This window comes from Streptomyces sp. NPDC059443, from assembly GCF_042750105.1.
In the GTDB taxonomy this organism is placed as follows: domain Bacteria; phylum Actinomycetota; class Actinomycetes; order Streptomycetales; family Streptomycetaceae; genus Streptomyces.
In genome coordinates this window covers 1-57,671 of sequence record NZ_JBHYVM010000019.1, presented here as the reverse complement: position 1 = coordinate 57,671, position 57,671 = coordinate 1, and the positions used below count along the sequence as shown (strand labels likewise).

At 71.8% G+C, this 57,671-nt stretch carries 47 protein-coding genes, 1 tRNA gene, 1 pseudogene and 1 riboswitch (1 of these 50 running past the window's edge); of the genes and pseudogenes, 27 read left to right on the top strand and 22 right to left on the bottom strand.

The window, feature by feature from the left end; genetic code table 11:
• From ACFXDJ_RS19670 to ACFXDJ_RS19575, 20 genes are all read left to right on the top strand, one after another.
• Positions 1-1,087, top strand: the final stretch of a protein-coding gene (locus ACFXDJ_RS19670) for a hypothetical protein (RefSeq protein WP_384658275.1). It extends 1,784 nt beyond the left edge of the window; the window shows 1,087 of its 2,871 coding nt (coding positions 1,785-2,871); its start codon lies beyond the left edge, outside the window; it ends in the stop codon at positions 1,085-1,087.
• A 532-nt stretch (positions 1,088-1,619) separates the two neighbouring features.
• Positions 1,620-2,006, top strand: a complete 387-nt coding sequence (locus ACFXDJ_RS19665; RefSeq protein ID WP_384658277.1) for a hypothetical protein — start codon at positions 1,620-1,622, stop codon at positions 2,004-2,006.
• Positions 2,003-3,025 (top strand): phosphate ABC transporter permease subunit PstC, encoded by a 1,023-nt coding sequence (pstC, locus tag ACFXDJ_RS19660; protein ID WP_384658279.1) that lies wholly within the window; start codon positions 2,003-2,005, stop codon positions 3,023-3,025. Before ACFXDJ_RS19665 ends, pstC begins: the two co-directional genes overlap by 4 nt.
• Complete coding sequence (pstA, locus tag ACFXDJ_RS19655; RefSeq protein ID WP_384658282.1) at positions 3,022-4,293, top strand: phosphate ABC transporter permease PstA; 1,272 nt, start codon at positions 3,022-3,024, stop codon at positions 4,291-4,293. The genes pstC and pstA overlap by 4 nt, the downstream gene beginning before the upstream one ends.
• 70 nt (positions 4,294-4,363) lie before the next feature.
• A complete protein-coding gene (gene pstS / locus ACFXDJ_RS19650) occupies positions 4,364-6,142 on the top strand; it encodes a phosphate ABC transporter substrate-binding protein PstS (RefSeq protein WP_384849797.1) in 1,779 nt (592 codons plus the stop codon).
• Positions 6,142-8,871: a hypothetical protein gene (locus ACFXDJ_RS19645; protein WP_384663337.1), complete on the top strand. Its 2,730-nt coding sequence runs from the start codon at positions 6,142-6,144 to the stop codon at positions 8,869-8,871. The genes pstS and ACFXDJ_RS19645 overlap by 1 nt, the downstream gene beginning before the upstream one ends.
• Before the next feature lie 102 nt (positions 8,872-8,973).
• Positions 8,974-9,969, top strand: a complete 996-nt coding sequence (locus ACFXDJ_RS19640) for a hypothetical protein (RefSeq protein ID WP_384663336.1) — start codon at positions 8,974-8,976, stop codon at positions 9,967-9,969.
• A 63-nt stretch (positions 9,970-10,032) separates the two neighbouring features.
• Positions 10,033-11,607: an Ig-like domain repeat protein gene (locus ACFXDJ_RS19635; RefSeq protein WP_384663334.1), complete on the top strand. Its 1,575-nt coding sequence runs from the start codon at positions 10,033-10,035 to the stop codon at positions 11,605-11,607.
• A gap of 130 nt (positions 11,608-11,737) precedes the next feature.
• Complete coding sequence (locus ACFXDJ_RS19630) at positions 11,738-13,786, top strand: hypothetical protein (RefSeq protein WP_384849794.1); 2,049 nt, start codon at positions 11,738-11,740, stop codon at positions 13,784-13,786.
• Positions 13,787-13,827: 41 nt separating this feature from the next.
• Positions 13,828-14,727, top strand: coding sequence for a sortase (locus ACFXDJ_RS19625; protein ID WP_384650724.1), 900 nt, complete (start codon positions 13,828-13,830; stop codon positions 14,725-14,727).
• A gap of 26 nt (positions 14,728-14,753) precedes the next feature.
• On the top strand, positions 14,754-15,557 hold the full coding sequence (locus ACFXDJ_RS19620; protein WP_384650801.1) for a phosphate ABC transporter ATP-binding protein: 804 nt from the start codon (positions 14,754-14,756) through the stop codon (positions 15,555-15,557).
• A gap of 80 nt (positions 15,558-15,637) precedes the next feature.
• Entirely contained in the window at positions 15,638-16,078 is a 441-nt protein-coding gene (locus tag ACFXDJ_RS19615) for a DUF6325 family protein (RefSeq protein ID WP_384650725.1), read from the top strand.
• A 20-nt stretch (positions 16,079-16,098) separates the two neighbouring features.
• Positions 16,099-16,428, top strand: coding sequence for an SHOCT domain-containing protein (locus tag ACFXDJ_RS19610; protein WP_384650727.1), 330 nt, complete (start codon positions 16,099-16,101; stop codon positions 16,426-16,428).
• Positions 16,429-16,605: 177 nt separating this feature from the next.
• Positions 16,606-17,394, top strand: a complete 789-nt coding sequence (locus ACFXDJ_RS19605; protein WP_384650729.1) for a serine/threonine protein kinase — start codon at positions 16,606-16,608, stop codon at positions 17,392-17,394.
• 59 nt (positions 17,395-17,453) lie between these two features.
• A complete protein-coding gene (locus tag ACFXDJ_RS19600; protein WP_384650731.1) occupies positions 17,454-18,908 on the top strand; it encodes a serine/threonine-protein kinase in 1,455 nt (484 codons plus the stop codon).
• A gap of 244 nt (positions 18,909-19,152) precedes the next feature.
• The gene (locus ACFXDJ_RS19595; RefSeq protein ID WP_384650733.1) at positions 19,153-20,346 is read left to right on the top strand and encodes a DUF4185 domain-containing protein; all 1,194 of its coding nucleotides are present in this window, start codon (positions 19,153-19,155) and stop codon (positions 20,344-20,346) included.
• A 63-nt stretch (positions 20,347-20,409) separates the two neighbouring features.
• The gene (locus ACFXDJ_RS19590) at positions 20,410-21,513 is read left to right on the top strand and encodes an alpha/beta hydrolase (RefSeq protein ID WP_384650735.1); all 1,104 of its coding nucleotides are present in this window, start codon (positions 20,410-20,412) and stop codon (positions 21,511-21,513) included.
• 62 nt (positions 21,514-21,575) lie between these two features.
• The gene (locus ACFXDJ_RS19585) at positions 21,576-22,739 is read left to right on the top strand and encodes a serine hydrolase domain-containing protein (RefSeq protein WP_384650737.1); all 1,164 of its coding nucleotides are present in this window, start codon (positions 21,576-21,578) and stop codon (positions 22,737-22,739) included.
• A 239-nt stretch (positions 22,740-22,978) separates the two neighbouring features.
• Positions 22,979-23,968, top strand: a complete 990-nt coding sequence (locus ACFXDJ_RS19580) for an alpha/beta fold hydrolase (RefSeq protein ID WP_384650739.1) — start codon at positions 22,979-22,981, stop codon at positions 23,966-23,968.
• A 6-nt stretch (positions 23,969-23,974) separates the two neighbouring features.
• Positions 23,975-25,168 (top strand): winged helix DNA-binding domain-containing protein, encoded by a 1,194-nt coding sequence (locus tag ACFXDJ_RS19575; protein ID WP_384849791.1) that lies wholly within the window; start codon positions 23,975-23,977, stop codon positions 25,166-25,168.
• A 129-nt stretch (positions 25,169-25,297) separates the two neighbouring features.
• Here ACFXDJ_RS19575 and ACFXDJ_RS19570 read toward each other — a convergent pair.
• The 8 genes and pseudogenes from ACFXDJ_RS19570 to rpmG all read right to left on the bottom strand — a co-directional run.
• A pseudogene (locus ACFXDJ_RS19570) lies at positions 25,298-26,065 on the bottom strand (alpha/beta hydrolase); the annotation flags it as partial.
• Between the two features lie 96 nt (positions 26,066-26,161).
• The gene (locus tag ACFXDJ_RS19565; RefSeq protein ID WP_384650745.1) at positions 26,162-26,356 is read right to left on the bottom strand and encodes a hypothetical protein; all 195 of its coding nucleotides are present in this window, start codon (positions 26,354-26,356) and stop codon (positions 26,162-26,164) included.
• 88 nt (positions 26,357-26,444) lie between these two features.
• Entirely contained in the window at positions 26,445-27,875 is a 1,431-nt protein-coding gene (locus ACFXDJ_RS19560; protein ID WP_384650747.1) for a sensor histidine kinase, read from the bottom strand.
• A 57-nt stretch (positions 27,876-27,932) separates the two neighbouring features.
• Positions 27,933-28,607, bottom strand: a complete 675-nt coding sequence (locus ACFXDJ_RS19555) for a response regulator transcription factor (protein WP_384650749.1) — start codon at positions 28,605-28,607, stop codon at positions 27,933-27,935.
• Positions 28,608-28,722: 115 nt separating this feature from the next.
• A complete protein-coding gene (locus ACFXDJ_RS19550) occupies positions 28,723-29,475 on the bottom strand; it encodes a hypothetical protein (protein ID WP_384650751.1) in 753 nt (250 codons plus the stop codon).
• 237 nt (positions 29,476-29,712) lie between these two features.
• Positions 29,713-30,855 (bottom strand): CobW family GTP-binding protein, encoded by a 1,143-nt coding sequence (locus ACFXDJ_RS19545; protein ID WP_384650753.1) that lies wholly within the window; start codon positions 30,853-30,855, stop codon positions 29,713-29,715.
• A complete protein-coding gene (locus ACFXDJ_RS19540) occupies positions 30,852-31,100 on the bottom strand; it encodes a type B 50S ribosomal protein L31 (protein ID WP_384650755.1) in 249 nt (82 codons plus the stop codon). The genes ACFXDJ_RS19545 and ACFXDJ_RS19540 overlap by 4 nt, the downstream gene beginning before the upstream one ends.
• A gap of 31 nt (positions 31,101-31,131) precedes the next feature.
• Positions 31,132-31,296: a 50S ribosomal protein L33 gene (gene rpmG / locus ACFXDJ_RS19535; protein WP_384650757.1), complete on the bottom strand. Its 165-nt coding sequence runs from the start codon at positions 31,294-31,296 to the stop codon at positions 31,132-31,134.
• Between the two features lie 80 nt (positions 31,297-31,376).
• On the opposite strand from rpmG, the gene rpmB reads away from it, so the two are divergent.
• Positions 31,377-31,613, top strand: a complete 237-nt coding sequence (gene rpmB, locus ACFXDJ_RS19530) for a 50S ribosomal protein L28 (RefSeq protein ID WP_384650759.1) — start codon at positions 31,377-31,379, stop codon at positions 31,611-31,613.
• A complete protein-coding gene (gene rpsN, locus ACFXDJ_RS19525) occupies positions 31,613-31,918 on the top strand; it encodes a 30S ribosomal protein S14 (protein ID WP_384650761.1) in 306 nt (101 codons plus the stop codon). The genes rpmB and rpsN overlap by 1 nt, the downstream gene beginning before the upstream one ends.
• 81 nt (positions 31,919-31,999) lie before the next feature.
• Here the strand turns inward: rpsN and ACFXDJ_RS19520 are convergent, their stop codons facing one another.
• Both ACFXDJ_RS19520 and ACFXDJ_RS19515 read right to left on the bottom strand, forming a co-directional pair.
• On the bottom strand, positions 32,000-36,175 hold the full coding sequence (locus ACFXDJ_RS19520; RefSeq protein ID WP_384650763.1) for a trypsin-like peptidase domain-containing protein: 4,176 nt from the start codon (positions 36,173-36,175) through the stop codon (positions 32,000-32,002).
• A 4-nt stretch (positions 36,176-36,179) separates the two neighbouring features.
• Positions 36,180-36,521: a CU044_2847 family protein gene (locus ACFXDJ_RS19515; protein WP_384650765.1), complete on the bottom strand. Its 342-nt coding sequence runs from the start codon at positions 36,519-36,521 to the stop codon at positions 36,180-36,182.
• 155 nt (positions 36,522-36,676) lie between these two features.
• Between ACFXDJ_RS19515 and ACFXDJ_RS19510 the strand changes: the two genes are divergently transcribed.
• Positions 36,677-36,750 (top strand) — tRNA-Met (locus tag ACFXDJ_RS19510).
• A 104-nt stretch (positions 36,751-36,854) separates the two neighbouring features.
• Here ACFXDJ_RS19510 and ACFXDJ_RS19505 read toward each other — a convergent pair.
• Complete coding sequence (locus tag ACFXDJ_RS19505) at positions 36,855-37,985, bottom strand: site-2 protease family protein (RefSeq protein WP_384650767.1); 1,131 nt, start codon at positions 37,983-37,985, stop codon at positions 36,855-36,857.
• Positions 37,986-38,316: 331 nt separating this feature from the next.
• Here ACFXDJ_RS19505 and ACFXDJ_RS19500 point away from each other — a divergent pair, with 331 nt between their 5' ends.
• The gene (locus tag ACFXDJ_RS19500; RefSeq protein ID WP_384849788.1) at positions 38,317-40,389 is read left to right on the top strand and encodes a SpoIIE family protein phosphatase; all 2,073 of its coding nucleotides are present in this window, start codon (positions 38,317-38,319) and stop codon (positions 40,387-40,389) included.
• A gap of 21 nt (positions 40,390-40,410) precedes the next feature.
• Here ACFXDJ_RS19500 and ACFXDJ_RS19495 read toward each other — a convergent pair whose 3' ends face one another.
• From ACFXDJ_RS19495 to ACFXDJ_RS19470, 6 genes are all read right to left on the bottom strand, one after another.
• On the bottom strand, positions 40,411-40,947 hold the full coding sequence (locus ACFXDJ_RS19495; protein ID WP_384650773.1) for a SixA phosphatase family protein: 537 nt from the start codon (positions 40,945-40,947) through the stop codon (positions 40,411-40,413).
• 69 nt (positions 40,948-41,016) lie between these two features.
• Positions 41,017-42,165, bottom strand: coding sequence for a substrate-binding domain-containing protein (locus ACFXDJ_RS19490; protein WP_384650775.1), 1,149 nt, complete (start codon positions 42,163-42,165; stop codon positions 41,017-41,019).
• 27 nt (positions 42,166-42,192) lie between these two features.
• A complete protein-coding gene (locus tag ACFXDJ_RS19485) occupies positions 42,193-43,236 on the bottom strand; it encodes an ABC transporter permease (RefSeq protein ID WP_384650777.1) in 1,044 nt (347 codons plus the stop codon).
• The gene (locus ACFXDJ_RS19480; protein WP_384650779.1) at positions 43,233-44,798 is read right to left on the bottom strand and encodes a sugar ABC transporter ATP-binding protein; all 1,566 of its coding nucleotides are present in this window, start codon (positions 44,796-44,798) and stop codon (positions 43,233-43,235) included. Before ACFXDJ_RS19480 ends, ACFXDJ_RS19485 begins: the two co-directional genes overlap by 4 nt.
• A 97-nt stretch (positions 44,799-44,895) precedes the next feature.
• Positions 44,896-47,691: a SpoIIE family protein phosphatase gene (locus ACFXDJ_RS19475; protein ID WP_384650781.1), complete on the bottom strand. Its 2,796-nt coding sequence runs from the start codon at positions 47,689-47,691 to the stop codon at positions 44,896-44,898.
• Positions 47,692-47,797: 106 nt separating this feature from the next.
• Positions 47,798-48,733 carry a cyclase family protein gene (locus tag ACFXDJ_RS19470; protein ID WP_384650783.1) on the bottom strand — a complete coding sequence of 312 codons (936 nt, stop codon included), beginning with the start codon at positions 48,731-48,733 and terminating at the stop codon, positions 47,798-47,800.
• 147 nt (positions 48,734-48,880) lie between these two features.
• Here ACFXDJ_RS19470 and ACFXDJ_RS19465 point away from each other — a divergent pair, with 147 nt between their 5' ends.
• From ACFXDJ_RS19465 to ACFXDJ_RS19455, 3 genes are all read left to right on the top strand, one after another.
• The gene (locus ACFXDJ_RS19465; protein WP_384650785.1) at positions 48,881-50,032 is read left to right on the top strand and encodes a PP2C family protein-serine/threonine phosphatase; all 1,152 of its coding nucleotides are present in this window, start codon (positions 48,881-48,883) and stop codon (positions 50,030-50,032) included.
• Between the two features lie 42 nt (positions 50,033-50,074).
• Positions 50,075-50,251: riboswitch (TPP riboswitch) on the bottom strand.
• A 204-nt stretch (positions 50,252-50,455) separates the two neighbouring features.
• Positions 50,456-50,872, top strand: a complete 417-nt coding sequence (locus ACFXDJ_RS19460; protein ID WP_384650787.1) for a hypothetical protein — start codon at positions 50,456-50,458, stop codon at positions 50,870-50,872.
• Positions 50,869-51,201, top strand: a complete 333-nt coding sequence (locus ACFXDJ_RS19455) for a winged helix-turn-helix domain-containing protein (RefSeq protein WP_384650789.1) — start codon at positions 50,869-50,871, stop codon at positions 51,199-51,201. The genes ACFXDJ_RS19460 and ACFXDJ_RS19455 overlap by 4 nt, the downstream gene beginning before the upstream one ends.
• Before the next feature lie 13 nt (positions 51,202-51,214).
• On the opposite strand, the gene ACFXDJ_RS19450 is transcribed toward ACFXDJ_RS19455, so the two are convergent.
• From ACFXDJ_RS19450 to kdpB, 5 genes are all read right to left on the bottom strand, one after another.
• Positions 51,215-51,775, bottom strand: coding sequence for a hypothetical protein (locus tag ACFXDJ_RS19450; protein ID WP_384650791.1), 561 nt, complete (start codon positions 51,773-51,775; stop codon positions 51,215-51,217).
• Between the two features lie 167 nt (positions 51,776-51,942).
• Entirely contained in the window at positions 51,943-54,462 is a 2,520-nt protein-coding gene (locus ACFXDJ_RS19445; protein ID WP_384650793.1) for an ATP-binding protein, read from the bottom strand.
• Positions 54,463-54,548: 86 nt separating this feature from the next.
• Positions 54,549-55,238 (bottom strand): response regulator, encoded by a 690-nt coding sequence (locus ACFXDJ_RS19440; protein WP_384650795.1) that lies wholly within the window; start codon positions 55,236-55,238, stop codon positions 54,549-54,551.
• Positions 55,239-55,340: 102 nt separating this feature from the next.
• Entirely contained in the window at positions 55,341-56,075 is a 735-nt protein-coding gene (locus tag ACFXDJ_RS19435; protein WP_384650797.1) for a potassium-transporting ATPase subunit C, read from the bottom strand.
• A 5-nt stretch (positions 56,076-56,080) separates the two neighbouring features.
• Positions 56,081-57,671 (bottom strand): potassium-transporting ATPase subunit KdpB (gene kdpB / locus ACFXDJ_RS19430; RefSeq protein WP_384849784.1); only part of this gene is annotated, 1,591 nt, incomplete at its 5' end.

The window sequence follows — 57,671 nt, the reverse complement described above, 5'->3', positions numbered from 1 at the left end:
GCTGTTGGAAGGCCTGGTGAAGGTCGGGGCGGACGAGCAGATGGGCGTCCTGCTTGCCCGTGATCCCGCCGCCCACGTTGACCTGAGCAAACGCCTCGACGTGGCTTTCCTGCTGGACAGCCTGAGGATCGCAGGAGCGGACGAGCAGATAGCCGTCTTGCTTGCCCGTGATCCCGCCGCCCATGTCGACCTGCACAACCCCTACGAGCTGTACGTGCTGCTGAGCAGCCTGAGGGCGGCCGGCGCGGACGAGCAGGTCGCCGTCCTGCTTGCCCGTGATCCCGCCGCCCATGTCGACCTCCACCACCCCTACGAGGTGACCTTGCTGCTGGACAGCCTGAGGGCGGCTGGAGCAGACGGGCAGGCCGCAGCCCTGGCCGGTCGGGCCGGCGCACACGCCGCCCTCGACAACCCCTGGGAGGTGACCGTGCTGCTGGAGCACCTGAGGAAATACGGTGCGGAGGAGCAGATCGAGGGACTGGCCAATCGGGCCGCCGCACACGTTGTTCTCGACAACCCGCACGAGGCGAGCGAGTGGGTGCAACGTCTGGGGCGGGCCGGGGCGGACGAGCGGGCCGCACTGGCGAGTCGAGCCGCAGCCGACGTCGCCCTCGACGACCCCCACGAGGTGGGCAAGTTGGTGGAGTGCCTGCGAAGAGCCGGGGCGGACGAGCAGGCCGCGGCATTGGCGACTCGGGCCGCTGCCCACGTGGCTCTCGACAACCCCCATGAGGTGAGCGATCTGCTGAAATGTCTGCGACGGGCCGGGGTGGACGAGCAAGCCGCAGAACTGGAGGAACGGGCCGAGGCCCACGTCAACCTCGATGACCCGCGCTCGGTGGGCTGGTACCTGGCACTGAGGGCGGCTGGAGCAGTCGACCTCCACAACCCCGAAGTGGTGCGCTACTTGCTGGACAAGATGGGTGCCGCTGGATTGGACGAGGAGGCCGCAGCCCTGGCCCGATGGCTTCCGGCAGCAGATGGTTCTGGTCGGTCCATGACGATGAATGACGAGCCGAAACCGTTCTTCGGGCGGGAGCCCGATGGGAGCGCCGCCTCCTCATGGGGATGGGAGGACCTGGATTGAGTTGCGCGGGCTGAACGCGACTGCACGGCGGGTGTTCTTTCGGCCACCGGGGGCTGGCGGCGCGGGCCGTTCCGCGCGGATCCGAGGCAGGGAAGTGCCTCCTGCCCGGGTTCGGGAGGGGGCGTGTGTGAGGGTGTCGTGTGCGCCTGCGACCTGGGCGTGAAGGCGTTCGCGGTGCCCCGGGAGAGCTCCGTGACCAGACATCGCACGGCTCGCTCCCCGTCGATGCCGGTGTAACGCGCCCCTCGCGCGCCCCCGTCGCGCGTTCACATGTTCTCCGTTCCTGCTTCACCGATCCGTGTGCCCCAGAGTCCTAAGCCCCGTGGATTGTCATGCCCGCGGCCATGGGTGGTTGGTCGTTTTCCGGCCATGGCTTGTGGGGAAGGGGGGTCCGGTGTCTCAGCCACGTTTTCTCTTCGTGTCCTGGGTGGACGTCGAGAGACGTCGCGTGCCTGCGCCGACGGCGGGGGGACCGCGCCGAGCGCGGCAGGGCGGATCGGGCGGAGAGCCCGACGCCGTTACCTGGCGGCTGGTGGGTGCCAACAACCACGAGCTCGGGCGCAGCCCGTACGTGCACGGCACCTTCGCCGACTGCTGTGCGGCCGTCGAACGGCTCCAGGGGCGGATCGAAGAGGCCGCCCCGCTCGTGACGATGTCCACCGGCACGAGCAGCGGCGGCACCGGCGGCACCGGCGCTTGGACCTGGCAGCTCGTCCTCGACGGCGGCTGCGCCGCCGTGGCCACCCGCACCTTCCGCCGCCAGCGCGAATGCCGCCACAGCTGCCAGCTGTTCCTGACCGCCGCCGCCGAGGCGCAGGTGGCCTCCGGGGTCACCTACACCCGGAGGCTGCGCGGCCTGCGCCTGCCGGGCGCCGGTGACGTGCCGGGGCTGGCCCTGCGCGGGGGAGGCCCGAGATGAGCGCCACCACCGTGATCCCGCCCGCCGTACCGGAGGACGAGCGGATCACCCCGCGCCCGCTCGCCAAGAGCGGGGACCCGGCCGACCGGGTCTTCCGCGGCTCGGCCCGTACCGCGGGCGCCGCGGTGCTGCTCCTCATGACCCTGGTCGGCATCTTCCTCGGCGCCCGGGCCCTGACGGCCCTGTCCACCGCGGGACGGGGCTTCCTCACCACCTCCGCCTGGGAGCCCGACTCCCACAACTTCGGCGTCGCGGCCGTGCTGACCGGCACCCTGCTCATCGGCGCCGTCGCGATCGTCTTCGCGCTGCCGCTCGCGATGGGCACGGCGCTCTACATCACCGAGTACGCCCCGCGCCGCCTCAAGCAGACCCTGATCAGCCTCGTCGACCTGATGGCCGCGGTGCCCAGCGTGGTCTACGGCCTGTGGGGGCTGTTCTTCTTCCAGCCGCACGTGGTCGGCCTTTCCCGCTGGCTCACCACCTACCTGGGCTGGTTCCCGCTCTTCGCCGTCGACGGCGACGCCCCGCACGACCCGCTCAGCCCGAACACCTTCTACACCTCCTCCACCTTCATCGCCGGCATGGTCGTCGCCCTGATGGTCACGCCGATCGCCTGCTCGGTGATGCGCGAGGCCTTCGCCCAGGCGCCGCCCGGCGAACGCGAGGGGGCCTTCGCGCTCGGCGCCACCCAGTGGGGCGTCATCCGCTCCGTCGTCCTGCCCTTCGGCAGGGGCGGGATCATCGGCGGCACCATGCTCGGGCTCGGCCGCGCGCTGGGGGAGACCATCGCCGTCTTCCTGATCATCTCCCCGGTCTTCGACATCCAGCCGCACATCCTCCAGAACGGCGCCGTCTCCGTGTCCGCCCTGATCGCCCTGCGCTACGGCTCCGCCAGCCCCCTCGGGATGTCCGCCCTGATGGCGGCCGGACTCACGCTCTTCCTGATGACCCTGGTGGTCAACTTCATCGCCTCCTCGGTCGTCGCCCGCAGCCGCTCCGGAGCGGGGGCCGACGCATGACCGTCACCACGCACACCCCGGCCGCCGCCACCGTGCTTCCGCCCGTGGTCGACGAGGGTGCCGGCGCGCCCCCCGAGCGCCGGCGCAACACCGCGACCCTGCACGTCCGCGACGTCCTCGCCATGGCCGGCGCGGCCGCCGCGGCGCTCGCCGTGACCGCCCTTCTGTTCGGCCGGCTGCTGCCCTTCGACGCGCCCCTCGGCTTCACCGTCGTCCTCTACCTGGCCTTCATGGCCCTCTACGCCGTCCTCGTCTCCCTCGACGAATCCGGCGCCGCGGTACGGGCCCGCCTCGCGCAGGCCCTCGTGCACAGCATCGCCGCCCTGCTCCTGACCGCCCTGGCGCTCGTCGTCGGCTACGTCCTGATGCGCGGCTGGGAAGCACTGGCCCACGTCAACTTCTTCACCGACGACATGTCCTCCACCGGCCCGCTGGACCCGCTCACCCAGGGCGGGGCGATGCACGCCATCGTCGGCACCCTGGAGCAGATCGGCATCGCGCTGGCGGTGACCGTGCCGCTGGGCCTGGCCTGCGCGGTGTTCCTGAACGAAGTCCCGGGCCGCTACGCGCGGTTCGTCCGGACCATCGTCGAAGCCATGACCGCGCTGCCCTCCATCGTGGCCGGCCTGTTCGTCTACGCCGCCTGGATCCTGCTGCTCCACTTCGACAAGTCCGGCTTCGCCGCCGCCCTCGCCCTGTCCGTGATGATGCTGCCGATCGTCATCAGGGCCTCGGACGTGGTGATCCGGCTGGTGCCCGGCTCGCTGAAGGAGGCGTCCTACGCGCTCGGCGCCGGCCAGTGGCGCACGGTGTGGACGGTGGTCCTGCCCACCTCGCGGTCCGGGCTGACCACCGCCGTCATCCTCGGCACCGCCCGCGGCATCGGCGAGACCTCCCCGGTGCTGCTCACCTCCGGGATCTCCTCGGGGCTCAACCTCGACCCCTTCCAGGGGCCGCAGCTGTCGCTGCCGCTGGCGACCTTCAGCCTGGTCGTCTCCCCGGAGAAGGCCATGATCGCCCGCGGCTTCGGCTGCGCCGCCCTGCTGATGGCGCTGGTGCTCCTGCTGTTCGTGATCGCCCGCGTCATCGGCGGCAAGGCCCCGGGCCGCCTCAGCCGCGGGCAGCAGCACCGCCGGGTGCTCGCCTCGGCCCGGGACGTGGAGCGGATGTCGGCCCGCGCCGGGGAACAGGAGCCCGGCCCGGCCGGAGCGGGGGCCGGGGGGACGGAGCCACCGGAGTGGGAGGCGGTGCCTGCGCCCCGGGCGTAGCCCCGCTCCGCTCCGTGCGGTCCGATCCGCGTCCATTCGTACGATCTGTTACCGATCAGGAGAGTTTCCGATGCCCGGACGACCCCCGGCATACCCCGCTCGCCCTCCATCGGGCGGCCCCGCCCGCGTGCGGGTCCGCTTCATCGTCCGCGGACTGGCGCTGCTCCTGGCCGCCCTGACCGTCGTCCTGCCGGGCGCCGCGCCCGCGGCCGCCGAGAGCTACGTGCCGGTCTCCGGCGCGGGCTCCACCTGGAGCCAGAACGCCCTCGACCAGTGGCGGGCCAACGTCAAGCAGTACGGCATGACGGTCAACTACAGCGGTACGGGATCGTCCGACGGGCGCAACCAGTTCCGCAACGGCACCGTCGACTTCGCGGTCTCCGAAATCCCCTACGGGATCAAGGACTCCGGGGTCGTGGACCCCGCGCCCGCGCGGAAGTACAGCTACATGCCCATCGTCGCGGGCGGTACGGCCTTCATGTACAACCTCAAGATCGGCAACCGCCGGGTCACCAACCTGCGCCTCTCCGGCGAGGTCGTCGCCAAGATCTTCACCGGCACGATCACCACCTGGAACGACCCGGCGATCAAGGCCGACAACCCGGCCCTCGCCGCCTCGCTGCCCGCCCGCAGGATCGTCCCCGTCGTCCGCTCCGACGGCTCGGGCACCACCGCCCAGCTGACCAAGTGGCTCAGCACGCGCTACGGGTCCCTGTGGGACGCGTACTGCGCCAAGGCCGGCCGCACCACCACCCCCTGCGGGCAGACCTCCAACTTCCCGACCATCAACGGCCGCGGTTTCGTGGGCCAGTCCGGCTCCAACGGAGTCTCCGGCTACGTGGCCCAGGAAGGCAACATCGGCACCATCACGTACGTGGAGTACTCCTACGCGGTCTCCACCACGGGCTTCCCGGTCGCCAAGATCCTCAACGAGGCGGGCTACTACACCGAGCCCACCGCCCAGAACGTCGCGGTCTCGCTCACCAGGGCCAGGATCGACTCCGACCTCACCCAGAAGCTGGAAGACGTCTACGCGGGCACCGACCGCCGCACCTACCCGCTCTCCAGCTACAGCTACATGATCGTCCCGACCGCGCAGGAGTCGAACTTCAACGCGCAGAAGGGCAAGGCGCTCGGCGCCTTCGCCTACTACTTCCTCTGCGAGGGACAGCGCTCCGTCGACCGGCTCGGCTACTCGCCGCTCCCCGTCAACCTCGTCCAGGCCGGGCTGGAGCAGGTCCGGCGCATCCCCGGAGTGAGCGTGGCCGACATCGACATCAAGAACTGCAAGAACCCCACCTTCTCCTCCGACGGCACCAACACCCTCGCCGTGACCGCCCCGCAGCCCGCCGAATGCGACAAGCAGGGCGCCACCCAGTGCGAGACCGGCACCGGCGGCAACAAGACCCCCACCCAGACCGGCAGCGCCTCGGGCGGGTCCGCCGCCGGCGGCGCCACGGGCACGGGCGGCGCTGCCTCCGGCGGCGGCGCGACCGGCTCCGGCTCCGGCGGCGGTTCGGGCGGGGGCTCCGGACCGGGCTCCGGTCCGGCCGGGGCGAGCGGCTCGGCAGCCGCCACCGGCGGCACGGGCGCCGCCGCGGGAACCGGCGGCGCGGCCGGCGGGGGAGAGGGGGGAACCGGGGGAGTCGACCCGGTGACGGGCCGGCCCCTCGCGGCGGGCGCCGGAGACCTGTTCGGGATCCCCGTCACCACCGCGAACGGCATCGGCGGGGTCATGCAGACCGTCCTGATGCTGCTCGCCGCCCTGATCCTGCTGGCCGTCACGGTCACTCCGCCCCTGGTCACCCGGTACCTGAACCGGCGCGGGCGCGCGGGAGGCGGCTCCTGATGCGCACGCCGTCACGAAGCGGTCCGCCGCGCACCCTGCGGATGCTCTTCGGCTCGCTCTGCCTGCTGCTGGTCCCCGTGGTCGCCGCGTCCGGACCCGGCGGCCCTGGCGGCCTCGGCGGCCTCCTCGGTCTCGGCGCGCAGGCCGCGTACGCCGCGGGCGCGGGGGAGGGCTCCGAGGTCACCGTGTCCGGGGCCGGGGACTTCGCCGCCCTGAAGGTGACCGTCAGCCAGACCCGCAACCTCGTCGACCAGGTCGTCAAGGTCTCCTGGACCGGCGGCGCGCCCACCGTCTCCGACAGCGCGTACAACGCCGACTACCTCCAGGTCATGCAGTGCTGGGGCGACGCCCCCACCGGCCCCTCGACCGACCAGTGCCAGTTCGGCGGCTCCTCCGCCCTCGGCGCGGGCAACCAGGCCGCCGGGGCCTACACCAACAGCCGCCAGCTCAACTACGGCGCGCACCTGGAGGATTCGGAACACCAGCCGCTTCCGCCCGCCACCCCGAGCGGGATCTCCTACGCCCCCTTCCGCACGGTCAACGGGGACCCGGTCAGCACCGGCAACTGGAACGAGTTCTTCGACGTCAACAGCACCAACGAGGTCCCGTACGCCCGGACCAACGCCCACGGCTCCGGCGAGGTCTACTTCGAGACCCAGACCGCCGTCGAGGCCCCCGGCCTCGGCTGCGGCACCGCCGTCCGCGACGCGCGGGGCGCAGTGACCGGCCGCGGCTGCTGGCTGGTGATCGTGCCGCGCGGCACCAAGGAGGTCGACGGGAGCCCCTACACCGGCCAGTCCAGCGGCCAGCTCCAGTCCTCCCCGCTCAGCCCGGCCAACTGGAAGCAGCGCATCGTCGTGCCGCTCGGCTTCGAACCCATCGGCAGCTACTGCCCGATCGGCGCCGAGGAACGCGGCACCCTCGGCAGCGAGATGGCCGCCGAGGCCGTCACCCGCTGGCAGCCCGCCCTGTGCCAGACCGGCGGCAAGGCCGTCTACGGCTACGCCCAGGTCCCCGACGCGACCGCCCGGGTCAAGCTGCTCTCCGGTGTGCCCGGCCTGGTCTTCGTGGGGCGGCCAGCCCCGCCCGACCCCGTCCGCACACCGGTCTACGCGCCCGTGGCCCTCTCCGGCATCACCATCGGCTTCTTCATCGAGAGCCAGGCCGGATTCCAGGCCCCCGACGAGGTCAAGTCCCGCAACGGCACCCGGCTCGGCTCGCTGCGGCTGACCCCGAGACTGGTGGCGAAACTGCTCACCGAGTCCTACAAGGACGGCAACTCCCGCTTCGCCGACAGCACCGCGAAAAACCCGGAGAACCTGGGCCGGGACCCGGAGTTCCTGCGCCACAACCCCGCCTACGCGGGCCTCGACTTCGGGGGCAAGCTCGGCGACGCCCTCGTCCCGCAGCCGCTCGCCGACACCACCCGCCAGCTGTGGGATTGGGTCGCGCGGGACCCGGCCGCGCGGGAGTTCCTCAGCGGGGTGCCCGACAACACCGGTGCGCACGGGGACGCTTCGTACGCAGGCATGGCCGTGAACCCGAACTACAAGGGGATGGGGCTGCCCTCCGAAACCTTCCCCAAGAGCGACCCCTACTGCCAGCCCTTCGACGACCGGCCGAACCTCCCGCTCTGCATCCAGGACAAGCACCCGTACGCCACCGACATGCACGCCGCCGCGCGCGCCGCGAGCCGGGGAGACGCCCTGGCCCGTACCTCCTGGGATCCCAACGCCACCCCGCCCGCGTACAAGAAGGACCCGCCGCAGCCGGCCGGCCTGCGCGCCGTCCTCGCCGTCACCGATACCGCCACCGCCGAGCGGTACGGGCTGGTGAGCGCCGAACTCCTCAACGCGGGCGGGCAGTTCACGGCTCCCGAACCTGCCGCTCTGATCGCCGCCGCGAACGCGCGCAAGCCCGGCGCCGACGGGGTCTCCGCCCCCGATCCGGCGGCCGAGGACCCGGCGGCCTACCCGCTCACGGTCCTCACGTACGCGGCGACCGTGCCCGCCGACCTCACCGTGGCGGAGGGCAAGGACTACGGCGCCCTCCTGTCCTACGCGGCCGCCCAGGGCCAGACCCCGGGGGTGGCCGCCGGGACCCTGCCGCACGGGTACGCCCCGCTGCCCGAGGCCCTGCGCGCCCAGACCCGGGCGGCGGCGCAGCGCGTGAGCGCGGAGGCGGGCAAGAAGCCGGCGGAGCAGGGATCGGCGGCCGGCGGCGCGGGCGGATCCGGTTCCGCGACGGGTTCGGGTTCGGGTTCCGCGTCCAACTCCGGCTCGGGCTCCGGCTCTTCGAGCGCTACGTCGGCCGGAGCGGCCGGTACGGGGACCTCCGCCGCCGTGGGCGCGACGGCGGGCGGCGCCGCTTCGCCCACCCCGACCGCCTCGGCCTCACCGGCGGCCACGGCAGGCGGCCCCGGTGGCTCGGGTGCCCCCGGCGCCTCGGCCGCCGAGGCGGCGGGGACCACCCCGCGCTGGGTGGTCGGAGCGATCCGCGACGTCCTGCTGATCTGCCTGATCGTCGGCGCGCTCGCCGCCTTCGCCGGACCGCTGCTGCCCCGCCTGTGGCCCAGGGCGGCGCCCTGGCTCCAGGGGATGCGTGGCCGCGCGGGCGGACCGGACGCGGCGTCCCTGCCGCTCCCACCGCACTGGGTCGACGAGAAGCCGGGCCCGAGGGACTGGGTCCAGCCGGATTCGGTGTGGGCCCCGCCCGACGAAAGGAGGTGATGCCCGGCGACGACCGTCTGAAATCCATCCGCGCCAACGGAACTTCGTCCCAAGCGCGCCGGGCACCACCCCGGGCGCAGCCTAGCTGAGGGGTCATCCCAAATGAACAAGAAGAAGATCGTCCTCGGTGTTGCCGCAGCAGCTCTGGCGGCCTCCGTCGCGGGCGCCGGCCTCGCCTCCGCCGATCCGTCCGGTCCGCCCCAGTACCGCCAGCTCGCCGGTGTCGGCTCCGACACCACCCAGGACGTCATGAACGGCCTGGCGGCGGCCATCACGGTCAACGGCCAGAAGGTCATCGGCTCCTACGACGCCACCGGCTCCGCCAACATCACCACCAAGGACCCGGCGGTCAACCCGAACTGCACCCTCCCCCGGCCGAACGGTTCGGGCGCCGGCCGCTCCGCACTGCTCACCTCCCTCCAAGCCGCCAACGGCTGCCTGGACTTCGCCCGTTCCTCCTCGCTGAACCTGGCGGCCGCGGCCCCGGGCCTGACGTACGTGCCCTTCGCGGTCGACGGCGTCAGCTACGCCATCACCCCCGGTTCGGCGGTCCCGCGCAAGCTGGCGCTGGCCGACCTGAAGGCGATCTACCACTGCGACCCGAACTACGTGGGCGCCGGGCCGAACTACGACATGACCGTCTACCTGCCGCAGGCCGGTTCGGGCACCCGCAGCTTCTGGGAGTCCCAGATGGGCATCACCGACGCCGATGTCGTCGCGGGCGTCTACCCCTGCGTCAAGGACAAGAAGGGCACCACCCCGGTGCAGGAGCACGACGGCCGCGTCCTCGACGACAAGGCGATCGTGCCGTTCTCCATCGCCCAGTACCAGGCGCAGTCCTCCCAGACCATCGCCGACCTGCGCGGCCGCGCCATCCTCGGCACGGTCGACGGCACGGCGCCCACCGTCCTCAACAACGGCTTCGGCGTGAAGCGCGACGTCTACAACGTCATCCCGACCAGCAAGGTCGCCGTCGCGCCGTGGAGCACCGTCTTCGTCGGCTCCACCTCAGAGGTCTGCAAGCAGACCTCGGTGATCAACACCTACGGCTTCGCCGCCAGCCCGAACTGCGGCGACACCACCAAGCAGACCCCCTGACCCGTGCCTGCCACTGATTCACGCTTCCGCTGCTCCACGCTTCCGCTGATTCTGGAGACTGTCGTGCTGAAGAACAGAGTGTCGAGGACCCTCGCCCTCGGTGTCGCCGCCCTGACCACCGCCTTCGCGGCCGGCCTCGCGGGCGCGAGCGCCGCCTACGCCGCCCCCATCGGCACCATCGAGATCAACCCGGCGACCGGCGCCGACACGTCCGGCATCGCGTTCACCACCTCGGGCGCCTGCCCGGCCAACGCCACCAACGTGCTGGTCAAGGTGGAGGGTTCCGGCTTCCCGGCCGGCGGCCTGAACGTGGTCGGCAACTCGCCCATCGGGACCTACCCGACCGCCTCCAACGGCGGCATGGTCATCCCGCTGACCTCCACCATGCGGGACTACGCCAGCCAGGCCGGCTTCACCACCCTGCAGGGCAAGTACGACTTCACGGTCATCTGCCGGACCGCCTTCAACGGCACCAGCCTCGGCGACTACACCGGCGCGGTCTGGTTCACCTCGAACACCACGTACCAGAACACCGACCCGGCGGTGAAGACGGACACCACCACCGCCCTCGCGGTCACCCCGGCCGGTCCCGCCCAGGCGGGCACCCCGGTCACCCTCACCGCCAACGTCACCCCGGGCGGCGCCGGCGGCACCGTCCAGTTCAAGGACGGCGCCAACAACCTCGGTACCGCGGTCACCGTCAACGCGGGCAGCGCGGCGCTCACCACCAGCAACCTGACCGCCGGTACGCACAACCTCACCGCCGTCTTCACGCCGGCGAGCGCCTCTTACAACGGCTCGGCCTCCTCGGCCGTCTCCTACGTGGTCACGGCCGTCCCGGCGAAGCCGACCACCACCGCCCTGGCCGTCTCCCCGGCCGCCACCGCGCCGCAGTTCAGCCCGGTGACCCTGACCGGTACGGTCACCCCCGCGGGCGCGGCGGGCGCGGTGAAGTTCACCGACACCGTCGGCGGAACCACCGTCACCCTGGGTACCGTCCCGGCCGCCGGCGGCGGCGCCACCCTCACCACCAGCAGCCTGCCGGTGGGCAACCACTCCTTCACCGCCGTGTTCGTGCCCACCGACGCGGGCGCCTTCACCGGCTCCGACTCGGGCGCCGTCCCGTACGTGGTGGGCGCCTTCACCGGAGTCTCGGCCTCCGAGACGATCACCACCACCGTCAACTCGGGCGCGCTGGTGATCAGCGTCGCCAACCCGCAGGTCACGCTGCCCTCGCCGGTGCTCAACGGTGACGGGGACCTGCTGACCACCGCCGGGGCCGTCAACCCGGTCACCCTCACCGACACCCGCGCCGGCAACCCCGGCTGGACCGTCAGCGGCCAGGTCACCGACTTCTCCGACGGCGCCACGCACGCCATCAACGGCCAGAACCTCGGCTGGGCCCCCAAGCTCGTCGACAAGGCGCCCGCGCAGACCGTGACGGCCGGTTCCGTCGTCACCGCCGCGCACGGTGCGGCCACCGGCGACGCGGGCACGGCGGGCCTCAAGTCCGCCCGCACGCTGGCCAACGGCACCGGCCTCGGCACCGCCCACTTCGGCGCCGACCTCGCCCTGAACGTCCCGACCTCCACGGTCGCCGGCACCTACTCCGCGACCCTCACCCTCACCGCCATCTGATCCAGGCGTGAGCCCCGGGCCGGAACGGACCGCGCTCGCCCGGCGGTCCGTTCCGACCCGCCCCTGACGCCCGGACCGCAGCCCCGCTGCCCCGCCTCCCAGCCCCTCCTCCGGATCGGACGCCCGAGCCATGACCTCCACCGCCCCTGCCGCCCGGCCCGGGCCCAGGCCGTCTCTTTCGGACCTGACCGGCAAGATCCGAAAGAGACGACCCAGCCGCGGCCGCCGCCCCGCCGTGGCGCCCGTGGCCTCCCTGCTCCTCGCCCTCGTCCTCGCGCTGCTCCTCGTACCGCCCGCGCAGGCCGCACCGTCGGCTCCCTCCGAGGACCGGAAGTCCACCTTCGGGGTGCAGCCGTCCGGGCCGAAGGAGCCCGACGCGCGACCCCACTTCTCCTACGGGGTGACCGGCGGTGCGGGGCTCCGCGACCAGATCGCGGTCTGGAACTACGGCGACGCGCCGCTCACCCTCGCCGTCTACGCGAGCGACGCGGTCAACACCGTCGACGGCGGGTTCGACCTCCTCCCGGCCGGACGGGCCCCGAAGGACGCGGGCAGCTGGATCAAGCTGGAGAAGGACAAGGTCATCGTGCCCCCCAAGGGCAAGGTCATCGTCCCGTTCACCGTCAGCGTCCCCCGCGAGGTCACCCCCGGCGACCACACCGCCGGCATCGTCGCCTCCCTGGCCGGCGGCGGCCAGGACGCCCAGGGCAACAAGGTCAGGCTCGACCAGCGGGTCGGCTCCCGCGTCTACATCCGGGCCGCCGGAACCCTGACCCCGCGCCTCGACGTCACGGGCGTCAGCGCCTCCTACGAGGGCACCGCCAACCCCTTCGGCACGGGATCGGCGACCGTCACGTACACCCTGCGCAACACCGGCAACGTCCGGCTCGGCGCCCGGCAGGCCGTACGGGTCAACAGCCTGCTCGGCACCTCCGTCACCGCGGGCGGCCTCAAGGACCTCGGCGAGCTGCTGCCCGGCACCTCGCTGACGATCACCGCCAAGGCCGACGGGGTCCCCCCGGTGCTGCGCTCCTCCGCCGTCGTCTCCGTCCAGCCGGTCGCTGTCCGCGACGGCGTGGACCCCCGACTTCCGTCCCTGACCCGATCGGTGTCGCTGTGGACGGTTCCGTGGACGCTGCTCGCGATGGTCCTCGTGATCACCGGGGGCGGGCTGTGGGCCCGGCGCCGCAGGCGCCCGGCCCGGGCCGCGGCCACCGCGCAGGCCCGCCGGCGCGACACCTCAGATGCGAACGACCGCCAGAACGACAGTCAGAACGACAGTCAGAACGCCAAGAAGGAGCCCATCGTGCAGTTCACACGCCTCAGCCGGCGATCCGCGGCCGGCGCCGCGACCGCGGCGGCCGCCGCCCTCGCGGGCCTGGCCCTGATCCTGCCCACGGCCGCCCAGGCGGCCCCGGCCGGCTCGGCGGCGATCAACCCGGCCACCGGCGCGGACACCAGCAGCATCGACCTGACCACATCGGCGGCCTGCCCGGCGCCCGCCACGAACATCCTGGTCAAGGTGGTTGGCAAGGGCTTCCCGGCCGAGGGGAAGAACGTGGTGGGCAACTCGCCCATCACCACCTACGGGCAGGCGCCGTCGGGCGGCATCACCGTCCCGCTGACGATGACGATGCGGGACTACGCGAACGAGGCCGGCTTCAGCACGCTGGAGGGCCGCTACGACCTGACCGTGGTGTGCCGCAAGGCGTTCGGCTCCGACACCTACGGGGACTTCAAGGGCTCGCTGTGGTTCACCTCCAACACGGCGTACCGGACCACGGACCCGGCGGGGCCCCAGCCGAGCCCGACCCCCACGCCGACCCCGACCCCGACCCCCACGCCGACCCCCACGCCCACCCCGAGCGCGACCCCCACGTCCGGCCCGACGCCGACCCCCTCGCAGTCGCCTTCCCCCAGCCCCTCCGCCTCGGCCTCCCCGTCCCCCTCCACCTCGGTCTCCCCTTCGGCTTCGGCCTCGGGCAGCACCGGCGGTGACGGCGTGGGCGTCTCCACCAAGGTCTCGGGCGGTGCCGCCGGAGGCTCCGGAGGCGGCCTGGCCAGCACCGGAACCGATGCCGCCACGGTCGGGCTGCTCGCCGCCGGCCTCGTCGTGACCGGCGCCGGAGCCGTCTGGTGGGCCCGCCGCCGCGGCCTGCTGACCTTCTCGGGCAACTGACCCGCGACCGGCCCACACCGCGGCATCCGAAAGAAGACACGATGACAGCCACCTCCACCCCGCCGGTGGACGTGCGCCCCGACCCCGCCGGAGCCGCAAAGGCCCCGGCGGGGCGTCCGGGCCCACCCGGCCTGTGGGCCACCGGCGCGGCCCTGGCCATCCTGGGCGCCCTCCTCCTCGGCTTCGTCGCCGAGGTCGGTCCGCTCGGCCACCTCCGCCACGAGCGGGACCGCCGGGTGGGGTACGCGCAGCTGCGCGACCAACTCGCCAACGCCACCGCGCCGCTGGGCCCGACGACCCCCGGCAGACCCGTCGCGCTGCTGGAGATCCCGCAGATCGGCCTGCGCGAGGTCGTCCGCGAGGCGACCACCTCCGAGGTGCTGGCCTCCGGGCCCGGGCACCGCCGGGACACGGTGCTGCCCGGTCAGGCCGGGACCAGCATCCTGATGGGCCGACAGGCGGGCTACGGCGGCCCGTTCGCCCACATCGCGGACCTGGAGCGCGGGGAGACCTTCCTCGTGGTCACGGGCCAGGGCGAGCACACGTACAAGGTGCTCGGCGTCCGCCGCGCGGGTGACCCGCAGCCCTCGCGACCCGCCGCCGACGCGGGCCGGCTCACGCTCATGACCGCGTCCGGGACCCCGTACATGCCCGACGGCGTGGTCCAGGTCGACGCCGAACTCACCACCCCCGTCCAGCAGTCCGGCGGCCGCGCCCCGGGGCGGCTGGCCGCGGACGAAGCGCCGCTCGGGAGCCAGACCTCGGCCTGGTTCCCGCTGGTCCTGTGGGCGCAGGCGCTGCTGTTCGCCGCGGCGGCGCTGGCCTGGGCCCGGGTCCGCTGGGGCCGCGGGCACACCTGGCTGGTCGGCTTCCCGGTGCTGGCCGCGCTTGGCCTGGCGGTCGCCGACCGGGCCGCCCTCCTCCTGCCCAACCTCCTGTGAACGAGGCCGTGATGTCGCAGCAGACGATGCCCCTCCCCACGATCCCCGCCACCGGGGCGTCCACCCTCGACGCCCGGGACGTATCGGCGTGGTTCGGCGGCCGCAAGGTGCTCGACCGGGTCTCCCTGACGATGCCCGGCGGCCGGGTCACCGCCCTGATCGGCCCTTCGGGCTGCGGAAAGTCCACCTTCCTGCGGATCCTGAACCGCATGCACGAGCTGATCCCCGGCGCCGAACTGGCGGGCGAGGTCCTGCTCGACGGCGAGGACGTGTACGCCCGCGGCCGCCGGCTCACCGACGCGCGCCGCCGGATCGGCATGGTCTTCCAGAAGCCGAACCCCTTCCCGGCGATGTCCGTCTACGACAACGTCACCGCGGGCCTCAGGCTGACGGGCACGCGCGCCTCGGGGCCCGAGAAGGACGCGCTGGTGGAGGAGTGCCTCACCAAGGCCGGCCTGTGGAAGGAGGTCCGCGACCGCCTCCGCCAGCCGGGCGGCGCCCTCTCCGGCGGCCAGCAGCAGCGCCTGTGCATCGCCCGCTCCCTGGCGGTCCGCCCGCGGATCCTCCTGATGGACGAACCCTGCTCGGCCCTGGACCCCACCTCCACGCGCCGCATCGAGGAGACCGTTCGGGAACTGGCCGACGAGGTCACCATCGTGATCGTGACGCACAACATGCAGCAGGCGGCGCGCGTCTCCGACCAGTGCGCCTTCTTCCTCGCGGAGCAGGGGACACCGGGCCGGATCGTGGAGTACGGGCCCACGCGGGCCATGTTCTCTACCCCCGCCGACCCCCGCACCTCGGACTACGTCCAGGGCCGCTTCGGCTGACGGGCGAGATGCGGTTTCCCTTCGAGTGCATATCCTTCGTTAAGGTGATTTGTCAGTTTTCAGCGAAGGGTGGCTCACTCATGCCCACTGGCCTTCTGACCGAGACGGTCGGCCCCGTGGACGTCGCCGTGGTGGCGTTCGAAGGGAACCGCTTCAACGGCGAGGTGGCCCCCGCGCTCCGGCAGCTGCAGGACAGTGGAACGGTGCGGATCCTGGACCTGACCTTCGTCCGCAAGGAACGGGACGGTTCCGTCTCCGTCGTCGAGCTCGCCGACTCCGACGTCGCCGAGGTGTTCCACCGGGTCACGGGCGACGAGTTCGACCTGCTGAGCGACAGGGACCTGGAGGCCGTCGCCCAGGACCTCCCGCCGGAATCCTCGGCCCTGGTCGTGGTCTGGGAGAACACCTGGGCGGCCCGGCTGACCGCCGCCCTCAGGGATTCGAACGGGCGGCTGCTTTTCATGGAGCGGGTACCCCGGGCCGATGTCGTGCGCGCCATCGCCGCACTGGACGAGAAGTAGGGGGCGTCATGCGTCGACGTATGGGACGACCGGGACTGCTCGGCGCGATGGCCCGCACGGCCGTCGTGGCGGGTACCGCCACCGCGGTCTCCGGCAGGATGCAGCGCAATGCCGCCGACCGCGGCGCCCAGCAGCAGCTGGCCGCCGAGGCCCAGCAGCAGGCCGCCGTGGACCAGGCCGCGGCCCAGGCGGCCGCGCAGCTGGCGGCGAGCCGGCCCCAGCCGGCCCCCGCCCGGGCACCCGTGGTCGACCGGGTCGGCCAGCTCACCGCGCTGGCCGAGCTGAAGGCGCAGGGGCTGCTGACCGAGGAGGAGTTCACCGCGGAGAAGGCCCGCGTACTGGCCTCCTGACCGCGATCCGAGGATCTCTTACGGGACAACCTCCCACCGTCATATGACGAAAAACGTCATGGACCTTGACGGCATCCCCCTCCATTCTTCGAATGCACGACGATCACCAGGGAACGCGTCCGCGTGCGGCAGGCGCATCCGGGTCGTGCGCGGTCTGGCCGAGCGGGCGGTGGGGCGATGAGCGGGATAGTGATTCACGTGCCGCGGGGCAGCGGCGACACCGGCGCGCCGGGGTGCGCCGATGCCGTGACCCTGCGGCTCGGCCCCGGCGAGGCGGCGCGGTTCGGGCGGGGCTCCGCGAGGACTCCGGTCGAGCTCCGCCTCGACGATCCGGCGATCTCCCGGCTGGCCGGGGAGATCCGGGTGGCCGACGACCACTGGCAGCTCAGCAACCACAGCACGACCCAGAGCTACCTGGTGGAGAACCCCGAGGGAGCCGGGGAGTACCTGAGGGTTCCGCCGCGGCGGGCCGGAGCGCCCATTCCCTTCGAGTTCTCCCGCGTCGTGCTGCCCACGCGAAGCGGCACCACCGTCGCCTTCCAGGTCTTCGCCCCGGACCACGTCTACCTGGATCCGGACAGCATGGGCGCCGGCTGGGGGAGCCGTACCGTCACGGCGTACTCGCTGGACGAGACGGCCATGTACTTCCTCGTCCTGGTCGCGCTCTGCGAGCCACGGCTGCGCGACGAATCCCCGCTGGCGGTGCCGACCACCCCGCAGGTCGTCGAACGGCTGAAGGGCCTGGCCGCGGGCGCCGGGCTCACCAGCCGGGCGGTCAGCTCGCACATCGACTACCTGGCCGAGGAGAAGATGCGGCTCCGCGGACCGGACGAGAGCGAGCCCGGCCGGGGTGCCCGCCGCAACGGCAAGAGGGAGACGGTCGTCGGCATCGCGCTGCGGTTCGGCCTCGTGCGCGAGGAGCACCTCGGTCTGCTGCCACCCCGGGCGGCGGCGGGCATCCGCTAGCGGCGGGGCGGCTGGGTGGCGGGGCCGCGGGGCAAAACGTAACGCGCGAGGGGGAGAGCATGCACGGCTCGGCCGGGGTTTCGGGAAGCGACCGTACGGAACCGCCCCCGCGCGGCTACCGCGTGGGCCGGTGGGAGGTCGGCGAACTGATCGGGGCCGGGGGTTGGTCGACCGTCCATTCCGCGCGCGCCGTGGACGACGGCGAGGAGGTCGCGCTGAAGTTCCTGCAGACCGCCGGACTCGCCCCGCGCCAGGCCCGCAAGGTCGCGGAATCCGCCCGGCGCGAGGTCGAACTCGGCCGCCGGGCCCGGCATCCGAGGCTGATCCGGCTCCTGGACTCCCTGGTGCTCAGCGACCCGGACCGGCCGAGCCTGGACGGCGCGATCGTGCTGGTCATGGAGCGGGCCCGGTGCAGTCTGAGGGACCTGCTGGACACCGGGGTGACCGAGGGAGAAGCCGCCCGGCTGATCGTCGGCATCTGCGAGGGGCTGGCCCATCTCCACGGCAGCGGCTGGGTGCACGGCGACCTCAAACCGGAGAACGTCCTGATCATGGCGGACGGGTCGGTCAGGCTCTCGGACTTCGGGCTCGCCACGGAACTGACCGGCACCCAGGGCACCCATGGCTACGCCCCGCCCATGGGGACCGTGGACTACCTGCCGCCGGAGCGCTGGAAGGCCCCGCTCGGCGAGCGGGGGGTCCAGATCCGGCCGAGCGTGGACATCTGGGCGCTGGGCGTCATGATCCACGAGGCGTTCGCGTCCGGGGCCCCGCCGTTCCCCGGTGCCACCCCGGTCTCGCGCGGCGCCGCGGCGCAGGAATACGCCGAGGGTCGCGCCCGGTTGCGGCTGCGCCACGAGCTGCCGCCCTTCTGGCGTGCGCTGGTCACCGACTGTCTGGCCCCGACCCACGCCGCCCGCGCCCGGCACACCGCCGAGAGCCTGCTGGCGCGCATCACCGCCTTGCGGAGCACGGATCCGGGGGCCGCGCGTCCGGAGGACCACCGCCGAGGTGGAGCCCGTAACGCCCGTAGCACCCGTAGCGCCCGTAACGCACATAGGACTCGGCGGGACCGCACGGCCGTCGCGCTCCTCAAGGTGTGCGTGACGACGGCGGCGCTCTGGTCGTTCGCCGTGGGCGACGGCGCGGCCGCCTCCGCGGGCGGACCGGCCGCTCCCGCCGGCCGGATCCAGGTGTTCAACGCCGACGCGACGTGCAGGCAGCACCCGGACCGCGCCGCGCAGTGCAGCCTGGGCCTGGCGATCGACCCCATGCGCGCCTACACCGTCGAGAACGTCGTACCCACACGGGTGTGGAACGGCGATGTCCTGGACGCCGACTGCCTGTTGAGCGACGGGACACCCATCATCGACGAGACGGACACCGTGTCCGCCGACTGGTTCCGCGTCCACCTCCCGGCCGGTTCCCCGCGGACCACCGCCTGGCTGCCCGCCGTACGCACCAAGGACCGGCCCGCGCTCCCCGCGTGCCCGCGCCCCTCCTCCCGACCGTAGGCGGGGCGGGCCGCCGCCGTCACCCCGGATCGTTCCGGGTGTCCGGCCCGCCGCCGCCCGCCTAGGTTGACCGGCGGTGGAGCGCCGACCGCGCCCGCACCGCCATGTCCCCCTGAGGGGGAGGGGCCGTTACCCACGGCCGGCCGGCCCGGTTGGCCTGATGGCAGGCCCCGGCAGCGCACTCTTCGCGGCTCCGCCCCGCCCCGTCGCCCCACACCCACGGTTCCTGGAGGAACAGACCACCATGCCCCTCTCATCGCAGCCGGAGCCCCCCGAGATGTCCCGCCGGTCGGTCCTCAGGACCGGCGCGGGACTGGCCGTCGGGGCCACCGCACTCGGAGCCACCGTGCTCGGGGCCACCCCGGCCGCCGCCGCCCAGCGCGGTACCCCCTTGTGCGAACAGCCCGGAGACTCGGCGAGCCGCCAGGGGCTGGGCTCCAGCGACCTGTGCATCCCCTACTACCGGGAGCACGACGGGAGCTGGGGCTACGTCTTCGGCGACACCTGGGCCGGCCCCGGGCAGTCCGGCACCATGATCGGCTCCCCGGTGATGCTGAACCAGGCGCGGTTCGACGCCTCCGGCGGGACCCCGATCTCCTTCACCTGGGCCATGCCCAGCGGCGGCCAGGCCCGCCAGCTGTTCAACTACACGCGCGACGCGGACAACGGGTACGGGGACACCGAGGTCACCCGCATCCCCAACGACTGCATCGAATTCGGGGGCCGCACCTACATCCAGTACACCTCCGTGTTCACCTGGAACCCGCCCGCGGGCTGGGACGGCTCGCTGATGTCGGGGGTGGCCTACTCCGACGACCACGGCGTGACCTGGCAGGACTACCCGTACCACTGGCCCGGTGACCGCACGGGCGGCAACCAGAGCCTGTACGGCATGTGGTCGTTCGCGGGCATCGACCCCGACGGCTGGCTGTACATCTTCTCCAAGCGCTGGAACGGCACGCACAAGAACACGGCGGACGGCGGGGCGATCCAGCTGTTCCGCATCCGGCCCGACGACTTCCGCGCCGGAAACTTCGGCGCCCAGCAGAACTGGGCCTATCTGAGGGACGCCTGGCAGTGGACCAACGAGGTCGGACCGACGGTCATCCTGTCCGGGAACAGGATCGGTGAGTTCTCCGTCAAGCGCATCGGCAACCGCTACTGCATGAGCTACTTCGACGTGGACGAGTACGCGATCTGCACGCGCACCGCGTCCCGGCCCGATGCCGTGTGGTCGGCGCCCAAGATCCAGGTCGCCGGCAACAACACCTGGCCGGCGAGCCATTGGGGCAAGCCGCAGGTTCCCTTCCTCTACGGCGGATACATCCACCCCGGCAGCGCGAGCGCCACCTCCCTGACCCTCATGGTGTCGCAGTGGAACGGGCAGCTCGGACAGGCGCCCTACCGGGTGCTCCAGTACGACGGAATCAACCCGTAGGACCGAAAGCCCGTAGCCCCGTAGCCCCGTAGGCCACATCAACCCCGACAGAGAGAGACCGCCTTGACATCCCCCCTGTCCGGCATACGCGTCCGCGCCGCCGCCCGCGCCCGCGCGCTCGGCGTCGCCGCCACGACGGCGGTGACCCTCGCGCTCACCGCCCTCGCCGGCCCGGCCGCCCACGCCGACGCCCCGGCGATCCCGGTCTTCACCGACGGCTACGGCCTGACCCGGGTGGCCGACGCCACCGAAGTGAGGTCCGCCACCGACTTCACGATCACCGTGACCACCCCGCAGCTCTCCGGGCGGCACAAGATCCGCGTCTTCCTGCCCAGCGGCTACGCGGCCGACCCCGGCAAGCGGTGGCCGGTGGCCTACTTCCTGCACGGGGGCGGCGGCACGGTGGACGACGCCGCTGCCGCCCCCGCCCTGCACTCCGACTCGATGATCACCGTGGTGCCGGACGCCGGCCTCAAGGGCTGGTTCGCCAACTGGCGCATGCAGAACACCGCGTTCGGCGCGGCGAACTGGGAGACCTTCCACCTCCAGCAGGTGGTCCCCTTCATCGACGCCAACCTGCGCACCGTCCCCGACCGCGCCCACCGGGCCGTCGTTGGACTGTCGATGGGCGGCTACGGAGCCCTGCACTACGCCGAAGCCCGCCCCGACCTGTTCGGCCAGGTCGCCTCGCTGTCCGGCGGCATCGACTTCGGCATGGCGGAGATCCGCGGCGCGGTGCTGGCCACCGAACTCAACCTCACGGGCGCGTGGTGCGCGGTCAGCACCTCCGGGACCGGCCAGTGCACGGGCTACGGCGCCTACGTCGACAGCGACGCGATCTTCGGCAGCCCCTACCCGGTCTTCAACGCGGACCACGTGTGGAACGAGGTCAACCCCGCCGCCACGGGCAACCTCGCCAGGCTCGCCGGCACCGGGATCACGCTCTACACCGGCAACCAGGGCCCCATCGACGTCTACACCGAGGCCGCGGCCAAGACCGTGAACGCCCGGCTGGGCGGGCTCGGCATCCCCACCCGCTTCGTCGACTACGGCAACGGATCGACGCTGTCCCCCACCTGCGACGGCGCCCACAACTACGGCTGCTGGGCCCCCGCGTTCGCGGACTACGTCCCGCGTCTCGCAGCCGCGTTCGCCACGGCGGGCTGACACCCCCCCGCCTCACGGCCCCCGCCCCACCGCCCGTTCTCCGTTCACCCGAAGAGGCAGGTATGACCATGAAGTCGAGCAAGCCGAAGCCGAGCAAGACGAAACTGTCGGCCGTTGCCGGTGCGTTGTCCGCAGTCCTCCTGGCACTCGCCGCCCCGGCTCCGGCCCAGGCCGCCACGGCCGGCGACCACGCCGGGAGCCTGGCCGCGCTGAAGTCGTTCCAGGCGGCCGCGGGACCGGGCGCGGGCATCCTCGCCGGTGACAGTGCGAACTCCTGGACCCTGTCCACCGGCACGGCCGTGATCAACACGAACACGCCCATCCAGTCGACCGACCGCTACCGCATCGGCAGCCAGACCAAGAGCTTCACCGCGGCCGCGGTACTCCAGCTCGTGGACAAGGGCCTGATCGCGCTCGACGCCCCGATCGAGCGGTACCTGCCGGGTGTGGTCGACGGCAACGGGTACGACGGCAACACCATCACCGTGCGGCAGCTGCTCCAGCACACCAGCGGCATCGCGCAGTACGAACCGCTGCTCGCGGCGCCCCCCGCCAACCCCGACGGCTCGTACGCGCTCGACGCCCTGGTACGGGAGGGGCTCAAGCGCGCCCCTGCCTCCGCGCCCGGCACCACCATGCTCTACACCAACACGAACTACCTGATCCTCGGCATGCTCATCGAGAAGACCACCGGCATGCCGGTGGGCAAGGCCATCCAGAGCGCGATCATCGAGCCCCTCGGACTGACCCGGACCAGCTTCCCGGCCCCGGGCGACCGCTCGGTGCCCGGTCCGGCCGTGCACGGGTACAACGGCACCCGGATCGGCCCGTTCTTCTTCTGGGTCGATGTGATCAGCTACGACCCGTCCGTGTTCAGCAGTGCCGGGGCGATGATCTCGACTGAGGCCGACGTCACGTCCTTCTTCCAGGCACTGATCGCCGGCCGGATCGTCTCGCCGGCCACCCTGGCCGAGATGGAGAAGACCGTCCCGGTCGGCGGCGCCGGCTCCCTGCTCGCCTACGGCCTCGGCGTCGCCCGCTACGACCTGCCCTGCGGCGGCGTGGCTTGGGGACACGACGGAGGGGTCCCGGGCTTCCACTCGGAAACACTGGTCACCGCGGACGGGCGCCACGCCTCCGTGGTCAGCAACGCCTACCTCGCGACCAACCCCCCGGTCGCCCAGATGTACAACCTCCTGGGAACGGCCCTCTGCGAGAAGCCGTAAACCCCTTCCCACCCCCCACTCCCCACCCTCGCCGGCGCCCGCCGGTGAGGGTGGGGCGCATTGCGGACCGTATCTGTCCGCAAGGGTGCCTACTGTCGTAGTCGTAAGCCGGACGGAAGGTCGGATTCCTCATCTGGAGTCCGCCGAATGGCACCCTGGCGCGGGGCGCCCGAGGGTGACGTTGACCGCCTGTGACCGCCTGTCCGGACCCGCACGTACGACCCGCAGGAGAGATTCCCATGGCGAAGAACCGCCCCACCAGCGAGCTCACCCACCGCACCGTCGAGGGCCCGGCCGGCCGGATCCACCTGGTGGAGCAGGGTTCCGGCCCGTTGGTGCTGCTGCTGCACGGCTTTCCGGAGTCCTGGTACTCCTGGCGCCACCAGCTGCCGGTCCTGGCCGACGCGGGCTACCGTGCCGTAGCCATCGACGTCCGCGGATACGGCCGCTCCTCCAAGCCCGCCGAGATCGGCGCGTACCGGATGACCGAACTGGTCGCCGACAACCTCGCCGTCGTCAAGGCGCTCGGCGAGAAGTCCGCGATCGTCGTCGGGCACGACTGGGGATCGGCCGTCGCCGCGAACTCCGCGATCCTGCACCCGGAGGTGTTCCGGGCGGCCGCGCTCCTCTCCGTCCCCTTCGCCCCGGCGGGGGGCCCGCGGCCGAGCGAGATGCTCGCGCACATGGCGCCGCCGGAGCTCGGCGAGCACTACATGTCCTACTTCCAGGAGCCCGGCCGGGCCGAGTCCGAGATCGAGCCGGACGTACGGGGCTGGCTGGCCGGGTTCTTCGCCGCCCTCGCTGCAGACACCCAGCCCGGCCCCGACCAGGCCCCGCCGCAGTTCATCGCCCCCGGCACCGCGATGCGCGACCGCTTCCCCGCGGCCCGGCCCGAGTTCCTCACCGACGAGGTGCTGGACCACTACGTGGGCGAGTTCGAGCGCACCGGCCTGACCGGCGGCCTCAACCGCTACCGCAACATGGACCGCGACTGGGAAGACCTCACCGAGGTCCACGGCGCCCCGCTGACCGTGCCTTCCCTGTTCATCGGCGGTGCCCTGGACGCCGTCGTGCGGATGCTGGGCCGGGCCATCGACGCCTTCCCCCACACCATGCCCGCGCTGCACGGCTCCCACGTCCTCGACGGTGCCGGCCACTGGATCCAGCAGGAACGCCCCGACGAGGTCAACAAGCTCCTCGTCGCATGGCTCGGCGCCCTGAACGCCTGAACCGCCATGACCGGACCCCGACCGAAGATCACCGACGAGCAGCGGCGCGCCCGCCTCACGGCCGCCCACCTCCTGACGCCGGCGGCCCGCGCGGACACGCCCGAGCAGGTCGCCGAGGCGCTCGTCGCCCTGCACGCCACGGACCCCGCCACCGTCTACCTGACGGTGGCGGCCCGCATGGCCGAACCGACCCCGGCGCGACTGGAGCGGGCGCTGTACCAGGAGCGGAGCCTGGTGCGGATGCTGTGCATGCGCCGCACCATGTTCGTCGTCCCCCACCACCTCGCCCCCGTGGTCGACGCCTCCACGGCCCGGACCGTCGCGGCCCGCGAACGGAAGAACCTCCTCAAGGTCCTGGGCGACCAGCACGGTCATGGCGATGCCTGGCTGACCGCCACCGAAGAGGCCGTGCTCACCGCCCTGGCCGGATTCGGCGAGGCCACCGCAGCCCAGCTCGCCGAGGCCGTACCCGCCCTGAAGACCCAGATCACCGTCTCCCCGGGCAAGCCCTACGGGGCCACGCCCCGCATCACCAGCCGCCTGCTGGGCGTGATGGCCGCCGAGAGCCGCATCCGGCGCGGCCGGCCGCTGGGCACCTGGGCCTCGTCCCAGTTCCGCTGGACCACGGCCGAACCCCACCCCGAACTCCCCGCCGACGAGGCCAGGGTGGAGCTGGCCACCCACTACCTGCGGGCTTTCGGGCCTGCCAGCACCGAAGACGTCAAATGGTGGACCGGATGGACCCTCACCGACACCCGCAAGGCCATCGCCCGCACCGGCGCCGTCGAGGTCGACCTCTCCCACGGCCCCGGCCACGCCCTGCCCGACCACCTGGACCCGTCCCCGTCCCGGTCCCCGTCAACTGAGACGGAACCGGCGGCCGCCCTCCTGCCCGCGCTCGATCCCACCCCCATGGGCTGGCGGCACCGGGACTGGTACCTCGACCCCGCCCTCGTACCCGAACTCTTCGACGCCTACGGCAACATCGGCCCGACCATCTGGTGGAACGGCCGCATCGTCGGGGGTTGGGCCCAGCGGCCCGACGGCGACATCGCGACCCGGATCCTGGCACCCGCCGCACGGACTCGCGAAGCCGGGGAGGCCGTCACCGCCGAGGCCGCACGTACGGCCGCCTTCCTCGGCGACGTCCGCATCCGCCCCAGCATGCGCACACCACTCGAACGCAGCCTCTCGGCCTAGCGCGGGAGCCGGTGCCCGAACCGGATCGGGCACCGCCGGGGCGAACAGGGCGCGCCACAGGGCGTGTACGCGGTCCTCGCGCATCCGCTGCGTCACCCCGGTGCCGGGGATGGCCGTGCAGCCGTGGAACGTGCCGGGGTAGTGGTGCAGTTCGGTTCCGACCCCCGACTGGAGCAGGCGCTGGGCGTAGGCGATGCCTTCGTCCCGGGCCGGGTCGAACTCGCACACCGACACGTGGGTCGGGGGGAGCCCGCGCAGGTCGGCGGCCCGGGCCGGAGCGGCGTAGGCGGACACGTCGGGGCCGCCCGCGTCGCTGCCCATGTAGTGGAACCAGCTGTACGCCGTCTGCGCACGGTCGCGCACGGGTGTGTCCACGTACGTGTGGGCGGAGACCGTGTCCAGCCGGTCGTCGAGCAAGGGGTTGGCCAGCAGCTGGAAACACGGCCGGACGCCGAACCGGTCGCGCGTCAGCAGACACAGGGCCGCCGCGATGCCGGCACCCGCGTCCTCCCCGGCCACCGCGATCCGGTCGGCGTCGATGCCGAGGAGCTCCGCCTGGCTCGAAGTCCAGTACAGGGCGGCGTGCGCGTCCATGACGGCGTGCGGATACGGGTGCTGCGGGGCCAGCCGGTAGTTCACGTTGACGACCACGCAGCCGAGGGCCGAGGCGGTCCACACGCATTCGTCGTGGCCCGTTTCGAGGTCACCCGTGACGAACCCGCCGCCGTGGAAGTAGAGCACGGCCGGCAGCACCTGCTGTGCCTCGGCGCGGTGGGCGGGCTCGTACACGCGTATCGATACGGGCGGTGCCTCCTGAGGTCCGGGCACCGCGAATTCGCGGATCCACAGGTTTTCCGGCACCGAGTGCAGCGGCTGCCGGAACTGCGCCTGCCGCATGTGCTCCTGGGCCGCGGCGGGGTCGGCGAAGTCCAGCGGTGGCAGCAGGCGGGCCCATGACTCCAACTCCTGGTCGTAGCGGTAAGCCATGGCGGTTCACACTTTCTCGGTTGTCGGCGCGGGACGGCGGGACGCCATCGACGCCCAGCCCATCGCGGCCGCGGCCGTGACGAGCGGATCGGGAGTGGTGGTCCTCGCCCGCGCAGCCGTCCTGCCGAGCGAGAAGGCGGCGGTGGCGTCGGCGGCGGACGGGCGTTCACCGGTCGGGGCACGGCGAGTTAGGGCCGCCACAAACCACTCCTTTTGATCGGGATCTGCAGTACATGCCATGAATATGCAGGTACTGATCCGAAAGGCTCACCGCAGCCTGAAGCCGACTTCAGGGAAGGTCGGAGCCGGGGAGGCCGGGGAGGCCGGGAAGGTCGGGGAGGTCGGGGAGCCGGAGGACCAGGCGGGCCCCGCCGGGCGGGCCTTCGGGCTCTTCCGCGGTGAGCGTGCCGTGGTGCGCGGCGGCGATGGCGCGGGCGATGGCGAGACCGAGTCCGGCTCCGCCGTCGTCACGGCTGCGGGCGGTGTCGAGCCGGGTGAACCGCTCGAAGACGCGCTCCCGGTCCGCGGCCGCGATCCCGCCCCCGTCGTCGGTGACTTCCAAGACCACTTGGCGGGGATCGGTGGAGGCGGAGGCCGGGGCCGAGGCGGAGACCCGGATGCGCACGGTGGTGCGGGCGTGCCGGCGGGCGTTCTCGACGAGGTTGGTGATCAGGCGCGCCAGGTGCTGGGGGGTGCCGCGGACCGGAACCGGTCCCGGCGCTTCGACCGTGACCCGCGCCCCCTGGGCCTGAGCGGTGTCGCCGACCGAGGCGTGGGTGCGGGCGAGGCGGGCCAGGTCCACCTCGCGCTCGTGGCCCGGCTGGTGCGCGTCGAGGCGGGCGAGCAGGAGCAGGTCGTCGACCAGCGCGTGCAGCTCGTCGGTGTCCTCCAGGGCGTCCGCCGCCACCTTGGGCCAGTCGGTCTCCGCGGGGCGGGCCAGGGCCAGCTCCAGGCGCATGCGCAGGACGGTGAGCGGGCTGCGCAGCTCGTGGGAGACGTCGCCGGTGAAGGTACGCAGCCTGCTCACGGCCCGTTCGAGCCGGTCCAGGGTGGCGTTCAGCGCGATGGCCAGGCGGGCGATCTCATCCCGGCCGGTGGGCACCGCCAGCCGCCGGTGGAGGTCGGTGGCCGTGATCTCGGCGACCTCGCCGCGCAGGGCTTCGACCGGGGCGAGGACCCGCCCGACCGCGGTCCAGGTCACCCAGGCTCCCAGCAGGGCGAGGGTGACGGTGATCGGGACCATCCACAGGGCCATCGTGCGCAGGGTCTCGCGCGCGGCCCCGAAGTCGGCGTACGCGGCGACCGCGTAGCGGCCGTCCGTCGAATGCACCTCCGCCAGCTCGCCGTCCGGCGGGGCGGGGGAGGGCCACGGGACAGGAGCCGGGTCTGAGGCCTGGGCCGGCGGCCTGGGCGGCTCGGCTTCGGGAGCGATCACGGCGGGTCGCGGGCCCTGACGGGCGACCGGGGACTGCCAGGGGGCGGGCGTGACGGAACGGTCTTCGAGGTCCAGTACGTCGACGGTGCTCACCGCCCGGTCGCGGGCGGCTTCGCGGGCCGTGTCCCACAGATCGGTGCGCATGACGGCGAGGAGCACCATGGAGGCGGTGACCAGCGCGGCGGCGAGCGCGGCGGTGACGGCGACCGTGGCGCGAGCTCGCAGGGTCCGCGGAGCGAGACCGCGCGGACCAAGTCGCCTGAACGGTATGAAGAGGGCACGCATCGCCCCAGCCTGCCCCAAGCTCACCCGAACGGGAGAATCCGGATCCCGCTTCGGCGCCTACCGGCCGGCGCTGAGCCGGTACCCGGCGCCCCGCACGGTGAGGATGCTCGACCGTCCGAAAGGCGTGTCGATCTTGCGCCGCAGGGCGCTGATGTAGACCTCCACCACGTTCAGGGGGCGGTCGGACCGGCCGTCCCACACCCGCCCGATGATCTCGGGCTTGGCGACCACCTGTTCGGCGCGCTCCGCCAGGCAGGCCAGTACCGTGAACTCCTTCGCGGCGAGTTCGATCTCCGTCTCGCCGCGCCAGACGCGCATCGACACCGGGTCCACTCGCAGATCACCCACCACCCACTCCGCGGGCTGCTGTCGTCTGTCCCTTCGCGTCAGCGCCTTCAGGCGGGCGGTGAGCACGACGAAGGAGAAGGGTTTGACGAGATAGTCGTCCGCCCCCGTCTCCAGCCCCTCCGCGATGTCGTACTCCCCGTCCTTGGCGGTGAGCATCAGGATCGGCGTCAGGACGCCGGCCGCCCGGACCCTGGTGCACAGCTCGTAGCCGTGCACCCCCGGCAGCATCACGTCGAGGACGATGACGTCGTAGCCGCCCAGCAGGGCGCGCCGCAGCCCCGCGTGGCCGTCGGAGGCCCACTCGGTCTCGTAGCCCTCCCGGGCCAGTCCCGCCCGGAGTACGTCGGCGAAACGGGCATTGTCTTCCACCAAAAGCAGACGCATGCCCTCAATGTGCCGCCCATCGCCCAAAACCCCCGGTGAACCTGAAACCGCGTTCAGGGTGGCGCCCACGACGGCCGCGCTCAGGGGTGCTGCCGGGGGGCGGTCCAAGGAGGCGCTACTGGAGCTGGGACAGGTCGACCGAGTCGGCGGGTGCGGGGGGCGTGGCCCGGACGGGCTCGTCGAAGGCGGAGAAGGAGGCCTCCACCTGCTCGCCGGTCGCATCGTTGCCCTGGATCCGCAGCAGGTACGGAGTGTCCTCGGTGGAGACCTCGTAGGTCCCCGTCCCGTCATTGCCCCGGCTCGTGACCGTGATGGCCGGGTGGCCGTCGACGGTGGTCCGTGCGCCCTTGGTCACCTGTTCGTCCGCCGGTTTCGAGGAGAACTCCCTCTTGAAGACGTTCAGGTCGCAGAATTCGGAGAAGTTGCGCAACAGGAAGCTGTTCGTAGTGCCGTGCAGGTAACGGCCGTTGATGAGCGCGATCGCGTCCTCGGCCGCGCCGCTCGGGACTTGGGCCCGAAGAAGGTCGTCGTCCAGCTTCATCCACACGTCGCTCCCGCGTTTGATGATGTCGGCCGAACCCGAGTTGCCGGGAGGTGCGACGGTGCCGACGCAGTTGCCCTGCTCGTCGAACCGGAGGTCCAGGGCGGTGGTGCCCGACTTGCCGGTCACCTTGGCCACCATGCGCATGGACGTGGTCCCGGACATGGCTTTGCGCGCGGCGTCCGCGATGGCTTGGGCGCTCTGGTCGGCGATGCCGTTGTCGTCGGCCCTGGCGGCCCCCGCGCCCGCGCTCACGCCCGCGAAGATCAGCAAACAGGCGGTTCCGGCCGCTGCGCGGCGGGCCGCGGCTCCCCGGGATGCAGACATGGGGCGTCACCTCCCTGTGGCCGCCTCCGGATGGCGTCGGCCACGGCCTCCGCGGCATCCGGTGACCTGATCAGCGTACGTCCGCACCACGGCGGGCGCAGTCCGGCTGCGCGGCGATCGCAGCCCGCAGAAGGCGCCTGCCGGGCAGAACCCCAGGTCAGGCGCCTTCCTTCGGGCTGGGCCGCGTGCCGGGCCGCGTGCCGGGCCGAGTAGTCGATGTGCGTGGTCGTCCGGTGGTCAGGAGACCGGGTCGAGGAGGGAGTCGAAGGCGGCGGGGAGTCTTCGCCAGGCCTCCGGTCCTCCCGCGTATTCGGTGTCGGTGAGGAGGCAGGACTCCAGGAGTCGTTCCAAGCCGGGGCGGTCGAGGCCGGGTGAGGTGAAGACGAGGTGCTGGCAGCAGTCGCCGTGTTCGGGGTGCCAGTCGAGCGAGGCTGCCGCCCTGCGCATCGGGGGGACCAGCTCCCAGGCGGCGTCCGGCAGGGAGGCCAGCCAGGGACCGGCGTTCTCCACGCACAGGGCGCCGCCCGCGGCGTCCCAGGCCAGCAGGGTGTCGGGGCGGTCGGCGAGCCAGAACCGGCCGCGGCTGCGGGCCGCGGCGCAGCAGAGGTCTTCCAGGGCCTGGTAGAGGCGCTCGGGGTGGAACGGGCGGCGGCGGTGCCAGACGAGGGTGGTGACTCCCGCCTCTTCGGCCTCCTGGGGGAGCAGGGCGCAGGCCGGGTGCTGGGCGGCGGCCGCCGCTTCCACGTCGAAGCCGGCGAAGGCCAGTAGGGCGAGTTCCCCGGATCCGGCGGGCACTTGGCGGGCGGTCGGATGGAGCTGGGCCAGGAGGGCGCGGTCCTCGGCGTCGGCTTCTTCGCCGTCGACGAGGGCGAGTACGGGCGCGTACTCGAGCTGCCGCGCCCAGGTGTCCGAGACGGTGCGCCGGTCGGTGGCGGCTGCCGCGAGGCCCACCTCTGCCAGGTCGTCGCCGTTGACGAGGTACGGCAGTACGAGCGCCGGGTCCACCGCGGTGATCACGCCGGTGAGGTCGAGTACGCCGGCGCCGTGTGCGGTGACGACCTCGGCCATCGCTCTGGGCTCTACGGAATCCCACAGTTCGACGACGGCAAGCCGGACCAGGCCGCTGCCGGCCAGTCGTTCCAGCTCGGGAACCAGGTCCTCGCGCAGCGCGCAGCACGCGCAGTCGTTGACGAGGGGCGCCTCGTCCCGGGACAGCTCGCCCGAGGCGTCGCGCACCAAGCGCAGCACGGTGCCCGTGGCTGCCGTGGCCAGGTCGTGGTGGAGGGCGATGCTGCCGGGGACGACGTGCAGCAGCCGGTCCACGACCTCCTTGCGGGCGTCGGAGTGAAGCCCGCCGACGATGACGACGGGCAGGGTCACGCCTGGCTCCCGTAGCGGCGCTGGAAGCGCTCGACGCGCCCGGCGGTGTCCAGGACCCGGGCGGTGCCGGTGTAGAAGGGGTGGCTCCGCGAGGAGATCTCGACGTCGATGACGGGGTAGGTGTTGCCGTCCTCCCACTCGACCGTCTTGCCGCTGGTGGCGGTCGACCGGGTGAGGAAGGCGAAGTCGGCGGCCTTGTCGCGGAAGACGACGGGGCCGTAGGCGGGGTGGATGCCTGGCTTCATGACGGGGTCCTTCGGGCAGGGGTGCGGGGGGTCAGCGTTCTTCGCGGAAGTCGACGTGCCGGCGCACCACCGGGTCGAACTTGCGCAGCACCATGCGGTCCGGGTCGTTGCGCCGGTTCTTGCGGGTGACGTAGGTGAAGCCGGTCCCCGCGGTGGAGCGGAGCTTGACGATCGGGCGTACTTCGTTGCGAGCCATGCCGCTACTATACGGGAATGGAAATCATTTCCAATAACCCTCGATGACCTTCCCGCTCACAGAGAGGCAGGCGACAAGCCATGTCCGCCCACTGCCAGCTGACCGGCGCCGAACCGGGCTTCGGCAACAACATCTCCCACTCGCACCGGCGCACCTCCCGCCGCTTCGACCCCAACATCCAGCGCAAGCGCTACTGGCTGCCCGGTGAGGGCCGCTACGTCCGCCTGACCCTGAGCGCGAAGGCGATCAAGACCGTCGACGTGATCGGCGTCGAGGCGGCCGTGGCCCGGATCAGGGCCCGAGGGGTGAAGGTCTGATGGCGAAGAAGAGCAAGATCGCGCGGAACGAGAAGCGCAAGGCGACCGTCGAGCGGTACGCCGCCCGGCGGGCCGAGCTGAAGGAGGTCGTGCGGCGTCCGTCCTCGACCGCGGCCGAGCGCGGCGCCGCCCTGGCGGAGCTGCGCGAACAGCCCCGCGACGCCAGCGCCACCCGGGTGCGCAACCGGGACGGCGTCGACGGCCGCCCCCGCGGACATCTGCGGAAGTTCGGGCTCTCCCGAATCCGCATGCGTGAGCAGGCGCACGCCGGCCTCCTCCCCGGAGTCACCAAGTCCTCCTGGTAGCGCCTCCATGTCCGGATGCCAGGGCGACGGCCGGCGAGCGGCGGCCTGGCATCCGGACGCAACGGATGGCGAGACCGCCCCTCAGGTGCACACGGGGCTGGTGGAACGGCCCGGCAGATACGCCGTCCGCTCCGCGGGAGTGAGGTCGCGGCCGACCGCGCGGCAGATCTTCTTGATGGCGTCGTCAGCCCGGGCCAGGCGGACGTCCCACAGCCGTACCGTCTTGTCGCTGCTGCCGGTGGCGAGGGTGCGGCCGTCGGGGCTGAAGGACACCGAGGACACCCCGTCGAAGTGCCCCCACAGGGTGGTGCGGGCCTTTCCGGAGGCCACGTCCCACAGCATCACGGATGAGTCGCTGCTGCCCGTGGCGAGAGTCCGGCTGTCGGGACTGAACGCCACCGAGACCACCTCGTCGAAGTGCCCGATCAAGGTTCTTCGGGTCTTGCCGGTCGCCGCGTCCCATATCCGGGCGGTGTAGTCGAGGCTTCCGGTGGCCACGGTGCGGCCGTCGGGGCTGAACGCCACGGTATAGACCTGGTCGGTGTGCCCGTCGAGGACGGTGCGCAGCGTGCGGGTGGCCACGTCCCACAACCGCGCGGTGTCATCGCCGCCGGCGGTGGCGAGCGTGCGGCCGTCGGGACTGAACGCCACCCCGTACACCTGCTCGTTGTGGTCGACCAGATTCGCGCGCTGCTTCCTGGTGGCCACGTCCCACAGGCGTACCGTCTTGTCGGAGCTGCCCGTGGCCACGGTGCGGCCGTCAGGACTGAACGCCACGGAATTCACTGAGCTCTCGTGGCCGACCAGTTTTGCGCGCTGTTTCCCGGTGGCCACGTCCCACAGGCGTACCGTCTTGTCGTCGCTGCCGGTGGCGAGGGTACGGCCGTCAGGGCTGAACGCAGCACTCACCACCCCTTGGGTGTGCCCTTTGAGGGTGGTGCGCAGTGTGCCCGTGGCCACGTCCCACAACCGCGCGGTGAAGTCGGCGCTGGCGGTGGCGAGCGTGCGGCCGTCGGGACTGAACGCCACCGAGTCCACCCGGTTGATGTGCCCGACCAGGGTCGTCCGGGTCGCACGGGTGACATCCCACAACCGCACGGTCTTGTCGCGACCGGCCGTGGCCAGGGTGCGGCCGTCCGGGCTGAACGCCACCGCGTAGACCATGTTGGTGTGCCCGGCCAACTCGTCGCGGGTCGCACCTGTGGCCACGTCCCACAGCCGCGCTGTGTGGTCGGTGCTGCCGGTGGCGAGCGTGAGTCCGTCGGGGCTGAACGCCACCGAATACACGACGTTGGAGTGCCCGGTCAGCGCGATGCGGGCCACGCCCGTCGTCGTATCCCACAGCCACACTGTCCTGTCCCAGCTGCCGGTGGCGAGGGTGCGGCCGTCCGGGCTGAACGCCACCGACTGCACCGCTCCGCCTTGTCCGGACAGCTTTCTGTGGAACTGTCCGGTAGAGGCGTTCCACAGTCGCGCCGTCCCGTCCCAGCTGCCCGTGGCGAGGGTCCGTCCGTCCTGGCTGAACGCGATCGAAGCCACTACGTCAGTGTGTCCCACGAGAGTGTCGCGGACCTTGCCCGCACCCACGTCCCACAGGCGTACCTTCGTGTCGGCGCCACCGACTGCGAGGGTGCGGCCGTCTGGACTGAACGCCACCGAGTAGACGTGATCGGTCCACCTCGGCAGGACCTTGCGCAACTTCCCGGTAGCTGCGTCCCACAGCCGTGCGGTGCCGTCCAGACTGCCGGTGGCGAATGTCTGGCCGTCGGGACTGGAGGCCACCGCCATCACCGAGTCGGTGTGGCCCTTCAGGATGCTACGGGTCTTCCCGGCGGCTACGTCCCACAGCCGTACCGTCTTGTCGCTGCTGCCGGTGGCGAGGGTGCGGCCGTCCGGGCTGAATGCCACGGAGGACACCAGTTTGGTGTGGCCGGACCAGCGGCGGTGCAGTGGGAGGGTGGCGGAGGACCGCAAGCTGGCGAGGGACTCGGGAGTCGGGCTGGTGCGGTACGCCTGGATGGCGAGCAACGCGGAGAGCGCGGGGTTCGTCCCGCTCAGCGTGTCGGACTGGTTGGCGAGCTGCCGCGACAGCGCTGCCTGCCGTTGCTCGGCCGCTGTCCGCCACTGCCACAGGGCACCGCCCGCGGCGACGAGTGCGAGGACGAGCAAGGCGGCCAGCACCGTGTTGAGGCGTCTGCTGTGCCGAATGGCGGCCTGCTGGCGTTCCTTGCTGGCCGTGAGGAAGGCGGCGATGTTGCCCGGCAGGCGGCGTTGCTGTGACCATTCGAGACCCTCCGCGAGCGCTGTTCCGCCGAGCAGGTCCCCGGTGTCCTTTCCTTCGACCCAGCGCGCGTGCCGCATACGGGTCTGGTCGAGCCACTCCTTGAAGCGGTGGTCCTGGCCGACCCACTCGCGCAGGGTGCCCCAGTCCCGGATGAGGGCGTCGTGGATCAACTCGGCCACCGGCAGCGCGGGAGGAGCGTCGCGGACCAGGGAGACGCTCGGCGTATGGGTCGTGATGAGGCGGTGCCGAATCAGGGTGTCGAGTACCTCGTCCACGGCGTTGCCGTTTCCGGTGCCCTTGTCGGGGTCGGATGCCAGCTCCCGCAGCTCCTGAAGGGTGACCTGCTCGCGGATCGCGGGGATGTTGCGTCGGGGGTCGGCGGAGCGGACCAGGGAGGTCAGGATGCGCTGTGCGATGGGCAGGTGGTCGGGGGGCAGTTGGTCGAGGGCGGTGTCGCACCACGTGGTCAGACTGCCGGTGACGCCGCCGATGCGGCGGTACGCGTCGTTGGTGAGGTAGCCCTCCTGGCGCCGCTGCCACAGCTGGCTGAGGGTCAGCTCCAACAGGGGCAGCACTGTGACGGGTGCCAGACGGGTGGTCTTCCCGTCCGGGGTGCTGGCCAAGACGTCGGCGATGATGTGCTCGGGCAGGCCGGGCTCGAAATGTGCGCCGGCCTTCAGGGCGGGCAGCGTGATGATGTCGTGCAGGTCGTTCTGGCCGAGGGTGCCCGGCATGTTGAGCAGTCCCGGCATCGCGGCTTCGAGCAGCTTGGGGGCGAGGGCGGCCTGCTGGGGGTAGAAGTCGTCGCGCATGACCAGGATCACGAAGAGCGCGGAGTGTGACTTGACCGCCGTGGTGATCTGGTTCGTGGCGGCCAGTCGGAGGTCCCGGTCCTGGCCGGTGGCGGACTGGGTGAGGAGTTCTTCGAACTGGTCGATGACCAGGACGACGCGTCGGCGCCCGGGTTCGGCCTCCAGCTTTCGCGTGACGGCCGCGGCGATTCCGCCGCTGATCACGCCGGGCAGTCCCGAGCGTTCGAGTTCGAGCAGCAGATTCTGCCTGGGCCGCGCGACTACGGGCAGCCAGAGGTCGCTGCCGGGTACTTCGCCCGCCGCCAGCGCGGGCAGCACGCCCGCCTGGACCAGTGACGACTTGCCCGACCCGGAGGGGCCGAGCAGTAGAGTCACCCGCTGGTGCTCGGCGAGGTTCGCCAGCACCTGGCGGACGGCGTCCTCGCGGCCCTCGAACCACTGGGCGTGCTCCGCGCCGAACGCCTCCAGCCCCCGGTAGGGGCATACGTCCCGCTCGGCCAGCTCCGGCCAGACCTCCCGCAGCACCTGGGTCGGGGTGACGTACGCGATGCCCTGCCCCCGCTCGTGCTCGTCCGGGGCGGTGATCTCAGTGAGCATGCCGATGACCAGGCCGGTCACCTCGTCGACGACCGGCCCGCCGCTGAACCCTGTGGTCAGGTCGTTGGCGGCGGTCAGCTGCAGGTGGACGCCCCTGCCCTCGGTGGCCGGCAGCAGATCGCCGGCCTGGCCGTACGCGAAGTGGCCGCCGACGGGGGCCTGGGTGGGGAATCCGAAGGAGCGTACCCGGTGACCCCGGGAGCCTGCGGCGGAGCCCAGGGCCAACGCCGTGGCGCCCGGTGAGACCCCGTCGCTGTCATAGAGGCGTACGACGGCCACGTCCTCGTCCTCGGGGGCACGCCACACCTCTGCCAGAACCAGGCCCTCGACCTCGGGTGCACCGTCCACATGCGGGAAGATCAACCGCAGGGTCTGACCGGGCCCGGATCCGGCGGCGCGTACGACGTGCGCGCAGGTCATCAGGACGCCCTCGGCGACCAGGAAGCCGGCGCCGGCCACCCGGTCGTCCGGGCTGAGGATCTGGGCAACGGCCTGAAGCAGTCCCGCGGTGCGGGAGTCCTGGTTGCCGTGGTCGCCGTTGGGAGTCGGGACCGAGGTGTCCATCGGATCAGTCCGCTTGCGAGTCCGCGCCGGGACGACCGGTCTGCTTCCACACCATCGTCACGCGCAAGTGGCCAGTGGCGCTGCTCTTGGTGATAACGGCTCCGGCTTCGAATGCGAGATCGACACCGAACTCGACCGTGATGGCATCGGGACCCGCCTTGCGCAGCTGGTCGAGCACGGCGCTCGCCGCCTCGGTCACCGGGGCCAGAGCCGCCTGCAGCGTTCCCGGCAGTTCGTGAATGGCGTCGCCGAGACGGCCTGCCTTCACCGGGCCGCCCGCCACCGCCGAAGCCTCGACCAGCAGGGTGCCGCCGTCCGCCAAGGGAATCCGAGCCAGATGTGACAAGGCTTCTCCTTCGTCAGCTTCGGCCGCCCCTTAAATGTGATCGTCATCGAGTCCGACGGCCGCCGCATCCGGGGTGGACCGCACGAGGGTCCACGTCCGGCGGTGACCGCCACGGTCATCGCACGTGCCGGGGTGCCGTAGGGTGGTCCTACCGACGCGGGGTGGAGCAGCTCGGTAGCTCGCTGGGCTCATAACCCAGAGGTCGCAGGTTCAAATCCTGTCCCCGCTACTGCTGGAAGAGGCCTTGATCCCATGGATCCGGGCCTCTTCCGCGTTCGGCAACCAGGTCAGGGCTGCCCAGAACTCCTCTGCCGGGACCACGGCTACGACGGCTCAGTCGGCCCCTGGGCCACCCAGAGCGCGTCGCTGCATCAACCGGGATATGTCCTTCGCGGTGACGATCCCCACCAGATGGCCCGAGTCCACCACGAGGATGGGTACGCCGGTCCCTGGGCCGAGCCTGTCGAGGACCTCGCTCAGAAGCTCGTGCGGAGCGGCGGTCGCGCACTGCGCCAGCGCCGTCGCCACCTCGCGTACGCGCAGCGCCTCCCGGTCGGCCCCCGGGATCGAGGCCAGCCTGCGCATGTACACGATGCCGCTGGGACGACCTTCGAAGTCGAGCAGCGGTAGGGCGGAATGCCGGGATGCCACTGCCACCTCGTCGATGAAACGCCGGACGGTCAGCCAGTCGGGACCGGTGGCCACCGGGCTGGACATGGCATCGGCCACGCCCACACCCTGTACGGCCGTGTCGAGAACGGCGTGCTGCCGTTCCGCGCCGGCGACGACCGTGATGAAGAAGCCCACGAGGACGAGCCACAGCCCGCCCGGAGTCCCGCGCAGGAAGGAAATCCATCCGACGGCCGCCAGAAGCACACCCATGACCTGACCGCTGCGGGATGCTGCCCGATCCGCACGCTGCCGGTCTCCGGTGCGCCACCACAGCAGCGCCTGCAGCACCCTTCCGCCGTCGAGCGGCGCAGCGGGCAGCAGGTTGAACACGCCCAGGAACAGGTTCGCCCAGCCGAGCCAGACCAGTACGGCCGCGGGCACCGCCCAGCCGAGGAGCGCATCCACACCCATTCCGGCTCCGAGCGCCACGCCTCCGATGGCCAGGCTGGCGAGCGGCCCGCTCACCGCCACCGCGAAGGCCGCCGCGGCGGTCTGCGGGCGCCCCATCCTGGTCATCCCGCCCAGCGCCCACAGCGTCACGTCCTGTACCGAGATCTTCCTCCGGCGGGCCGTCGCGGCGTGTGCCGTCTCGTGGAGCAGCAGGCTGCCCATGAGCAACACCGCTCCTACGACACTGGCGGAGGCGTATACGGCATCCGAGCGTCCCGGAGCCAGTGCGGGGAGGGCCTGGCGGCCGAGACCGTACGCGAGCAGCACCGCCAGCAGCGGAACGCTCCAGTGCATCCGCAGCGGTACCCCGACAACGCGTCCGACACGGACGGAGCCGTTCATCGTCGTCTCCTGCCGGCTCGGCAGCCGGTCCATCCGAGCAGAACCTGCGCCCTGCGCTCCGTGAACCGACCGGCACGGCACTCAACCACCATTGTCACTCTCGGAAATCCCCGACAGTCGGCCGGCCTCGCGCCCACCCTCTCGTCGCTCAGGCGAACCGTGTCGCGCACGCCGAGTAACCGGCTTTTGATCCGGCAGGCGGTGTCATGCCGACCGGGCGGACGATGGATCTGTGGAGACCGGTTCCGCAGGGCCCGCCCGAGCGGCTCGGGGCCTGACGGCGACCGCGGACGCTGGGCAAGGAGGCGGCGGCGTTGGGTACAGGTGCCAGATGAATGAGCGCATCCCGGTCGACGAGCTGATCAGCGGCGCCGCCCAGGCCGCCGGCGGATGGCTGGGTGCACTGCCGGTCGCGCTGGTGGCCACGAGCGCGGACGGAACGATCGTGCGCTGGAACCAGGTCGCGCAGGAACTGCTCGGCTACGCCCCGCCGCAGATGCTGGGGCGCAACATCGCAGACCTCCTTCATCCGGGATCCGATCGCAGTCTGGGCCGCTCTCTTTGGGAAGCCGCGGCCGCCGGGCGGGGCGTGATGGGCACGGTGACCGCCTGGCACCGCGACGGGCACCCACTGGAGGTGGAGATCTGGGCCTCTCCGGTGTCCGACCGCCGGCACGGCGCGGACACGGTGCTCGCCTTCGCCGCCGATGCCCACGCGGCACGCCGTATCCGGGGGTCGTCAGCGGTGTGGGACGGCTTGTTCGCCCGTTCACCGGTCGGCATCGCGATCCTCGACTCGCAGCTGCGGTTCCTGCAGGTCAACGCCGCGCTCGAAGTCATGAACGGCCTGCCGGAATCGGCACACATAGGACGTCGCCTGGCCCAGATCCTCCCGGAGGTGAACGCCCGCGAGATGGAGGAGGCCATGCTGCAGGTGCTGGAGACCGGGCGGCCGGTCCTGGACCGTCGCCGTGTCGGACGGACTCCGGCGGAACCGGAGCACGACCGTGTGTGGTCGTGCTCCTACGTCCGGGTGGAGGATCCCGCCGGCATGTCGATCGGCGTCATCGCCTCGCTCGTCGACATCACCGAGCAGCAGCGCGACCACCTCGAAGCCGAAGCCGCACGGCGCCGGCTCGCCCTGCTCAGCGAGGCCAGCATCCGCGTCGGCTCCAGCCTCGACCTGGAGCGCACCGCGCAGGAACTCGCCGATCTCGCCGTACCGCGCCTCGCCGACGCCGTCACCGTGGACGTCCTGGACGCGCTGGCGCGCGGGGACGAGCCCGGCATGGGCCTGACCGGCGGGGTCGCCCTGCGGCGCCTCGGCAAGGCCCCCCTGTCCGGATCCAAGGTGACCGACGTCCTCGCCCCCCTCGGCAGGACGCTCCTCTTCCCCGTCGCCGCCCCCTACACACAAGCCCTCGTGGCCCGGCACCCCTTCTTGACCACCCGCCTCGACGAACAGGCCGTCGCCCCCGCCGCCCGGTACTCGGCCGAGCCCGCGCAACTGGTCTCCGTGGGCGTGCACTCCTTCGTGATGGCGCCCCTGGTGGCCCGGGACACGGTGCTCGGCGTCGCCACCTTCTACCGCACCCGCCCGGTGGGACCCTTCGGATCCGAAGACGTCACCCTCGCCGGCGAACTCGCCGCCCGCGCCGCGCTCAGCATCGACAACGCCCGGCTCTACCACCACGAGCACGACACCGCGGTCGTCCTCCAGCGCAGCATGCTCCCGCAGCACATCACCCCGCCGTCCGGCATCGCGGTCAGCCACCGCTACCTCCCCGCGAGCGACGTCAACGAGATCGGCGGGGACTGGTACGACGTCCTGCCCGTGTCCGGCGGCAAGGCGGCCCTGCTCATCGGCGACGTCATGGGGCACGGCATCGCCGCCGCCGCGGTCATGGGCCGGCTGTCCGCCTCCGTACGGGCCCTCGCGCGCCTCGACCTTTCTCCCGTAAGGCTGTTGCACCAGCTGGAAGCCGTCCTCGGCGATCTGGCGGAGCCGATGCTGGCCACCTTCCTCTACATCGTCTGCGACCCGGCCACCGGACAGTGCACCGTCACCCGGGCCGGACACCCGCCGCCCGCACTCGTGCTCCCCGACGGCACGGTGCGGCTCGTGGAATCCCCGCCCGGCGTCCCCCTGGGCGTCGGGGGCGTCGCCTTCACTCCCACCGAGATCAACGTGCCTCCCGGCAGCCTCCTCGTGCTCTACACCGACGGACTGATCGAAGCCCGGGGCCGTGACCTCGACGAGCGGCTCGCCGAGCTGACGCAACTGCTCGCGGATCCACAGCGGCAGCTGGACCACCTGTGCGACTCGCTGATCACCCACCTCGTTCCGGCGGCGGCCGACGACGACGTAGCGCTCCTGGTCGCCTGCATCGGCGGGGTGGCGTGAGGCGTACGCCCGGGGCGTACGTCAGCGGGCGGTGCCCCGGGGGACGGCGAAGCGGGTCAACCGGGCCGAGCCCGGCGCGAGTTCCGGCCAGGGGCCCGGGCAGTCGAGCACCGCGATCGCGGACGTCGGGAACTTCCGGGACAGGCGTTCGATCTCCTGGGCCTCCGCGGGGTCCGCGGCCTTCCCGGCGAGGCTGACGGCCAGATCCTCCAGGCCCGGGTTGTGGCCGACGAGCAGCAGCGTCCGTACCTCCTCCGGCACTTCGGACACCACCTCCAGCAGGTCCTCAGGCTCGGCGGCGTACACCCGCTCGTCGAAACGCACCGGTACCTCGGCGCCCAGTTGCCCGGCCGCCAATGCCCAGGTCTCGCGGGCCCGCCGGGCGGTGGAACAGATCACCAGTGCGGGCAGGCAGCCGGCGTCGCGCAGCCAGCGGCCCGCCGCGGGCGCGTCCCGTAGACCGCGCGGGCCCAGCGGCCGCTCGTGGTCCGCGACGTCGGGCCAGGCGGATTTGGCGTGGCGCAGCAGCACCAGACGGGCGGCGGATCCCGCGCTCATGACCTCAGCCTCATGACCTCAGCCTCGCACGGTCGACGGTCGACGGTCGACGGTGCTGAGGGGCCCGGGTCACTGGCCCCGCCAGATGCTCTGGTACGCCTCTTGGTAGCCCTGCGGGTCCCAGGACGTGGCTCCGCCGCTGTTCTCGGCCGTCACCACATGCGCGGGTGCGACGTAGCCGCTGGCGGGCCGGCCGGCGAAGGCGCGGTTGAGCTCGTCGATGATCTGCCACCCCTGCTGGGCGAGCGGTTCGGGGACGGTGGCGGTCTGGAAGCGCCGGCTGTTGATGCGCTGGAAGGCGGAAGGATCGCCGTCGCCCGCGCCGATGTTGAAGGGCGGCCCCCCGCCGGGGCGCCCTGCGGCCCGCAGCGCCGGCGCGGCGTCGGCGAAGTAGAGGTCGTTGATCGCGACGGAATGGGTCCACCGGCCCCGGAAGCGGGACACCAGGGAGGAGACCTCCCGCGGGGTGCGCTGACTCGCGTCCGGGATCGGGATGTTCTCGGTCGCCAGCAGCCTCACCCCGGAGCAGGTGGCGAGCTGCCGTTTGATCAGCTCGGACTTGTTGCGGGCGAACGGGATGGAGTCATCGGTGAAGATGACGACCCCGGCGTCGCCGTCGGACCGGGCGATGACCCAGTCCGCGCTGACCCTCGCGACCTCCTCCACCTTCGTGGTGATGTTGGTGAACAGCCGGGGACTCGTGCTCGGTCCGGGGGAGTCGACCGCGTGCCAGCCGATCAGCGCAATGCCCGCGGCCGCTGCCCGCGCGGTCTGTTCTGCGGTGAGCAGGGGATCGAAGCCGCCGATGACGATGCCCGAGGGCTTGAGGGTGACCGCCTGGCTGAGCGCGGCCTGGATGCCCGCAGGGGTGCCGTCCCCGTCGATCACCCGGACCTGCCAGCCGATGGCCGCCGCGGCTTCCCGGACGCCCTTGGCGACTCCGGCGACACCGGGGTTGGTCATGGTCTGGGCGACATAGACGATGGCCTTGTCGGGAACCGCCGGGGGGCCGGTCGTGGGGCCGTCCCAGGAGAGGCCCGTACGCTCGGCCCGCTCGACGGCCTCCTTGGCCCCCGTGAGTACGGCCGGGCAGCCGGCGGCCGACGGTGAGGCCGCGTCAGAGGTCCGCGACGCGTCGCTTCCGCAGCCCGCGACGAGGGTGGCGGCGGCCGCCCAAAGGGCCGCGGCCGCGAGGACGCTGGTGCGATTCGGGTACACGGTGCTCCTGACCAGGGGTGACTGGGTCTATCGGGCTTCGGCTGCCCGTGCCGCCGTCGGCCCGGGAGGTTCGTCGGGCGGGGGACGGTCCGTCATGGCCCGCGTGCGCAGCCGCCGCCTGGCCGCGTAGCCGGACAGGCCGACCGCCATCAGCAGCGTGCCCCCGTTGAACAGCGGCGTGGCCCAGAACTGGGCGCCGAGCTGGCCGATCCCGGCGAGCCCCACGGCGAGCACGCTGACGGCAACGAGGGTTCCGAGCGCGTTGGCGCGGCCGGGCTTGATCGTGGTGGAGCCGAGCAGCGCGCCGACGAAGGCGGGCAGCAGGTAGTCCAGGCCGACGCTCGGGTTGCCGATCTGCTGCTGCGCGGCGAGCAGGACCCCCGCGATGCCCACGACCAGGCCCGATCCGGCGAAGGCGTAGACGGAGTACTTGTGGGTGGGGATGCCGATGATGCCGGCGGCGCGGGGGTTGGAGCCGACGACGTACAGGTACCGGCCGAACGGCAGCCGTTCCAGCAGCACCCAGAGGACGACGACGGCGACGAGGACGTAGAAGGCGGGCACCGGCAGACCGAGGAACCGGGCGTCGTAGAGGCCGGTGAAGGAGGCCGGCAGGCCGTGCGGGCCGGGCACGATCCTGCTGCCGTCCGTGAGCCATCCGGTGAGGGCGTACATGATGCTGCCGGTGCCGAGCGTGGCGATGAAGGAGTCGATCCGGGCGAATTCGACGACGGCACCGTTCAGGGCGCCGACCAGCGCCCCGCCGAGGACGACGGCGAGAGCGGCGAGCGGCCAGGGTGTCCCCTCCTCGACGATGAGGTACATCACCAGCACGTGCGCCAGGCCCAGCCCGTACCCGATGGACAGGTCGAACTTGCCGGTGGCGATGGGGATCGTCGCCCCGAGTGCGAGGAGGGCGGGGATCGACTGGTTGGAGAGGATCGAGGACACGTTGTCCCGGGTGGGGAAGGTGTCCGGCAGGACGACGGAGAAGACCAGGAAGAGCAGGACGGTCAAGGCCGGCAGGCCGTAGCTTCCGATGATGTGCCCGCGCGGGGACCAGGGGGTCACAGGGCCGTCGTGCTTCCGGTGATCGCGGGCATGGCCGAGGCGGCACGGGTGAGTTCGGCGGGCGTCAGGGCGGCGCCCGACGGCTCGGCCACCACCGATCCGCGTACGAAGACCAGAGCGCGGTGGCAGACCTCCGCGACCTCCTCGAAGTCGGTGGACACCAGCAGGACCGCGAGGCCTTCGGCAGCCGCTTCGTCGAGCAACCGGTGGATCGCCGCCTTGGCACCGACGTCCACGCTCGCTGTCGGCTCTTCCAGGATCAGCAGCCGCAGCCGCCCGCGGAGCGACCGGCCGAGCACCACCTTCTGCTGATTTCCGCCGGACAGGGTGGAGATGGGCACCTCGCTGTCGGGGGGCCGCACCGAGAACCGTTCGATCAGGGCGGCGGCCTCGCGCCGCTCACGCCGGGGACCGAGCCAGCGCCACGCCGGCACACCGGCCGCCCGGGGGTTGGCCAGGAAGTTCTCCCGGACCGTCAGATCGGGAGCGCAGCCCTCCTCCTGGCGGTTGGCGGCCACGAAGCCGACTCCCCGGCCGAGGGCGGCGGCCACGGTGCGCGGGTGGTACGGCCGGCCGTCGAGCAGCGCCCGCCCGCCGAGCAGGGGCAGCGCGCCGGCGAGGGCGCGGCCCAGATGCATGTGGCCGGCGCCGGTCAGCCCGACCATGCCGAGGATCTCCCCGGGCGCCAGATCCAGGCTGACGGGCCGGGTCCGATGCGTCGTCACGGCGTGGAGGCTCAGCAGGGGAGGACGGCCGGTGGGCAGGGCGGAGGCGGGTCCGCGCCGGGCCGCTACGCCGCCCGAGATGTCATGGACCAGACGGGCAGGACCGTACCCGGCGAGCGGTCCCGTGCTGACGAGGCGGCCGTCGCGCAGAACGGCGAACGTGTCGGCGACCCGGTACACCTCGTCGAGCCGGTGACTGACGTACAGGACGGTGTGCCCCCGGTCGCGCAGTGCGTGCAACACGTCGAAGAGGCGGGCGCAGTCCGCGGCGGGGAGCGTGGCGGTCGGCTCGTCGAGGACGAAGAGCTCCGTCCGTCGCGCGAGGGCCCGGGCGATGGCCACCAGGGAACGCTCGGCGGGCGCGAGGTCCGCGATCCGGGCGTCGGCGTCCAGGTGTCCGGCGACGATCCGCAGGGCTTCGGCGCAGTGCTCCCGGGTCCGTCGCCAGGAGATCAGGCCGAGGTGGCGCGGGTAGCCCGTCCCCAGGGCGATGTTCTCGGCGACCGTCATCCACTCGACCAGACCGAGGTCCTGGTGGATGAAGGACATCTTTCCGGAGGCGGCTTCGGACCCGAGCGGGTGCCCGGCCACCGTCACCTCGCCCTCGTCGGGCTGGTGGACCCCGGCGAGCACCTTGATGAGCGTGGACTTCCCGGCGCCGTTGGGGCCGAGGAGGGCGAGCACGCTGCCGCGGTGGAGGTCGAGGCTGACCGCGTCCAGTGCGACGGTGCCGCCGAACCGCTTGCCGAGACCGTGCATCCGCACGAGGGGTTCCCCGCCGGAGTGCCCGGACGGGCGGTTCGTCGAGGTGTCGGAAGTGTCATGAGCGTCATGCACGGATGTCTCCGGGGCCGACCTCGGATCCCCCTCTCGGGAGGGTGGGACAGGGAGGATGCTAATGGGCACCAGGGGTCAATTGTGTTCATGACGGTAATTACGCCGCATCCAGCGCGCATTCGGCCCAGATGACCTTGCCCTGGGGGGTGTAGCGGGTGCCCCACGAACGGGCCAGCTGTGCGACGAGGAACAGGCCGCGCCCGCCCTCGTCCGTGTTGGTGGCCCGCCGCATGTGCGGGGCGGTGCTGCTGCCGTCGGAGACCTCGCAGATCAGGGCGCGGTCGTGGACCAGGCGTACCCGGATCGGCTCGGTGCCGTAGCGGATGGCGTTGGTGACCAGCTCGCTGAGCAGCAGCTCGGTGGCGAACGCGAGCTCGTCCAGCCCCCAGTGGGCCAGCTGGCGGGTCGCGGCGGCGCGGATGTCGCAGACCCGCGCGGGATCGGCCGGCAGGTCCCAGGTCGCGATCCGGTCGGCGGGCAGGGTGTGGGTGCGGGCGACGAGCAGGGCGATGTCGTCCGAGGGATGCTCGGGTGCCATGGCGTCCATGACCGCCTGACAGGTTTCCTCGGGACTGCGGTCCGCGTGTGCCAGGGCCTGCCGCAGCTGGTCGAGGGCGACGTCGATGTCGCGGTGGCGGTCCTCGACGAGCCCGTCGGTGTAGAGGACGAGCGTGCTGCCCTGGGGCAGCTCGATCTCGGCCGTCTCGAAGGGCAGACCGCCCAGGCCCAGCGGGGGCCCGGCGGGCGGGTCGGGGAAGCTCACGCTGCCGTCGGGATGGACCAGGGCCGGCGGAAGGTGGCCGGCCCGGGCCAGAGTGCACTGTCGCGAGGTGGGGTCGTAGATGGCGTACAGACAGGTGGCGCCGACGACGCCGGTGCTGCCCGTGGTGTGGTCGTCGCCCTCCTCCCGGTCCAGGCGCACCAGGAGGTTGTCCAGGTGGGTGAGGAGCTCGTCGGGGGCGAGTTCCAGTTCGGCGAAGTTGCGTGCGGCGGTCCGCAGCCGCCCCATCGTGGCGGCGGCGTGGAGCCCGTGGCCGACGACGTCGCCCACGAGCAGGGCGACGCGGGCGCCGGACAGGGGGATGACGTCGAACCAGTCGCCGCCCACTCCGGATTCGGCGGGCAGATAGCGGTGGGCGACCTCGACGGCACTCTGCTCGGGCATGCCGCGCGGGAGGAGGCTGCGCTGGAGCGCCAGGGCCAGGGTGTGTTCCCGGGTGTAGCGGCGGGCGTTGTCGATGCACAGGGCGGCGCGGGCCGCGAGTTCCTGGGCCAGCCGGCTGTCGTCGTCCCCGAAGGGGGCGGGGTCCTGCGAGCGGTAGAAGCTCGCGATGCCCAGCAGGACACCGCGGGCGAGCAGCGGGACGGCGATGAGGGAGTGCACGCCGTGCGCCATGATCCGCCGGGCGTGCCGGGCATGAGCGGGGTTCGCGGTGATCCAGCCGGCCGCGGGGTCGAACTCGGCCTCCAGGACCGCCTGCCCTTCGGCCAGCGCGCGCATGTGGGGGGATCCGGGTTGGAGTTCCACGTGTTGTCCGACGGGGAAGAAGGGGCTGTTGGCGCGGAGGCCGTGACGCACGGCACGGTGCAGTTCGGCCTCGGGGTGGGCGGACTCGTCGCCCCGCAGTACGGCCTCGGGCAGGTCCACGGTGACGTAGTCGGCCAGGCGTGGGACCGCGATCTCGGCGAGCTCCCACGCGGTGCGGCTCACGTCCAGGGTCGTGCCGATGCGGCTGCTGGCCTCGGCCAGCAGCTCCAGCCGGCGCCGTGCCTCCACGGCGTACTTCCCGACCTCCGGCTCGCCGACCAGCACCAGGCCGCGGACCGTGCCGGGGCGGGGGGCCGCGCTGTCGATCGGGGTTCCGGGCAGTGGCGGTGCGGCGGTCGGTGCTCCGGCCGGTGGCGGTCCGGTACGGGGCGAGAGGGGAAGGTGGTGGACCGGCGGGGTGTCCTCCCTGAGCACGGCCTCGACGACGATGCCCGCCACGCCGGAGCGGCTCGTGACCGGGCGGCTCAGAAGGGTGGCCTCCCGGCCGTGCGGGAGGACCACGTCCACGGCGCCGGGCCGGGCCGAGGAGATCAGCTCGGTCGCTCTGTCCTTGAGGATCGTCTGGTCGTGCGGGTCCAGCTGGAAGTCGACCAGTTCGTCCAGCCCGCCCAGTCCCGCCGTGCCGGCCGGCACGGCGGGCCCGGTGTGGAGCCCGTCCCCGGCGGCCCCGGCCGTCCGCGCGCGCCGTTCGGCATCGAGGTACGCCCGCAGCAGCCCGCGCTCGCGCGCCGAACTCTGTTCCGTCAGCCGCCGTTCGATCGTCGTGGCAGCCCGGCGGAGCAGGACGGCGAGGGCCGGGCGCTCGTAGGCGTGCGGGTAGCCGAAGCAGAGGACGCCGGCGATGTGCCCGCTGATCTGATCGCGGATGGGAATGGCGCAGCATGCGTTCGACTGGGCGCGTTCGGCGAAGTGTTCCGCGCCGTAGACCCGGATGGGGCCCCGTTCGGCCAGCGCGAGGCCGATGCCGTTGGTCCCGGCGAACCGCTCGGCGAAGACGAAGCCCGGGACGCTCTGGATGGGGGGAAGGCTCCGGGCCAGGGAGGGCTCGCCGAAGCGGCGTTGGAGCACCGTGCCGTTCGCGTCGGCGACGGAGATGTTCATCCGGCTGCCGGAGAACCGGGACTGCAGCTGGTCGAGGACGGGTCCGGCGGCGCGTACGAGTCTGCTGTCCGGATCGAAGTCGTCCCGGTAGGGGAGCTCGGTCTGGTCCGGTGACAGGCCCAGCAGCCGACAGCGCAGCCACGAGTTCAGGATCGGAGTTCTCACCGCGGTCGCGACCGGCTCGCCCACCAGGAATCGCTCACGGGAGCGTGCGGGACCGATGTGCTCTCCCGTGACCCCCATCTGCATCACTTCCCCTTGCCGGCGCGGGTCGGTGCTGGTCTGTGCTGGTCCGTGCGATGAAAGTTGTATCAGTGCGTTTTGAGTATATTCCCGGCTATTTATCGCTTCACAGGAGAGCGACCGGATTGACCGGCGATCCCGTCCCGCCGGGGACGTTGAGGGGTGTCACGACGATCATGAACTCGTAACGTCCCGCTTCGGCGCACGCGGCGGACAGTGCCTCCAGATCCAGGTTGTCCAGCAGGGGCACCCCCATGGCCGCGATGGCGAGGGCGTGGACGGGAGAGTGGAGGCCCTCGACCGGGGAGGGTCGGACGTCGCTGTCCCCGTCCGCGCCGAGCAGGCTGATCGCACGCTCCGCCAGCAGCGGCATCGCGTCCACGTGGAAGCCCGCGCTTGCCGCGTCGACGTCCCACGGGCCCAGTTCGCGACGGCGCCGGAACCGGCCGGAGCGCAGCAGCACCGCACATCCGTCGTCGATACGGACGCCGAGCGCCCGCTCGGCGGCGATGACGTCACTGGCGCGGACCGCGTGTCCGGGCTCCAGCCAGTCGGCGCCGAGGACGGCGGGCAGGTCGAGGAGGACCCCCTTGGTGACGAGCGGGCCCAGCGCCGCCACCGAGCCGAAGCGGGCGCCGCCGGCGCCGATGACCTCGCGCGCCGGGTGGCCCCCGTAGAGCAGCCCTCGGTAGGCGATGTGTGACAGCGCGTCGATGTGGCTGACCGACTTGCCGTGGTAGTCGACGGCGAGGAAGTCCTTGTGGGTGGCCGGTTCCGGGGGCTCGACATCACCGAGGTCGGACATGTAGTGGAGGGCGGGCTTGGTGTTGTCGGGGCCGGGCCGGGTGTTCCAGGGCAGCCCCATGGATACCGCCGTACCGTCCCGGACGAAGGCGGCCGCCCGTCGTACGTGGTCCGGTGTGACCCGGTTCCAGGCGCCCCGGTCGGCCGGGGTCCAGTGGCCCCACGTACGGACCGAGGCGAAGAGGGCGTCGAATTCCGGGCGGGAGATCCGGGGAGCCTCTGCGGGGTTGGTGCTCATGGGGTGTGCGGCGCTCCAGACTCGGCGGGCGGCGGGGGTGGCCCCGCCGTTTGGGCATCCGTACCCGTTGCCGGCAGCGGCCGGACGTCCGCGGGGACCGGTCAACCTGAGTGGCGGCCATGCCTCGGGGCGGGGCAGGCTGTACTCATGAGAGCGCTCTTGCGCTCGCCCCCGGGAGCCGGCGGCCGCCACCAGGTCCTTTTCGCCCTCGCGGAGTGGGTGCCCTTCGCGATCGCCCTGCTGGTGCTCGTCATCGAGCTCACGCCCGCGCACGTCGTGTACACCGGCCCCCTGCTGGTGGCGACGCCCGCTCTGGCGGCGGTGACGATGGGCCCCAGGGGCACCCTCGCGGCGGCCGCGGTGGCCGTCGGCGTCAGTGTGATCACCGCCAGCCACAACCATGCCTGGGGTGGCCAGCAGGTCTACACGAACTTCCTCGCCCTGTTCCTGGTCACGGTGGCGAGCTTCACGACGAGCCGCGCCGCGCGCACGCGCCGGGAGAACGAGCTCAACCAGGTCCGCCGGATCGCCGCGGCCGCCCAGGACGTCCTGCTGCGGCCCGTGCCGGCCCGGCTGGGCCCCGTACGGGCGGCCAGCATGTACCTGGCAGCCGAGTCGGGCGCGCAGATCGGCGGTGATCTGTACGACGCGGTCCAGACCCGGTACGGGGTCCGGATGATCGTCGGGGACGTCCGCGGCAAGGGACTGCCTGCCGTACGGGCCGCCGCGGTCGTGCTGGGCGCGTTCCGCGAGGCCGTGCACTACGAGGACGACCTGGTGGAGGTCGTCAACCACTGCGGGGAGGCCCTGCGGCGGGACGCCGTCGTCGCGGGCACGGGCGGGGTCGGAGGTGACGTCGACCGCCTGGAGGGATTCGTCACCGCGGTCGTGGCCCAGATCCCGGACAGCCACGAGGTCGAGGTGATCAACCGGGGCCATCCGCCGCCACTGCTGCTGCGCGACGGCAGGGTCCGGTCCTTGATGCCAACGGCCCCGCTGCCGCCGTTGGGTCTGGAGGAATTCCTCAGCGGTCCTCCCGGGCGGACGGACAGCTATCCGTTCGCACCGGGGGACCGGCTGCTGTTGCACACCGACGGCGTCATCGAGGCCCGCGACAAGGAGAAGAACTTCTTCGACCTGCCCGGGGCCATGGCGACGATGCGGGACCACACCCGGCGGGCGTTCCTGGAAGGCCTGCGCCAGGCCCTACTCCGCCACACGCAGGGCTTCCTGGCGGACGACGTGGCCGTCATCCTCGTCGACCGGCTCGAAGACGAGGCCGGCTCTGGCCAGGGGTGACTCCGGCCGGCGTCGGGTGTCGGGAGGGGGCCGGGCGTGGAGCGACCTACGAAACGGGCTCCCTGCGCCGGCATTGTCCGGATCAGGTGATGGGGGTCGCCTTCGGGTCTTCCGACCGTCAGGCCTCTCAGCCCTACCGTTGACGTCGGCCACGGCGGACAACAACAACGAACTTCCGCGGCAGTCGGCTACTCCGGTCGAACTCCCTCGCTCGCCTCGTAGGCCTAGTAGCAGCATAGCCCGCTACCTATGGATAAAACACACTTTCCCTGTCTTTGTCAGGGTCTCTTGAGTCGTGAGCCCGAGCGAGCGATCTTCGGCCTCGCCCCCTGGGCACCTCCGGCGGCAAGTAGTTGCTAATGTGGAAAGTAGATGCCGGCAGGCGAATGTGGGGATGCCGGGCGAAGGCGGGAGGGGTGTGTCATGAGCGAACAAGCTGTTGCGGCAGCATCGTTGAAGGGGACCGCGCGGATCGAGGCGACCGCGCGGGGGCGAAGCGGCTGGTACGTCGGCTATCTGTGGGTGTTCGCCGGCTGGCAGCTCGCCCTCGTTCCCGCCGTGGTGCTGTGGCACGGGCCGACGGGGACGCTCGTCAGTACGCTGTCGAACGCCCTTGTGGTCATGGGGCTGTCCGTGTTCGCCATGCGGCAGCCCGTGGTTCCGCGCGGTTACGGCGGCCGGCACCTCAGAGTGATCGGAGCCTGGGCGGTTGCCTACGTACTGACCCTCGTGCTCGGCTTCACCGTCTTCCTGGACAGCGTCGCCTTCGCGGTCGTGGCCGCCTTCGCGTGCGCACTGCCCGCCGTCGTGGCGGCTTGGCGCGAGGCGCGCGCCGCATGACGCCGGAAGCCCCGGCGGCCGCAGGACAGGGCCCCCATCCGCGCCACGCTCTCGCGCCTCTTCTGGGGTCGGCCGTACGTCTGTCGATCGTCGCGGCGCTGGCTCCCGTGGAGAAGGCCGAGTTCGCCTACGTGCGGGATCTCGTGGAGATCACCGACTCCGCCCTGTCGAAACAGATCACGCGCCTGGAGGAAGCGGGCTGGGTGACGGTCGAGAAGGGGCAGGTCGGGCGCAGGCCGCGGACCTGGCTGTGTCTGACCGAGGAGGGACTGGTCACCTACCGGCGCCACCTCGCCGCCCTCACGGCCATCGCGGGCCCACTGTCCTGACGGCGGGCCGAGGTCACCGCAGCCCGGAGACCTTGAAGACCGTACGGGCGGTCTCGCCGTCGATGCGCTGGGCCAGCTCGCGCAGCGCGGTCGCGCCCGACACCAGGGTGCCGCGCCGGATCGACGTTCGGGTGTCCGCGTCCAGACGCCTCCACATCGAGGGGTTGCGCACCAGGACGGTCGGGTCGATCTCGACCCGGTTGCCGTCCGTGTCCCGCAGGACCAGGCGCTGGGCCACCCCGTCGGACCACCGGACCGAGACGAGGGAATCGGTACGGACGCTGCGCCGCACCAGCAGCCCGTGGGCCATCAGCAGACCGGGCCGCGCGCAGACCCGTAGAGGCAACAGGATCACGAAGACGAGTACGGCCAGGCCGGCCCACAGGGCCCCGCGGGTGACATCGAGCCGTCCGACACCCGTGTCCAGGACGGCCAGTGCCGCGAACAGGAGCGACGCGATACCGATCGCGGAACGCCGCTCACCGGCCCAGTGGATGTCGTCCGCGGAGGGTTCCGATGGCTCCGCGTGCGCGGCGCGTGAGCCGGCCGTCGGCTGAGTGATACGTCGTCCCATGGGACAGACGCTAGGGCGGATGCAGGCCTTGGCGCCGGACCCTGACGCACTGCTGATGCGACGGCTACGACATCTTGACGCGAGTCCGTCGTCACCGCGAACGATCATGTGCTGGGACCGTTGCCCGAGCGCTGCGCGGAGGTGGAGGTTCGAGGAGGACATGCGGATCAGAGCCGCCCTGCGGCCGCGTCGGCGGCGACGGGCAGGGACAGGACCATGGTCAGGCCTCCACCGGGGGTGTCCTCGGCGGACAGGGTGCCGCCGATGGCCTCGGTGAAGCCGCGGGCGACGGCGAGGCCGAGGCCGACTCCGGCGCCGCGCGGGGCGTCGCCGTGGCGCTGGAAGGGTTCGAATATCCGGTCCTTGGCGTCGTCGGGGACTCCGGGGCCGCGGTCGACGACGCGGAGTTCGACCCGGCTCCCCAAGGTGCTGGCGGAGACGTTGACGGCCTGGCCGTCGGGGCTGTACTTGACGGCGTTCTCGACGATGTTGGCGACGGCCCGTTCCAGGAGGCCCCGGTCGACGGCGATCATGGGGAGGGTTTCGGGGATGTCGAGGTCGACGCTGTCCTCCGGTACGCCGCCCAGGGCCATGGGGACGACCTCGTCGAGGTCGGTCTCGCGGATGAGCGGGACGACGGTACCGGTGTTGAGGCGGGACATGTCGAGGAGGTTGCCGATCAGCGCGGCGAGGCGGTCGGCGCCGTCTTCGATGCCTTCCAGGAGTTCGGCCCGGTCCTCCTCGGACCATTCGACGTCGTCTGAGCGCAGGGAGCTGACGGACGCCTTTATGCCGGCGAGCGGGGTGCGCAGGTCGTGGCTGACGGCGGCGAGCAGGGCGGTACGGATGCGGTTGCCCTCGGCGAGTTCCTTCGCTCTGCCCGCCTCGTCGACGAGGCGCTGGCGGTCGAGTACGACGGCGGCCTGGGCGGCGAAGGCGCCGAGCACCCGGCGGTCCTCTGCCGGCAGGACGCGCCCGGTGAGGGCGAGGGCCATGTTCTCGCCGATGGGCAGATCGACGTCCGCGTCCTCGGGGCGGCCGACCGGGCCGGTGCCGACGGATGCGGTGGTGGTCCAGGGGTCGACTTCGCTCGTGCGCTCCAGGAGGACGACCGATTGCATGGCGAAGGTCTCGCGGAGGCGTTCGAGGAGTGCGTCAAGGGAGTCCTCGCCGCGCAGGACGCTGCCGGCGAGGAAGGAGAGGATCTCGGACTCGGCCCGCAGCCGGGCGGCCTGGTGAGTGCGGCGGGCGGCCAGGTCGACCACGGACGCGACGGAAACCGCGACTCCCACGAAGATCGCGATGGCGACGATGTTCTTGGGGTCGGAGATGGTGAACTCGTGCAGCGGTGGGGTGAAGTAGTAGTTGAGGAGCAGGGAGCCGAAGGCGGCCGAGGCCAGGGCGGGCAGGAGTCCGCCGAGGAGGGCCGCCGCCACGGTGAAGGTGAGGAAGAGCAGCATGTCGTTGGCGAGCCCGAGCTCGGGCACGAGCTCGTTCAGCAGAACGGTGAGCAGCGCGGGGCCGGCGACCCCCGTCAGCCAGCCCCAGACGACTCGGAGTCTGCCCAGCCGCGCGCTGCGTGCGACGGGCAGGCCCCGGCCCTTGGCGGCCTCGTCGTGGGTGACGATGTGGACGTCGAGGTCCGGGCCCGACTCCCGGGCGACGGTGGCGCTGACGCCGGGGCTGAAGACGGACTGCCAGGAGCGGCGGCGGCTGACGCCGAGGACGATCTGGGTGGCGTTGCACCCGCGGGCGAACTCCAGCAGGGCGTCGGGGACGTTGTCGCCTATGACGTGGTGGAAGGTGCCGCCGAGGTCCTCGACCAGGGTGCGCTGGACGGCGAGTTCCTTGGGTGAGGCGGATGAGAGGCCATCGCTGCGGGCGATGTAGACGGCCAGCACTTCGCCGCCCGATCCCTTCTCGGCGAGGCGGGCGGCGCGGCGGATGAGGGTACGGCCTTCGGGGCCGCCGGTGAGGCCGACGACGATGCGTTCGCGGGCCTGCCAGGTGGTGCGGATGTTGTGCTCGCCCCGGTATTCCTGGAGGTACTCGTCGACGCGGTCGGCGACCCAGAGCAGGGCGAGTTCGCGCAGGGCGGTGAGGTTGCCGGGCCGGAAGTAGTTGGAGAGGGCGGCGTCGACCTTGTCGGGTTTGTAGATGTTGCCGTGGGCCATGCGGCGGCGCAGGGCCTGCGGGGACATGTCGACGAGCTCGATCTGGTCGGCCCGCCGGACCACCTCGTCCGGGACCGTCTCGCGCTGGCGGACCCCGGTGATCGTCTCGACCACGTCGCCGAGTGACTCCAGGTGCTGGATGTTGACGGTGGAGACGACGTTGATGCCGGCCTGGAGCAGCTCCTCGACGTCCTGCCAGCGCTTGGTGTTGCGCGAACCGGGGACGTTGGTGTGGGCGAGCTCGTCCACCAGTGCGATCGCGGGGCGACGCGCGAGGATCGCGTCCACGTCCATCTCCGTGAAGGTGGCGTCCCGGTAGTCGAGTTCGCGACGGTCGATGAGTTCGAGGCCGTGGAGCATCACCTCGGTGCGTGGACGGTGGTGGTGCTCGACGAAGCCCACGACGCAGTCGGTGCCCCGCTCGATCCGGCGGTGCGCCTCGGAGAGCATCGCGTACGTCTTGCCGACACCCGGCGCCGCGCCGAGGTAGATGCGGAGCTTGCCGCGTCCCATGTTCCGACTCGTATTCTGCTGAGGAAGGGGTCTGCTGAGGAAGGGGTCTGCTCATGAGGGAGCGCTGCTGCCGACCGGGCGGATGATCAGGGTTCGAAGCGGTATCCCATGCCCGGTTCGGTGATCAGGTACCGGGGATGGGAGGGGTCAGCTTCCAGTTTGCGCCGTAGCTGGGCCATGTATACCCGTAGATAGTTGGTGTTCTCCCCGTAGGTAGGGCCCCAGACCTCCAGCAGGAGCTGCCCCTGGGTGATCAGCCGGCCCGGGTGGGTGATGAGGATTTCCAGCAGGTGCCACTCGGTCGGCGTCAGCCGTACGGTCCGCTCGCCCCGCTGTACCTTCTTCGCCACCAGGTCGACGGTGAACTCGGCCGTCGTGACGACGGCGACCTCGTCGGCCTGGGACGCGGCAGGAGTCTCCCGCCTACGGGCGGCCGCGCGCAGGCGGGCCAGGAGCTCGTCCATGCTGAACGGCTTCGTCACGTAGTCGTCGGCGCCGGCGTCCAGGGCACGGATCTTGTCCTCCGAGGTGTGACGTGCGGAGAGGACGAGGATGGGTACCCGGCTCCATTCGCGGACGCTCATGATGACGTCGATGCCGTCCATGTCGGGCAGGCCGAGGTCCAGCACTATGACGTCCGGCTTGTGGGCGGCGGCGAGCCGCAGGGCCGTGCCTCCGTCGGGAGCCTCCTCGACCTCGAACTTGCGCGCCTGAAGGTTGATCTTCAGTGCGCGGACGAGCTGAGGATCGTCCTCCACCACCAGCACCCGGGTCATCGGTGTGCAGCCTTTCCTTCGTTGCGGGCAGGAGCGGTAAGAAACCGGCGGGGCGCGAAGTGTTCGCGCCCCGCCGGCTCCCCATCCGTGCGATGTGGAGCTTCAGCTCTTGGCAAGTGCCTTGAGCGCGGTGTTGAGTTCGAGGACGTTGACGCGGGGTTCGCCCATGAAGCCGAGGGTGCGGCCGGAGGTGTGGTCGGCGACGAGTTTCTCGACCTGCTTGACGTCGAGTTTGTTCTGCTCGGCGACCCGGTGGATCTGGAGCTTGGCGTACTCGGGGGAGATCTCCGGGTCGAGGCCGGAGCCGGAGGAGGTGACGGCGTCGGCCGGTACGTCCTCGGGCTTGACCTGGTAGCCGGCGGTGGAGTTGTCGGCGATGACGGATTCCTTGGCGGCGATGACCTGGGCGCAGAGGGTGCCTTCCTCCGCCTGGTCGGTGCACTTGCCGTCGACGGCGCCGTTGTCGGCGGAGCGGTTGGTGGCGCCGGAGAGGATCAGCGAGTACTGGGTGTTGACGGAGTTGGTGCCGAGGCCGTTGGAGGGGCGCGGCTGGAACCACTTCAGATCCGGCTTGGCGGCCTCTTCGGGGTCGTTCCCCGTAGTTGAGTCAGAAGGGGTCTTCTTCGGCAGGTTGTAGGTCTGCCCGATGAGGGAGGAGCCGACGACCTTGCCGCTCGCGTCCTTGATCTCCGAGCCGTTGGCCTTGTCGTTGAAGGCGGCCTGGGCGATCCCGGTCACGGCCAGCGGATAGATCACGCCGCAGATGACCGTGAGGACCAGCAGGGCGCGCAGGCCCGCCCCGATCAACCGCACTGTGTTGCCTACAGAGTTGTTCATTGGGGTCAGCCGATTCCGGGGATGAGGGAGATGAGCAGGTCGATGAGCTTGATGCCGATGAACGGGGCGATGAGACCGCCCACGCCGTAGAGGCCGAGGTTGCGGCGGAGCATTTTGTCGGCGCTGGTGGGCCGGTACTGGACGCCCTTGAGGGCGAGCGGGACCAGGGCGATGATGATCAGCGCGTTGAAGATGACGGCGGAGAGGATCGCCGACTCGGGCGAGTGCAGGCCCATGATGTTGAGCTTGTCGAGGCCGGGGTAGACCACGGCGAACATGGCCGGGATGATCGCGAAGTATTTCGCGACGTCGTTGGCGATCGAGAAGGTCGTCAGGGCGCCTCGGGTGATCAGCAGTTGCTTGCCGATCTCCACGATTTCGATGAGTTTGGTGGGGTTGGAGTCCAGGTCCACCATGTTCCCGGCTTCCTTGGCGGCCGAGGTGCCGGTGTTCATGGCGACGCCCACGTCGGCCTGCGCGAGGGCGGGGGCGTCATTCGTACCGTCGCCGGTCATCGCGACGAGTTTGCCGCCGGCCTGTTCGCGCTTGATGAGGGCCATCTTGTCCTCGGGGGTGGCTTCCGCGAGGAAGTCGTCCACGCCCGCTTCTTCGGCGATGGCCTTGGCGGTGAGCGGGTTGTCGCCGGTGATCATCACGGTCTTGATGCCCATGCGGCGCAGCTCGTCGAAGCGTTCGCGCATGCCCTCCTTGACCACGTCCTTGAGGTGGATGACACCCAGGACCCGGGCACCCTTCTCGTCCTCGACGGCGACCAGGAGCGGCGTACCGCCCGCCTCGGAGATGCGGTTGGCGAGGAGGTCGGCATCTTCGGACACCTGGCCGCCCTGCTCCTTGACCCAGGTGATGACCGAACCTGCCGCGCCCTTACGGGTCTTCCTGCCATCCACGTCCACACCCGACATCCGGGTCTGGGCGGTGAACTCGATCCAGGTGGCGTGGGACAGCTCGCCCTGGTGGCGTTCGCGGAGTCCGTACTTCTCCTTCGCGAGGACCACGATCGAGCGGCCCTCGGGGGTCTCGTCAGCGAGGGACGACAGCTGGGCGGCGTCGGCCAGTTCGGCTTCAGTCGTGCCCTTGACCGGCACGAACTCGGAGGCCTGGCGGTTGCCGAGGGTGATGGTGCCGGTCTTGTCGAGCAGCAGCGTCGACACGTCACCGGCGGCCTCTACGGCGCGGCCGGACATGGCCAGGACGTTGCGCTGGACCAGCCGGTCCATGCCGGCGATGCCGATCGCGGAGAGCAGGGCGCCGATCGTGGTCGGGATCAGGCAGACCAGCAGGGCGGTGAGGACGATCATCGACTGCTCGGCGCCCGCGTAGATCGCGAACGGCTGGAGCGTGACGACGGCCAGCAGGAAGACGATCGTGAGGGACGCGAGGAGAATGTTCAGCGCGATCTCGTTGGGGGTCTTCTGCCGCGCCGCGCCTTCGACGAGGGCGATCATGCGGTCGATGAAGGTTTCGCCGGGCTTCGTCGTGATCTTGATGACGACACGGTCCGACAGGACCTTCGTACCGCCGGGGGGCGGCGGGGGGGGCGCCCCCCGCCCCCGGCTGTAAAGGGGGGGGTAGGCA

Excerpts from the sequence above, each read along its gene's own strand:
- pstC (WP_384658279.1), top strand. The coding sequence starts at position 2,003 with ATGAGCGCCACCACCGTGATCCCGCCCGCCGTACCGGAGGACGAGCGG.
- pstA (WP_384658282.1), top strand. The coding sequence starts at position 3,022 with ATGACCGTCACCACGCACACCCCGGCCGCCGCCACCGTGCTTCCGCCC.
- pstS (WP_384849797.1), top strand. The coding sequence starts at position 4,364 with ATGCCCGGACGACCCCCGGCATACCCCGCTCGCCCTCCATCGGGCGGC.
- ACFXDJ_RS19645 (WP_384663337.1), top strand. The coding sequence starts at position 6,142 with ATGCGCACGCCGTCACGAAGCGGTCCGCCGCGCACCCTGCGGATGCTC.
- ACFXDJ_RS19640 (WP_384663336.1), top strand. The coding sequence starts at position 8,974 with ATGAACAAGAAGAAGATCGTCCTCGGTGTTGCCGCAGCAGCTCTGGCG.
- ACFXDJ_RS19630 (WP_384849794.1), top strand. The coding sequence starts at position 11,738 with ATGACCTCCACCGCCCCTGCCGCCCGGCCCGGGCCCAGGCCGTCTCTT.
- ACFXDJ_RS19625 (WP_384650724.1), top strand. The coding sequence starts at position 13,828 with ATGACAGCCACCTCCACCCCGCCGGTGGACGTGCGCCCCGACCCCGCC.
- ACFXDJ_RS19620 (WP_384650801.1), top strand. The coding sequence starts at position 14,754 with ATGCCCCTCCCCACGATCCCCGCCACCGGGGCGTCCACCCTCGACGCC.
- ACFXDJ_RS19615 (WP_384650725.1), top strand. The coding sequence starts at position 15,638 with ATGCCCACTGGCCTTCTGACCGAGACGGTCGGCCCCGTGGACGTCGCC.
- ACFXDJ_RS19610 (WP_384650727.1), top strand. The coding sequence starts at position 16,099 with ATGGGACGACCGGGACTGCTCGGCGCGATGGCCCGCACGGCCGTCGTG.
- ACFXDJ_RS19605 (WP_384650729.1), top strand. The coding sequence starts at position 16,606 with ATGAGCGGGATAGTGATTCACGTGCCGCGGGGCAGCGGCGACACCGGC.
- ACFXDJ_RS19600 (WP_384650731.1), top strand. The coding sequence starts at position 17,454 with ATGCACGGCTCGGCCGGGGTTTCGGGAAGCGACCGTACGGAACCGCCC.
- ACFXDJ_RS19595 (WP_384650733.1), top strand. The coding sequence starts at position 19,153 with ATGCCCCTCTCATCGCAGCCGGAGCCCCCCGAGATGTCCCGCCGGTCG.
- ACFXDJ_RS19585 (WP_384650737.1), top strand. The coding sequence starts at position 21,576 with ATGACCATGAAGTCGAGCAAGCCGAAGCCGAGCAAGACGAAACTGTCG.
- ACFXDJ_RS19580 (WP_384650739.1), top strand. The coding sequence starts at position 22,979 with ATGGCGAAGAACCGCCCCACCAGCGAGCTCACCCACCGCACCGTCGAG.
- ACFXDJ_RS19575 (WP_384849791.1), top strand. The coding sequence starts at position 23,975 with ATGACCGGACCCCGACCGAAGATCACCGACGAGCAGCGGCGCGCCCGC.
- ACFXDJ_RS19560 (WP_384650747.1), bottom strand. The coding sequence starts at position 27,875 with ATGCGTGCCCTCTTCATACCGTTCAGGCGACTTGGTCCGCGCGGTCTC.
- ACFXDJ_RS19555 (WP_384650749.1), bottom strand. The coding sequence starts at position 28,607 with ATGCGTCTGCTTTTGGTGGAAGACAATGCCCGTTTCGCCGACGTACTC.
- ACFXDJ_RS19550 (WP_384650751.1), bottom strand. The coding sequence starts at position 29,475 with ATGTCTGCATCCCGGGGAGCCGCGGCCCGCCGCGCAGCGGCCGGAACC.
- ACFXDJ_RS19540 (WP_384650755.1), bottom strand. The coding sequence starts at position 31,100 with ATGAAGCCAGGCATCCACCCCGCCTACGGCCCCGTCGTCTTCCGCGAC.
- rpmG (WP_384650757.1), bottom strand. The coding sequence starts at position 31,296 with ATGGCTCGCAACGAAGTACGCCCGATCGTCAAGCTCCGCTCCACCGCG.
- rpmB (WP_384650759.1), top strand. The coding sequence starts at position 31,377 with ATGTCCGCCCACTGCCAGCTGACCGGCGCCGAACCGGGCTTCGGCAAC.
- rpsN (WP_384650761.1), top strand. The coding sequence starts at position 31,613 with ATGGCGAAGAAGAGCAAGATCGCGCGGAACGAGAAGCGCAAGGCGACC.
- ACFXDJ_RS19520 (WP_384650763.1), bottom strand. The coding sequence starts at position 36,175 with ATGGACACCTCGGTCCCGACTCCCAACGGCGACCACGGCAACCAGGAC.
- ACFXDJ_RS19505 (WP_384650767.1), bottom strand. The coding sequence starts at position 37,985 with ATGAACGGCTCCGTCCGTGTCGGACGCGTTGTCGGGGTACCGCTGCGG.
- ACFXDJ_RS19500 (WP_384849788.1), top strand. The coding sequence starts at position 38,317 with ATGAATGAGCGCATCCCGGTCGACGAGCTGATCAGCGGCGCCGCCCAG.
- ACFXDJ_RS19495 (WP_384650773.1), bottom strand. The coding sequence starts at position 40,947 with ATGAGCGCGGGATCCGCCGCCCGTCTGGTGCTGCTGCGCCACGCCAAA.
- ACFXDJ_RS19475 (WP_384650781.1), bottom strand. The coding sequence starts at position 47,691 with ATGGGGGTCACGGGAGAGCACATCGGTCCCGCACGCTCCCGTGAGCGA.
- ACFXDJ_RS19470 (WP_384650783.1), bottom strand. The coding sequence starts at position 48,733 with ATGAGCACCAACCCCGCAGAGGCTCCCCGGATCTCCCGCCCGGAATTC.
- ACFXDJ_RS19465 (WP_384650785.1), top strand. The coding sequence starts at position 48,881 with ATGAGAGCGCTCTTGCGCTCGCCCCCGGGAGCCGGCGGCCGCCACCAG.
- ACFXDJ_RS19460 (WP_384650787.1), top strand. The coding sequence starts at position 50,456 with ATGAGCGAACAAGCTGTTGCGGCAGCATCGTTGAAGGGGACCGCGCGG.
- ACFXDJ_RS19455 (WP_384650789.1), top strand. The coding sequence starts at position 50,869 with ATGACGCCGGAAGCCCCGGCGGCCGCAGGACAGGGCCCCCATCCGCGC.
- ACFXDJ_RS19450 (WP_384650791.1), bottom strand. The coding sequence starts at position 51,775 with ATGGGACGACGTATCACTCAGCCGACGGCCGGCTCACGCGCCGCGCAC.
- ACFXDJ_RS19445 (WP_384650793.1), bottom strand. The coding sequence starts at position 54,462 with ATGGGACGCGGCAAGCTCCGCATCTACCTCGGCGCGGCGCCGGGTGTC.
- ACFXDJ_RS19440 (WP_384650795.1), bottom strand. The coding sequence starts at position 55,238 with ATGACCCGGGTGCTGGTGGTGGAGGACGATCCTCAGCTCGTCCGCGCA.
- ACFXDJ_RS19435 (WP_384650797.1), bottom strand. The coding sequence starts at position 56,075 with ATGAACAACTCTGTAGGCAACACAGTGCGGTTGATCGGGGCGGGCCTG.